Source organism: Haemophilus sp. SZY H53, assembly GCF_054332375.1.
The window spans coordinates 1-57,671 of record NZ_JBTGNV010000007.1 but is presented as its reverse complement, the minus strand read 5'-3'; the positions used below and the strand labels follow the sequence as shown (position 1 = coordinate 57,671).

General features: G+C 40.0%; 54 protein-coding genes, 3 tRNA genes and 1 pseudogene (1 of these 58 running past the window's edge). 31 read left to right on the top strand and 27 right to left on the bottom strand.

Annotated features, from left to right (window positions below; translation table 11 throughout):
- A protein-coding gene (gene hypF, locus ACXVWB_RS07810; RefSeq protein ID WP_128787438.1) for a carbamoyltransferase HypF crosses the window boundary here: on the bottom strand, positions 1-1,237 show its 5' portion. 1,031 nt of this gene lie to the left of the window's left edge; the window shows 1,237 of its 2,268 coding nt (coding positions 1-1,237); its start codon is at positions 1,235-1,237; its stop codon lies off the left edge, out of view.
- Between the two features lie 13 nt (positions 1,238-1,250).
- Complete coding sequence (hybG, locus tag ACXVWB_RS07805; RefSeq protein ID WP_005696275.1) at positions 1,251-1,526, bottom strand: hydrogenase maturation factor HybG; 276 nt, start codon at positions 1,524-1,526, stop codon at positions 1,251-1,253.
- Between the two features lie 347 nt (positions 1,527-1,873).
- Here hybG and ACXVWB_RS07800 point away from each other — a divergent pair, with 347 nt between their 5' ends.
- From ACXVWB_RS07800 to fdhF, 12 genes are all read left to right on the top strand, one after another.
- A complete protein-coding gene (locus tag ACXVWB_RS07800) occupies positions 1,874-2,473 on the top strand; it encodes a 4Fe-4S dicluster domain-containing protein (RefSeq protein ID WP_014065505.1) in 600 nt (199 codons plus the stop codon).
- Positions 2,474-2,509: 36 nt separating this feature from the next.
- Complete coding sequence (gene hyfB, locus ACXVWB_RS07795) at positions 2,510-4,531, top strand: hydrogenase 4 subunit B (RefSeq protein ID WP_289902054.1); 2,022 nt, start codon at positions 2,510-2,512, stop codon at positions 4,529-4,531.
- Between the two features lie 10 nt (positions 4,532-4,541).
- A complete protein-coding gene (locus tag ACXVWB_RS07790) occupies positions 4,542-5,504 on the top strand; it encodes a respiratory chain complex I subunit 1 family protein (RefSeq protein WP_049357464.1) in 963 nt (320 codons plus the stop codon).
- 11 nt (positions 5,505-5,515) lie between these two features.
- Positions 5,516-6,961: a hydrogenase 4 subunit D gene (locus tag ACXVWB_RS07785; RefSeq protein WP_289902055.1), complete on the top strand. Its 1,446-nt coding sequence runs from the start codon at positions 5,516-5,518 to the stop codon at positions 6,959-6,961.
- Positions 6,962-6,976: 15 nt separating this feature from the next.
- Positions 6,977-7,615 (top strand): hydrogenase 4 membrane subunit, encoded by a 639-nt coding sequence (gene hyfE, locus ACXVWB_RS07780; RefSeq protein ID WP_289902056.1) that lies wholly within the window; start codon positions 6,977-6,979, stop codon positions 7,613-7,615.
- Between the two features lie 4 nt (positions 7,616-7,619).
- Positions 7,620-9,158, top strand: coding sequence for a hydrogenase 4 subunit F (locus ACXVWB_RS07775; protein ID WP_289902057.1), 1,539 nt, complete (start codon positions 7,620-7,622; stop codon positions 9,156-9,158).
- Between the two features lie 20 nt (positions 9,159-9,178).
- Positions 9,179-10,909, top strand: a complete 1,731-nt coding sequence (locus tag ACXVWB_RS07770) for a hydrogenase large subunit (RefSeq protein ID WP_289902058.1) — start codon at positions 9,179-9,181, stop codon at positions 10,907-10,909.
- 12 nt (positions 10,910-10,921) lie between these two features.
- On the top strand, positions 10,922-11,569 hold the full coding sequence (locus ACXVWB_RS07765; protein ID WP_049357457.1) for a formate hydrogenlyase complex iron-sulfur subunit: 648 nt from the start codon (positions 10,922-10,924) through the stop codon (positions 11,567-11,569).
- On the top strand, positions 11,566-12,342 hold the full coding sequence (locus tag ACXVWB_RS07760; protein WP_288505530.1) for an NADH-quinone oxidoreductase subunit B family protein: 777 nt from the start codon (positions 11,566-11,568) through the stop codon (positions 12,340-12,342). The genes ACXVWB_RS07765 and ACXVWB_RS07760 overlap by 4 nt, the downstream gene beginning before the upstream one ends.
- A 44-nt stretch (positions 12,343-12,386) precedes the next feature.
- Entirely contained in the window at positions 12,387-12,794 is a 408-nt protein-coding gene (locus tag ACXVWB_RS07755) for a formate hydrogenlyase maturation HycH family protein (RefSeq protein WP_289902059.1), read from the top strand.
- Positions 12,784-13,242 (top strand): hydrogenase maturation peptidase HycI, encoded by a 459-nt coding sequence (gene hycI / locus ACXVWB_RS07750; protein WP_289902060.1) that lies wholly within the window; start codon positions 12,784-12,786, stop codon positions 13,240-13,242. The genes ACXVWB_RS07755 and hycI overlap by 11 nt, the downstream gene beginning before the upstream one ends.
- A gap of 183 nt (positions 13,243-13,425) precedes the next feature.
- Complete coding sequence (gene fdhF / locus ACXVWB_RS07745) at positions 13,426-15,579, top strand: formate dehydrogenase subunit alpha (protein ID WP_289902094.1); 2,154 nt, start codon at positions 13,426-13,428, stop codon at positions 15,577-15,579.
- A gap of 83 nt (positions 15,580-15,662) precedes the next feature.
- Here the strand turns inward: fdhF and ACXVWB_RS07740 are convergent, their stop codons facing one another.
- From ACXVWB_RS07740 to ACXVWB_RS07720, 5 genes are read right to left on the bottom strand one after another with little or no spacing between them, the layout of a single operon-like run.
- The gene (locus ACXVWB_RS07740) at positions 15,663-16,304 is read right to left on the bottom strand and encodes an energy-coupling factor ABC transporter ATP-binding protein (protein WP_049357449.1); all 642 of its coding nucleotides are present in this window, start codon (positions 16,302-16,304) and stop codon (positions 15,663-15,665) included.
- Complete coding sequence (locus ACXVWB_RS07735; RefSeq protein ID WP_289902061.1) at positions 16,304-16,948, bottom strand: energy-coupling factor transporter transmembrane component T family protein; 645 nt, start codon at positions 16,946-16,948, stop codon at positions 16,304-16,306. The genes ACXVWB_RS07740 and ACXVWB_RS07735 overlap by 1 nt, the downstream gene beginning before the upstream one ends.
- Positions 16,945-17,556: a cobalt transporter CbiM gene (gene cbiM, locus ACXVWB_RS07730; protein ID WP_289902062.1), complete on the bottom strand. Its 612-nt coding sequence runs from the start codon at positions 17,554-17,556 to the stop codon at positions 16,945-16,947. Before cbiM ends, ACXVWB_RS07735 begins: the two co-directional genes overlap by 4 nt.
- 1 nt (position 17,557) lies before the next feature.
- Complete coding sequence (locus tag ACXVWB_RS07725) at positions 17,558-18,061, bottom strand: carboxypeptidase regulatory-like domain-containing protein (protein ID WP_289902063.1); 504 nt, start codon at positions 18,059-18,061, stop codon at positions 17,558-17,560.
- Positions 18,061-18,744: a DUF4198 domain-containing protein gene (locus ACXVWB_RS07720; RefSeq protein ID WP_289902064.1), complete on the bottom strand. Its 684-nt coding sequence runs from the start codon at positions 18,742-18,744 to the stop codon at positions 18,061-18,063. The genes ACXVWB_RS07725 and ACXVWB_RS07720 overlap by 1 nt, the downstream gene beginning before the upstream one ends.
- An 85-nt stretch (positions 18,745-18,829) precedes the next feature.
- Here ACXVWB_RS07720 and ACXVWB_RS07715 point away from each other — a divergent pair, with 85 nt between their 5' ends.
- The 5 genes from ACXVWB_RS07715 to hypE all read left to right on the top strand — a co-directional run bounded on the left by ACXVWB_RS07715 (position 18,830) and on the right by hypE (position 22,816).
- Positions 18,830-19,243: a MerR family transcriptional regulator gene (locus ACXVWB_RS07715; protein ID WP_128787424.1), complete on the top strand. Its 414-nt coding sequence runs from the start codon at positions 18,830-18,832 to the stop codon at positions 19,241-19,243.
- Between the two features lie 97 nt (positions 19,244-19,340).
- Positions 19,341-19,682, top strand: coding sequence for a hydrogenase maturation nickel metallochaperone HypA (hypA, locus tag ACXVWB_RS07710; protein ID WP_289902065.1), 342 nt, complete (start codon positions 19,341-19,343; stop codon positions 19,680-19,682).
- Positions 19,683-19,869: 187 nt separating this feature from the next.
- Positions 19,870-20,676, top strand: coding sequence for a hydrogenase nickel incorporation protein HypB (gene hypB, locus ACXVWB_RS07705; RefSeq protein ID WP_070590768.1), 807 nt, complete (start codon positions 19,870-19,872; stop codon positions 20,674-20,676).
- A gap of 9 nt (positions 20,677-20,685) precedes the next feature.
- Positions 20,686-21,798 carry a hydrogenase formation protein HypD gene (gene hypD / locus ACXVWB_RS07700; protein ID WP_289902066.1) on the top strand — a complete coding sequence of 371 codons (1,113 nt, stop codon included), beginning with the start codon at positions 20,686-20,688 and terminating at the stop codon, positions 21,796-21,798.
- A gap of 4 nt (positions 21,799-21,802) precedes the next feature.
- Positions 21,803-22,816, top strand: coding sequence for a hydrogenase expression/formation protein HypE (gene hypE / locus ACXVWB_RS07695; protein ID WP_289902067.1), 1,014 nt, complete (start codon positions 21,803-21,805; stop codon positions 22,814-22,816).
- A 67-nt stretch (positions 22,817-22,883) separates the two neighbouring features.
- Here the strand turns inward: hypE and ACXVWB_RS07690 are convergent, their stop codons facing one another.
- The 3 genes from ACXVWB_RS07690 to purR all read right to left on the bottom strand — a co-directional run bounded on the left by ACXVWB_RS07690 (position 22,884) and on the right by purR (position 27,147).
- Positions 22,884-23,207 (bottom strand): HI1450 family dsDNA-mimic protein, encoded by a 324-nt coding sequence (locus tag ACXVWB_RS07690; protein WP_049357433.1) that lies wholly within the window; start codon positions 23,205-23,207, stop codon positions 22,884-22,886.
- 113 nt (positions 23,208-23,320) lie between these two features.
- Complete coding sequence (gene ppc, locus ACXVWB_RS07685; RefSeq protein WP_289902068.1) at positions 23,321-25,960, bottom strand: phosphoenolpyruvate carboxylase; 2,640 nt, start codon at positions 25,958-25,960, stop codon at positions 23,321-23,323.
- A 176-nt stretch (positions 25,961-26,136) separates the two neighbouring features.
- Positions 26,137-27,147 (bottom strand): HTH-type transcriptional repressor PurR, encoded by a 1,011-nt coding sequence (gene purR / locus ACXVWB_RS07680; RefSeq protein ID WP_289902069.1) that lies wholly within the window; start codon positions 27,145-27,147, stop codon positions 26,137-26,139.
- Between the two features lie 395 nt (positions 27,148-27,542).
- Here purR and ACXVWB_RS07675 point away from each other — a divergent pair, with 395 nt between their 5' ends.
- From ACXVWB_RS07675 to ACXVWB_RS07640, 8 genes and pseudogenes are all read left to right on the top strand, one after another.
- A complete protein-coding gene (locus ACXVWB_RS07675; protein WP_289902096.1) occupies positions 27,543-28,313 on the top strand; it encodes a glycosyltransferase family 25 protein in 771 nt (256 codons plus the stop codon).
- Positions 28,314-28,320: 7 nt separating this feature from the next.
- The gene (locus ACXVWB_RS07670) at positions 28,321-29,520 is read left to right on the top strand and encodes a hypothetical protein (RefSeq protein ID WP_289902070.1); all 1,200 of its coding nucleotides are present in this window, start codon (positions 28,321-28,323) and stop codon (positions 29,518-29,520) included.
- Positions 29,513-30,394 (top strand): glycosyltransferase family 2 protein, encoded by an 882-nt coding sequence (locus ACXVWB_RS07665; RefSeq protein WP_289902071.1) that lies wholly within the window; start codon positions 29,513-29,515, stop codon positions 30,392-30,394. Before ACXVWB_RS07670 ends, ACXVWB_RS07665 begins: the two co-directional genes overlap by 8 nt.
- A 22-nt stretch (positions 30,395-30,416) precedes the next feature.
- The gene (locus ACXVWB_RS07660; protein WP_289902072.1) at positions 30,417-31,220 is read left to right on the top strand and encodes a glycosyltransferase family 2 protein; all 804 of its coding nucleotides are present in this window, start codon (positions 30,417-30,419) and stop codon (positions 31,218-31,220) included.
- A 33-nt stretch (positions 31,221-31,253) separates the two neighbouring features.
- On the top strand, positions 31,254-32,336 hold the full coding sequence (locus ACXVWB_RS07655) for a lytic murein transglycosylase (RefSeq protein WP_289902073.1): 1,083 nt from the start codon (positions 31,254-31,256) through the stop codon (positions 32,334-32,336).
- Between the two features lie 79 nt (positions 32,337-32,415).
- Complete coding sequence (locus tag ACXVWB_RS07650; RefSeq protein WP_289902074.1) at positions 32,416-33,555, top strand: cytochrome-c peroxidase; 1,140 nt, start codon at positions 32,416-32,418, stop codon at positions 33,553-33,555.
- A pseudogene (locus tag ACXVWB_RS07645) lies at positions 33,554-33,825 on the top strand (ABC transporter ATP-binding protein); the annotation flags it as partial. The gene ACXVWB_RS07650 and the pseudogene ACXVWB_RS07645, both read left to right, overlap by 2 nt.
- Before the next feature lie 13 nt (positions 33,826-33,838).
- Positions 33,839-34,273: a pseudoazurin gene (locus ACXVWB_RS07640; protein ID WP_128787413.1), complete on the top strand. Its 435-nt coding sequence runs from the start codon at positions 33,839-33,841 to the stop codon at positions 34,271-34,273.
- Positions 34,274-34,396: 123 nt separating this feature from the next.
- Here the strand turns inward: ACXVWB_RS07640 and ACXVWB_RS07635 are convergent, their stop codons facing one another.
- From ACXVWB_RS07635 to erpA, 12 genes are all read right to left on the bottom strand, one after another.
- Complete coding sequence (locus ACXVWB_RS07635; protein WP_289902075.1) at positions 34,397-35,011, bottom strand: lipoprotein HlpB; 615 nt, start codon at positions 35,009-35,011, stop codon at positions 34,397-34,399.
- Positions 35,012-35,112: 101 nt separating this feature from the next.
- Positions 35,113-35,436, bottom strand: a complete 324-nt coding sequence (locus tag ACXVWB_RS07630) for a c-type cytochrome (RefSeq protein WP_049357409.1) — start codon at positions 35,434-35,436, stop codon at positions 35,113-35,115.
- A gap of 5 nt (positions 35,437-35,441) precedes the next feature.
- Positions 35,442-35,921: a TlpA family protein disulfide reductase gene (locus tag ACXVWB_RS07625; RefSeq protein ID WP_049357407.1), complete on the bottom strand. Its 480-nt coding sequence runs from the start codon at positions 35,919-35,921 to the stop codon at positions 35,442-35,444.
- Positions 35,911-36,582 (bottom strand): ABC transporter ATP-binding protein, encoded by a 672-nt coding sequence (locus tag ACXVWB_RS07620; protein ID WP_289902076.1) that lies wholly within the window; start codon positions 36,580-36,582, stop codon positions 35,911-35,913. Before ACXVWB_RS07620 ends, ACXVWB_RS07625 begins: the two co-directional genes overlap by 11 nt.
- A 1-nt stretch (position 36,583) precedes the next feature.
- Positions 36,584-37,717 carry an ABC transporter permease gene (locus tag ACXVWB_RS07615; protein WP_289902077.1) on the bottom strand — a complete coding sequence of 378 codons (1,134 nt, stop codon included), beginning with the start codon at positions 37,715-37,717 and terminating at the stop codon, positions 36,584-36,586.
- Complete coding sequence (locus ACXVWB_RS07610; protein WP_289902078.1) at positions 37,704-39,044, bottom strand: ABC transporter permease; 1,341 nt, start codon at positions 39,042-39,044, stop codon at positions 37,704-37,706. The genes ACXVWB_RS07615 and ACXVWB_RS07610 overlap by 14 nt, the downstream gene beginning before the upstream one ends.
- On the bottom strand, positions 39,044-40,438 hold the full coding sequence (locus ACXVWB_RS07605; protein ID WP_289902079.1) for a Fe-S-containing protein: 1,395 nt from the start codon (positions 40,436-40,438) through the stop codon (positions 39,044-39,046). Before ACXVWB_RS07605 ends, ACXVWB_RS07610 begins: the two co-directional genes overlap by 1 nt.
- Positions 40,439-40,553: 115 nt before the next feature.
- The gene (locus tag ACXVWB_RS07600; RefSeq protein WP_049357398.1) at positions 40,554-41,075 is read right to left on the bottom strand and encodes an iron transporter; all 522 of its coding nucleotides are present in this window, start codon (positions 41,073-41,075) and stop codon (positions 40,554-40,556) included.
- Positions 41,076-41,103: 28 nt separating this feature from the next.
- Positions 41,104-43,008, bottom strand: a complete 1,905-nt coding sequence (locus ACXVWB_RS07595) for an FTR1 family protein (protein WP_289902080.1) — start codon at positions 43,006-43,008, stop codon at positions 41,104-41,106.
- A 211-nt stretch (positions 43,009-43,219) separates the two neighbouring features.
- A complete protein-coding gene (mrcB, locus tag ACXVWB_RS07590; protein WP_289902081.1) occupies positions 43,220-45,619 on the bottom strand; it encodes a penicillin-binding protein 1B in 2,400 nt (799 codons plus the stop codon).
- A gap of 24 nt (positions 45,620-45,643) precedes the next feature.
- A complete protein-coding gene (locus tag ACXVWB_RS07585; protein WP_172622034.1) occupies positions 45,644-45,997 on the bottom strand; it encodes a YacL family protein in 354 nt (117 codons plus the stop codon).
- 1 nt (position 45,998) lies between these two features.
- Positions 45,999-46,346, bottom strand: a complete 348-nt coding sequence (gene erpA / locus ACXVWB_RS07580) for an iron-sulfur cluster insertion protein ErpA (RefSeq protein WP_049357392.1) — start codon at positions 46,344-46,346, stop codon at positions 45,999-46,001.
- 125 nt (positions 46,347-46,471) lie between these two features.
- On the opposite strand from erpA, the gene map reads away from it, so the two are divergent.
- Together map and glnD are read left to right on the top strand one after the other, a co-directional pair.
- Positions 46,472-47,275 carry a type I methionyl aminopeptidase gene (gene map / locus ACXVWB_RS07575; protein ID WP_128787403.1) on the top strand — a complete coding sequence of 268 codons (804 nt, stop codon included), beginning with the start codon at positions 46,472-46,474 and terminating at the stop codon, positions 47,273-47,275.
- A gap of 61 nt (positions 47,276-47,336) precedes the next feature.
- On the top strand, positions 47,337-49,922 hold the full coding sequence (gene glnD / locus ACXVWB_RS07570) for a bifunctional uridylyltransferase/uridylyl-removing protein GlnD (protein WP_289902082.1): 2,586 nt from the start codon (positions 47,337-47,339) through the stop codon (positions 49,920-49,922).
- 45 nt (positions 49,923-49,967) lie between these two features.
- Here the strand turns inward: glnD and torD are convergent, their stop codons facing one another.
- The 5 genes from torD to hemL all read right to left on the bottom strand — a co-directional run bounded on the left by torD (position 49,968) and on the right by hemL (position 55,917).
- The gene (gene torD / locus ACXVWB_RS07565; RefSeq protein WP_289902083.1) at positions 49,968-50,546 is read right to left on the bottom strand and encodes a molecular chaperone TorD; all 579 of its coding nucleotides are present in this window, start codon (positions 50,544-50,546) and stop codon (positions 49,968-49,970) included.
- Positions 50,539-52,998, bottom strand: a complete 2,460-nt coding sequence (gene torA, locus ACXVWB_RS07560; protein WP_289902084.1) for a trimethylamine-N-oxide reductase TorA — start codon at positions 52,996-52,998, stop codon at positions 50,539-50,541. The genes torD and torA overlap by 8 nt, the downstream gene beginning before the upstream one ends.
- An 11-nt stretch (positions 52,999-53,009) precedes the next feature.
- Entirely contained in the window at positions 53,010-54,185 is a 1,176-nt protein-coding gene (torC, locus tag ACXVWB_RS07555) for a pentaheme c-type cytochrome TorC (protein ID WP_289902085.1), read from the bottom strand.
- 19 nt (positions 54,186-54,204) lie between these two features.
- Entirely contained in the window at positions 54,205-54,339 is a 135-nt protein-coding gene (locus ACXVWB_RS07550) for a hypothetical protein (protein WP_049368002.1), read from the bottom strand.
- Positions 54,340-54,633: 294 nt separating this feature from the next.
- Positions 54,634-55,917: a glutamate-1-semialdehyde 2,1-aminomutase gene (hemL, locus tag ACXVWB_RS07545; RefSeq protein WP_289902086.1), complete on the bottom strand. Its 1,284-nt coding sequence runs from the start codon at positions 55,915-55,917 to the stop codon at positions 54,634-54,636.
- A 121-nt stretch (positions 55,918-56,038) separates the two neighbouring features.
- Between hemL and wecA the strand changes: the two genes are divergently transcribed.
- The 4 genes from wecA (at position 56,039) to ACXVWB_RS07525 (ending at position 57,567) form a co-directional block, all read left to right on the top strand.
- Positions 56,039-57,103 (top strand): UDP-N-acetylglucosamine--undecaprenyl-phosphate N-acetylglucosaminephosphotransferase, encoded by a 1,065-nt coding sequence (wecA, locus tag ACXVWB_RS07540; RefSeq protein ID WP_289902087.1) that lies wholly within the window; start codon positions 56,039-56,041, stop codon positions 57,101-57,103.
- Between the two features lie 181 nt (positions 57,104-57,284).
- Positions 57,285-57,361: transfer RNA gene (locus tag ACXVWB_RS07535), tRNA-Arg, on the top strand.
- Positions 57,362-57,391: 30 nt separating this feature from the next.
- A tRNA-His gene (locus ACXVWB_RS07530) sits at positions 57,392-57,467 on the top strand.
- 23 nt (positions 57,468-57,490) lie between these two features.
- Positions 57,491-57,567: transfer RNA gene (locus ACXVWB_RS07525), tRNA-Pro, on the top strand.
- The last annotated feature ends 104 nt before the right edge of the window (positions 57,568-57,671 follow it).

The following is a 57,671-nucleotide window of genomic DNA, read 5'->3' as shown; positions in this document are numbered from 1 at the left end:
GGCAGAATGTATTTTTCAGATCAGATCCTAAAGCCAACACATTCTTCGTGCTTTGTGTTTCAAGTGGTATTTCATCGGGTACATAGCCACGAGCGCGACGCAATGTTTCTAATCCATCGAAGGCAACACGAACGAGACTATCATCGGCACGTTGTAGAATATCGCGGTTGTGACAAAGATAAAAATCAGCTAAATCAGCTAATTGTTCCACTGCATGTTCATTTTTCAATACAGGAGGATGTCCGCTTGCATTTGCAGACGTCATCACGAGCGGACGATTAACCGCTCGTAACAACAAATGCTGCAGTGGGTTGCTTGGAAGCATTACTCCGATTTCCTGTAAGTTTGGCGCAATGTTATTCGCAATATGCGGCACTTTGTGTTTTAAAAGAAGTACAATTGGCGCAGCACTGCTGGTTAGTAATTCTGTTTCTTGGGCACTTAAATCTTGTAAAAACTGCAGGTCAGGCACCATAATGGCTAATGGTTTTGTCGGACGATGTTTCCGTTGACGTAATAAATCAACAGACTTTTGGTTATTTGCATCACAGGCTAGGTGAAAACCGCCTAAGCCTTTAATCGCAACGATATGACCTTGTTGTAATAAAAGTGCGGTCTGTTTTAGCGCAGTTTCATGAGTAGCAAGCGTTTGTTCTCGATCTTGTAACCAAATATGGGGGCCGCAAACAGAACAAGCATTGGGTTGAGCATGAAAACGACGATCAGCGGGATCTTTATATTCTTTTTCACATTGTGGACAAAGTGGAAAAGAAGCCATTGCCGTGTTTTTTCGGTCGTAAGGAATTGCCTTGATGATGGTAAAACGCGGACCGCAATGGGTGCAGTTAGTAAAAGGATAATGATAGCGTCGGTTATTGGGATCGAATAAGTCAGCTAAACAATGTGGACAGGTAGCTGCATCTGGAATAATTTGCGTGTCCATTTGATTGTTTTCACTTTCCCGAATGGTAAAGCCCGTTACAGCGGTTGCTTCTGGCCAATCTATTGGACGCTGAGTAATGTCAGTAATTTGCGCTAGCGGCGGGAGTTTGTTTTGCAGGTCGGACAAAAATTGCTTGAGTGCATCTGCTGATGGGGAGACAAAACGAATTAATACGCCTTGCCCATCATTATTTACATCTCCGTTTAACTTATATTGATTTGCCAGAAGCCAAACAAAAGGGCGAAATCCCACGCCTTGAACCTTTCCTTTTATGCGTAATTCGATCCCTTGCATAACGCAATCCTGTTTATTTTTGATTTAAGCCAAGAAAATCGCCGACTTCGTGTTCTAGCTGGCTCATGGCAATTAAGGCTTCTTGCGTTTGTTTGGCCTCTTCTTCATCGATAATCGTCATGGCAAAACCCACATGCACGAGTACCCATTTACCAACGAGAGGTTTGGGGTCATCCTGACAAATTAATGAAATATTAACTTCTCTTTTAACACCACACACATCGACTACAGCAAGCTGTAATGCACTGTCTGCAACTTGAATAATTTGTCCTGGAATACCTAAACACATAATCTGTCCTTAGTTAGAATGTTTATGAGATAAATCGTTTATTGTGTTTCAATAAACGTACTGCGAGTGTGAAATTTTATCATGTAAGCACCTAAATTTGTATAGCCATATTTTAAATAAGGCTACTGCATTTTTGTTTAAAGTCTGTTCACATTTTTAACATAAAATTATTATGTTTCACTGTTATTTAACAGGTGCATCAGAGTAATAGAAAAACAATGGAAATCTTTTGATCTTAATCACAAATTTTCGAATTAGTTCTTGAGCTTTACTTTTTTACAGGAGTATCCTTACTCCTAGAGTGGTTATTGTAAAAAACGTTATTTACATACAAGGAGGGGGAATGTATGAATCGTTTTGTAATCGGTGATCCGAAGGATTGCATTGGATGCAACACCTGTATGGCCGCTTGTAGCGAAGTGCATAAAGCTTTCGGATTACAATCTTTTCCACGCTTACAAGTCATGCGTAATGATGATGTAACCGTGCCAATTCTCTGTCGTCATTGTGATGATTCACCATGTGCTACTGTGTGTCCGGTGCACGCAATTACACATATCAATGACACTATTCAACTTAACGAAAGTCTCTGTATCGGTTGTAAACTTTGTGGTATTGCTTGCCCATTCGGTGCCATTACCCAACATGGTTCTGCACCGATTGACGCACCAACCTATTATGAAGGATTCTCCTTCACTGATGCGGTAAAACGAGATATTCGTACTGCACCAGATAATACGGATTTACACAATATGTTGGCATGGCAACCAGGTGTGAAAGCCATTGCGGTGAAATGCGATCTTTGCTATTTCCGTGAAGATGGTCCGGCTTGTGTGCAAACCTGCCCGACCAAAACGTTATTTATTATTAGTGATGAGAGTATCAAACAGGCTAACGAAAGAAAACGTGAAATGGCAATGGTTTCTTCGCCTGCTATCCCAAGATAATTAGTGTGTTTAACTTGTAATCAATGGAGTGATATTATGAGTTTACCAATCAATTTACTCATCACGACCCTGTTGATTTATGTCGTAGGTGCGTTTATTTCGCTCGCAGTGAGACGAAACGAACAACTTTCAATCAATATATCCGGCGTGACCGGTGTACTTGCTGGAGTGTTAGGTATTGTTGCCTGCATCCCCGTTCTGATCAGCAGCGACACAGTCGTTGATGTTTTCAAAACCCCATTTGAATTTGCCTCGTTCTCCATCCGTATTGACGGATTGGCAGCCTTTATGGTGTGTGTCATTTCTTTATTAGTTATTGTGACCGCACTTTATTCTTTCTCTTATGTAAAAGAATATAAAGGTAAAGGCGCAGGTTCCATGGGTTTCTTCATGAATTTATTTATCGCTTCCATGGTTGCGTTAGTCACCAGCGATAATGCATTCTACTTCCTTGTATTCTTTGAAATGATGTCATTGGCATCTTATTTCTTAGTCCTTACCGAACAAGATGACAATGCCGTAAATGCAGGCTTGCTTTATTTCTTTATTGCGCATGCCGGTTCGGTATTAATTATGATCGCCTTCTTCATTTTCTACTGCTATGCCAGTAGCTTTGAATTTAGCGCATTCCGTCAAACCACTTTACCGGCACCGCTTGCCTTTACCGCCTTTATTTTGGCATTTTTAGGTTTTGGCGCCAAAGCAGGGATGATTCCATTACACAGCTGGTTGCCAAAAGCTCACCCAGCTGCACCTTCTCATGCCTCAGCGATGATGTCTGGAGTGATGGTAAAAATTGGTATTTTCGGGATCATTAAAGTAGGTGTTGATCTTCTCGGTTCTACCAATGTTTGGTATGGCGTTATAGTACTTGGTTTCGGTGCAGTATCTTCCGTACTCGGCGTACTTTATGCCTTGGCAGAACATGACATCAAAAAACTCTTGGCTTATCACACGGTAGAAAATATCGGCATCATTATGATGGGGGTGGGCGTTGGTATGATTGGTATCGCGACACATCATCCAGTATTAGCAACCGTGGGCTTACTTGGTGGGTTATACCACTTGCTTAACCATGCTGTATTCAAAGGCTTGTTATTCTTAGGTGCAGGTTCTGTAATGTATCGCTTGCACACTAAAGACATGGACTTAATGGGCGGCTTAGGCAAACTTATGCCTTACACCGCATTCTGTTTCTTAATCGGTACCATGGCGATTTCTGCATTGCCACCGTTTAACGGTTTTGTCAGTGAATGGTTTACTTATCAATCCTTATTCACCTTAAGTCAAAGTGATGATTTCGTCTTAAAACTTGCCGGTCCAATTGCCATTATTATGTTGGCATTGACGGGTGCGTTAGCGGCACTTTGTTTCGTGAAAGTGTACGGCATCAGCTTTGGTGGTGCACCGCGTAGCGAAAAAGCAGCCAATGCACGTGAAGTGCCAAAACCAATGGTAATTGCGATGGCGGTATTAGCGTTATGTTGTGTATTGTTAGGTGTGGGTGCATCTGTGGTGACTCCAATAATTGCGAAAATTTCGACCGCACTTGCTCACAGTGAGCCGCTAATGTTGGCTCAAAATGGTGTGGTGGTCGCACAAGCTGAACCGCATACCGCGCTTTCAACACCGATGGTGACTATCATGCTATTGGCATTCTTCTTCTTGCCATTTAGTTTTTACGCCTTCACCAAAAATCAACGTTTATCCGATCGTGCAAAAGGCAATCCATGGGCTTGTGGTTATGCTTATGAACAAGATATGGCGGCCTCTGCAGGTAGTTTCACTCGTCCGTTGCGTACGATTTTCAAATCACTTTATACCTTGCGCGAAGTGTTGGATCCCGCACCTTTAGGTGATAAAGGTATCCAAGCGGTAATTAAAGGTGCAACAAAAGCTGAACCTTTCTGGGAAGAAAAAATGACGATGCCAATCGCTCGTTTTATTCCTTGGTTAGGAACTAAAATTCAATGGTTGCAACAAGGTGATTTCCGTGTGTACTGCGTGTACTTCGTGATTGCCTTGGTGGCAATACTACTTTCCATTGCGTTGATGTAGGAGGTTGAAGATGATTACGTTACCTTCAGAAATTGCAACATCTGCCGGAATGTTTGTTTTTGCCATTGTGCAAGCCTTGATTTTGCTCGCCCTTGCACCGTTATTTTCCGGTATTTCACGTATGATCCGTGCTCGTATTCAATCTCGTCGCGGTCCTGGCGTGTTACAAGATTATCGTGACATTGCGAAATTAATGAAACGTCAAAACATTTGGCCAGACAATGCGGGTTGGGTTTCTAAAGCGATGCCTTATGTGCTAATTAGCACAGTGATGGTGGTTGCCATGAGTTTGCCTTTATTTACTCGTATCGCACCATTTGGCGCTGGCAGTGATTTAATCACCGTGATTTACTTATTCGCCTTGTTCCGTTTCTTTTTCTCAATTGCGGGTTTGGATTCAAACAGCACATTCTCAAGTTTAGGGGCAAGCCGTGAAGTCACATTAGGTGTTTTAGTAGAACCAATTCTCATGTTGGCATTCCTTGTGATTGCTTTAATTGCCGGTTCAACCAATTTTGCGGTTATCGGTAATGCACTTTCCGAAAATACTTGGCAATATCCAATTGCGACAGTGATTGCTATCGCAGCAGCATTCTTCGCCGTGTTTATTGAAATGGGGAAAATTCCATTTGACTTGGCAGAAGCGGAACAAGAATTACAAGAAGGTCCATTGACTGAATATTCTGGTCCAGCACTCGCCTTATTAAAAGTCGGCTTAAGCTTAAAATCTATGGTTGTAGCATCTATCTTTGTGAGCGTGTTGCTTCCGTTTGGTATCCCAACAGAGATGAGCTTAAGTGCGGTCGTTTTAGGCGGTGTTTTATTCTTCGTGAAATTATTAGTGGTGTTCGTATTGGCTTGTGTCTTTGAAAACACACTCTCTCGTACCCGCTTTATGTTAACAGGACGTTTAACCGTAGTCGGCTTCGGCATTTCTGTGTTAGCGTTTGTATTTTACTTCACAGGGTTGTAAGGAGGACAAATATGGAACGTTTAGCTCTGATTACAATCATTTTACCTTTCGTAGGGGCGTTTATTGTTGGTTTGAACAAAAAACACTTTGCTCAAATTGCCACTGTATTTGCAGCGCTTGCTACGTTAGGAACCATGTTAGTTGCTGGGCAATGGTTTGCCGATGGTCATCAAAGCGTCACTTATGACATCGTCGCTTTTGATAAAACGGCGATCTTTGGTGTCACTCTTGATGCAGTCAGTACATTAATTGCCTTTGCCGTTGTGGCCTTGGGTTTCTTAATCTGCTTATATTCTTGCGGATACTTAACCGATAAAAACCGTGAGCACCCACATAACGGGTTACCACGTTTTTATGCCTTCTTGCTCATCTTTATTGGTGCCATGGCAGGCTTGGTGTATTCCTCAACTTTAGCAGGACAATTATTGTTCTTCGAAATTACTGGGGGATGTTCTTGGGCATTAATCAGTTATTACCAAACACCAAAAGCCCAAGCCGCTGCAATGAAAGCGTTGATTATTACCCATGTTGGTGCAATCGGGTTATATATTGCTGCAGCCTATTTGTTCAGCCAATCAGGTACATTCTCCATCACAGCATTAGAACATTTAGATCCGAGTGCGAAAACCATCGTGCTATTTGGTGTGATGTTTGCTGCGTGGGGTAAATCAGCGCAATTACCAATGCAAATTTGGTTACCAAATGCGATGGAAGCACCAACACCGGTGAGTGCATATTTGCACGCTGCATCAATGGTTAAAGTTGGGGTCTATATTTTCGCTCGTTCAGTTATGTCTGCTGGTGAGATTCCACATATTGTGGGTGAAGTCGGCATCATCATGGCGATGATTACCTTGATTTACGGCTTCTTGATGTACTTGCCACAAACTGACTTAAAACGTTTATTGGCGTATTCCACCATTACCCAACTTTCTTATATTTTCATTGGGATTTCTCTTGCTGCATTAGGTTCTAAATTGGCCTTTGTGGCAGCGATTAGCTACATCTTCAACCATGCTTTCGCGAAAAGCTTATTCTTCTTGGTCGCTGGTTCATTAAGTTATGCGACAGGAACCCGCTCAATGCCATTGTTACGAGGTATTATGCGTACAATGCCAGTGGTCGGTGCAGGATTTGGTGTTGCAGCATTAGCTATTGCTGGGGTACCACCATTTAATGGATTCTTCAGTAAATATCCATTATTTGCGGCCGGATTTGAATTAGGCAATGAATATGGCTGGATTACTTGGTTAGTGGTACTTGCTTTAGTTGAATCTACCGCGACATTCGTGTGGTTGTTGTATAAATTCGGACAATGTGTCATTGGTAAACCATCAGAAGCAGTTGCCAATGCACAACCTATACCATTCTCTATGCGTTTTGTGTTAGTTGTATTAATGGTGATGTCCGTGGTGTCCAGTTTTATCGCCGCATATTGGCTAGGTTTGGCTGGTTAGGTTAAGGAGGAATCTATGTTAATGATAAATGGACTTGCGTGTTTACTCATTATTACCTCTCTTTGCGTAATTATGGCTCGAACCGCCAAAAAAGCTGCGTTATTTTATAGTTTGCAATCATTGGTGTTGGTGTTACTGTTTGTCTATCTTGCCAATGAAATGCAAGCCCATGAACTTTATATGTGGTCAATCAGCGCATTTATTACCAAAGTGGTTTTGGTGCCCGCGATTTTAATCTATGCGATGAAAAAAGTTGATGAAAGTCAAACTCCTGCTGGAATAAATGTCGCTTGGTTGATCCCGATCACAGCAGTGATAGTGACATTGTGCTACTTTGTCGTTGTCCCAATCGATTTACCGTTGGTTGCGCATCTTAAACCGGCATTATCAGTGTCATTAAGTCACTTCTTATTAGGTTTAGTGTGCATTGTTAGCCAACGCAATATCGTAAAACAAGTATTCGGTTATTGTTTGATGGAAAACGGTTCTCATCTCACATTAGCCTTATTGGCAAATAAAGCACCTGAGTTAGTGGAAATCGGAATTGCCACAGATGCTATCTTTGCCGTCATCATAATGGTGGTGTTGGTAAACAAAATTTACCGTACATTCCACTCATTAGATGCAAAACAACTTATGAGTTTGAAGGGGTAACGCTATGTATGAACAATGGATAATCGCGTTATTAATCGCACCTTTAGCAATATCACTTGCCAGTTTCGCTTGTGGCGTGACAAAAGCACGGACAATTTGTACCGCACTTCATGTTACAGGTTTGATTTTGATGTTAGCATTTGCCTTACAAATTATTAATGGCGTGCTAACTCAGGGGGAAATCAGTGCATTAAATAACTGGGTTTACATCGACAGTCTATCTGCTATTTTCTTAGGGCTCATCGCTATTGTTGGAACATTAGCCGGTATTTATTCAATCGGTTATATTGGTACTGAATATCGCGAAGGGCATCTTGATTTGAAAACATATTGCAATTATTACGGCTTTTTGCATTTGTTTTTCTTCACTATGATTATTTCTGTGATCACCAATAACGTGATTTTGATGTGGGCTGCTATTGAAGCAACTACATTAAGTTCTGCGTTCTTGGTCGGTACATACAAACAAAAAACTTCTCTTGAAGCCGCATGGAAATACATCATTATTTGTTCTGTTGGGGTCGCGTTCGGATTGTATGGCACGATTTTAACCTTCTCTAATGGTACGAATCTTTTGGCAGATCCTAGCCAAGCCATTTTCTGGACAGAAATCAATCAGCAAGCGGCTGGTTTGAATCCGATGCTCATGTATCTTGCTTTTGCCTTCATTTTGGTTGGCTTTGGTACTAAGTGCGGTCTATTTCCAATGCATACTTGGCTATCCGATGCACACAGTGAAGCGCCAAGTCCGGTGAGTGCGATTTTATCTGCGGTATTATTGAACTGTGCCATGTTGGTGGTATTGCGCTACTACATCTTAGTTTCTAAAGCAGTTGGTCCAACTTACCCTCAAACCTTATTGTTGGTATTTGGTTTACTTTCTGTATTGGTTGCGGCCTTGTTTATTATCGTTCAATTCGACATCAAACGCTTATTGGCATACTCCAGTATTGAAAACATGGGTTTAATTAGCTTCGCTTTTGGTTTAGGTGGCCCAATCGGCGTATTTGCTGGGTTATTACATACCATTAACCATAGCTTAGCGAAAACCTTGCTGTTCTGTGCTTCTGGTAACATTTTATTGAAATACAAAACCCGTGATATGAACCAAGTACGAGGTTTATGGCATGTGGCACCAATGACAGCGGTATTATTTGCCGGAGGTGCATTAGCACTAGGTGGTATTCCACCATTTAACGTGTTCGTCAGTGAATTCAGTATTGCTGTTGCGGGTATTTACGCAGGTAAAACTTGGTTAATGGTATTCTGTTTAATTTTACTCACTATTGTGTTAGCTGGATTGTCTTTAATGGTATTAAAAACTGTATTAGGCAAACAGCCAGATAATATTGAAGTGGGGGATGTGAACAAGGTTTCACTCGTGGCGATGGCAATTTTATTGTTATTCATGTTTATTATGGGTATTCATATTGCCGAACCAATTTTGCAGTTATTAAAAAGTGCGGTCGGAATTGTACTCGGATCTGAACAAGTGTCTTTTGGTGAAATGTTAATTTTACCTTGGCAAAGTTTAGCGCAATGATCGACAGGAGGGATAAATATATGGAATTAACTAAAAATACATCAGTCGATCCAGCCAAAATGATTGGTAAAAATTATATTGAAGCAATTAATGCGAAATTTCCAAATACCATTTTGGACGAGGAGTGGTCAACACCCAATCAGGTTACGCTTACCGTAAAAACGAATATGTTACCTGATGTGGTGGAATATCTCTATTACCAACATGACGGTTGGTTGCCTTTAGTATTCGGGAATGATGAACGCTCAATCCACGGCAATTATGCAGTGTACTATGTGCTTTCCATGGAAGGGGAGGTTAAAACCTTTGTCACCATTAAAGCCTTAGTTGATCCAGTCAGCTTGGAATTCCCGTCAGTAACACCAAAAGTCAAAGCGGCAGTTTGGGGTGAACGTGAATTATTCGATATGTATGGTTTGAAAGCCGTTGGTTTACCTGACCAACGCCGCTTAGTGTTGCCAGATGATTGGCCGGATGATCTTTATCCATTACGTAAAGACTCCATGGACTATCGTTTACGTCCGGATCCAACAACGGCAACAGAAACATACGAATTTATTAACGAAAAAGGCGAAGCGCGCATTGTGCCAATTGGCCCATTACACATCACCTCTGACGAACCAGGACACTTCCGTTTATTCGTGGATGGGGAAGACATCATTGATGCGGACTATCGTTTGTTCTATGTGCACCGCGGTATGGAAAAATTGGCAGAAACTCGTATGGATTACGACCAAGTCAACTTCCTTGCCGACCGTGTGTGCGGGATTTGCGGTTTTACCCACAGTGTGGCGTATGCCAATTCCGTAGAAAGCGCTTTGGGGATTCAAATTCCAAAACGCGCTGAATGGATCCGTGCGATTTTGTTAGAAGTAGAACGTTTACACAGTCACTTATTAAACTTAGGTTTATCCAGCCACTTTACTGGCTTTGATACCGGTTTTATGCAATTTTTCCGTGTTCGTGAGAAATCCATGACCTTGGCTGAAGTGCTAACCGGTGCACGTAAAACCTATGGTATTAACCTTATCGGTGGTGTGCGTCGCGATATGTTGAAACATCAACGTGAACAATGTATCAAGTTGATTGGTGAAATGCGTGAAGAACTCAAAACCTTAACCGATATTTTATTAAATACACCGAATATGGAACAACGTACGGTGGGTGTCGGTGTCTTGGCAAAAGATATCGCGCGTGACTTTAGCCCGGTTGGTCCAATGATTCGTGGTTCTGGCTTTGCGCGTGATGTGCGTAAAGTACATCCATTCTCTGGTTATGGCGATATCCCTTTCAATCTCTTCACTGAAGCAAATGGCGACGTGTTATCCCGTGTGAAAGTGCGGATTAATGAAGTATTTGAATCTATGAATATCATTGATTACATGGTGGATAATTTGCCAAGTGGTGAAATCTTAAAAGAAGGTTTCAATTATACGCCTGGACGTTTTGCTTTAGGGATTACGGAAGCGCCACGTGGTGAAGATATTCACTGGTCAATGCTAGGCGACAACCAAAAACTTTTCCGTTGGCGTTGTCGTGCTGCCACTTATGCTAACTGGCCAACCTTGCGCTATATGTTGCGTGGCAACACTGTGTCTGATGCGCCACTTATTATTGGTAGTCTTGACCCTTGCTATTCTTGTACCGACCGTGTCACCGTGGTGGATGTACGTAAACGCAAAGCGAAAACCGTGGATTATAAAGAGATTGAACGCTACGGTATCGAACGTAAAAATTCACCATTGAAATAGGGGAGGCGGAAAATGTTTAAATTACTAAAAACGGTATTTAAAGCCGGTGATGTTACCACCAAATATCCGTTCAAACCTTATGAAGTTGATGATGATTTTAGAGGAAAACCGGAACTCAATTCTGATCAATGTATAGTCTGCGCGGCTTGTACCATTGCCTGTCCAGCCAATGCGTTGACCATGAGAACGGATCCAGTGACAGGCGAACGTACCTGGTCATTATTCCTTGGTCGTTGTATTTTCTGTGGACGTTGCGAAGAAGTTTGCCCAACCAAAGCCATTCGCTTATCACAAGATTTTGAACTATCAGTGACCAATAAACAGGATCTTTTCCAAGAAACTACCTTTGCTACAGTAACTTGTCAGGAATGTGGTCAACCGTTTATTTCTTATAAAGAACTGAATTACACCATTGATTTATTCAAACAAACTTTGGATAAACCAGAATTAGTGAAACAAAAATTGGCAGAGTTGCATACTTGTCCGGTTTGTAAACGTCAGCACAGCTTAGAAAAAACCGCGAATATGGAATCCAACATGCGGATGAAATTAATCGACTTTAAAGAGCCAGTTCGCTTGAATTTCAAAAAAGCACTCGAACAACGAGAACAAAGTGCGGTTGATGTACCTAACGTTTTAGCAGGAGGCGAAAGACGATGAACACACAAATTCCAATGCCGGTCAATGGCATATCAACACCGTTTAGTATTGATGAAAATATTGCCAAAATGAAACAAACGTTGCTGAAAGATATTCAACGTTCAGCTTATGTTTATCGTGTGGACTGCGGCGGTTGTAATGGGTGTGAAATCGAAATTTTCAGTACCATTACGCCAACATTCGATGCAGAACGTTTTGGTATTAAAGTGGTCGCTTCACCTCGTCATGCAGACATTTTATTATTCACCGGTGCGGTTACTCGTGCTATGCGCACTCCTGCCATGCGTGCTTACCAAGCTGCGCCTGATCCAAAGATCTGTATTGCTTACGGAGCTTGCGGTTGCGGCGGTGGTATTTTCCACGATCTCTATTGTGTATGGGGTGGTTCTGACCAAATTGTACCGGTTGATGTGTATATCCCTGGCTGTCCTCCAACTCCTGCAGCGACCATTTATGGATTCGCAGTAGCACTTGGTTTGCTTGATCAAAAACTCAAAGGTAAACAAGAAAAAGCTGATCCTAACGCAGAAGCTAAATTGCGTTTCCCAACCATTCCGTTAGATTTGCGTATTAGTCTTGAACGTGAAGCACGTCGTCTTGCCGGTTATCGTCAAGGCGGCAACATTGCTAACCAATTTATGGCAATGATGACAGAAAATGATAAAGTGCCATTTGGTGTACGTTTAGGTGAATACCTAGAACGCGAAGCCGATCCGCGTTTAAGCGAAATCGTCAATCGTTTGCATGCGATTAGTATGCCGTTTTCGGGATAATTAATGATGGGGCAAGTGATTGCCCCTATAAAAATGGGAATGTTATGACAACGAAAGTCTTTTTCTATTTATTAAATGAACGTTTCGTCGAAAATGATGAACAGGTGCCAGAGCAAGCAAAACAGGTGATGTATTACTCTTTGGCGATAGGTCACCATGTTGGCGTAATTGATTGTTTTAAAAAATTACTGGTTTGCGATTACGATGCTTATCAACGTTTTGTAGATAGCTTTCCAGAAGGGGATGCTAAACGTAAATTTGCCGGCTTAATACGATTCGGTGAAATCGTGATTGATTCTAGCCATGTCAATTTATTGGCGAAAGCGATGGATGAAAATAAAGCAAATTTCACCCCAGAACATCAAGAGAGGGTCGAAATTCTGATGAATACGTTAGCATCAATTCAGCGTGAACCTGTGATGTATATTATGGTGAAACGTCGTGACGAATAATGTGATCTTAACCGTTGGCAACAGCATGATGGGGGATGACGGTGCTGGCCCTTATCTCTATCAGCTATTGAATGAAAATCCATTGCCAAATTGGACCGCACTTGACGGTGGCTCAGCACCGGAAAATGTTGCACATATTGTGCGAGGCATGAAACCTGATTTGCTTTTAATTTTCGATGCGGCTGATATGGAATTAGCACCGGGCAAAATCCGAATCATTGAAAAAGAGAGCATTGCGGAAATGTTTTTCATGAGTACGCATAATATGCCGCTCAATTATCTCATCGAGCAACTGGAACAAGATATTAAACAAATTGTTTTTGTTGGGCTTCAACCCGATCTGGTTTCCTTTGGTTTTCCAATGACAGAAAGCGTAAAAGAGTCTGTGCAATTTATGTATGATTTTTTAAAAGAGGGAAGATCGCTTGAAGAGATTCCTGTTTTGTAAAAAAGTGAGGGTGATTTTCTAAACATATTTTAAAAATATTACGAAAACCTGTTTTATATCAATAAATCCATGTTTTTTATAAGACTATAAGTTGATTTTGGGTGTAATATATACCCAGAATTAATTATTCTAATTCTATCTCTAACCTCGTGTTGTATCTAAAATAAGGACGTTACTATGGCTATTAAAAAAGTAATTACCGTATGTCCGTATTGTGCCTCAGGTTGTAAAATCCATCTTTTGGTGGAAAACAACAAAATTGTGGGAGCTGAAGGTGCAAACGGCAAGACAAACGAAGGGGAGTTATGCCTAAAAGGATATTATGGCTGGGATTTTGTGCATGATACAAAAATCCTGACTCCTCGCCTGACTCAACCGATGATCCGCTACAAACGTGGCGAACCATTCACACCAGTGAGCTGGGAAGAAGCGATTTCTTACACAGCAAAACGTCTCAGTGAAATCAAAGAAAAGTACGGTAACGAATCTATTATGGTAACGGGCTCTTCCCGTGGACCAGGTAACGAAGTGAACTTCGTTATGCAAAAATTCGCCCGTGCGGTATTAGGAAATAACAACATTGACTGTTGTGCGCGCGTGTGACACGGCCCTTCTGTAACAGGTCTGCTCAAATCGGTCGGTAACGGCGCAATGTCCAACTCAATTGTTGAGATTGAAGATACCAAATGCGTATTTATTTTTGGCTATAATGCCTCCACTTCACATCCTATTGTGGCGCGTCGGATTAACCACGCCAAAGCAAAAGGGGCGAAAGTGATTGTTTGTGACCCTCGTAAAATCGAAACAGCCCGTATTGCGGATATTTATGCACCGCTTGCTAACGGGTCTAACGTGGCATTCTTGAATGCGATGATGAATGTGATTTTAGAAGAAGGATTACAAGATCAAACATTTATTGATGAACACACCGAAAACTTCGATGCGTTCTATGAAACCGTGAAAGCTTATACACCGGAATCCACTCAACACATCACCGGTATTGAGCCTGAAATGTTGCGTGAAATTGCCCGCACTTATGCGAAAGCGGAAACCGCTACTATCTTATGGGGTATGGGCGTTTGCCAATTCCGTCAAGGTGTAGAAACCGTACGTGCATTAGCAAGCTTGGCAATGCTTACCGGTAACTTAGGTAAACCAAATGTTGGGGTGAACCCAGTACGTGGTCAAAACAACGTACAGGGTGCATGCGATATGGGGGCGTTATTCAACACATTACCTGGCTATCAAAGTTTTGCTAATCCAGAGATTAATGCAAAATTTGCGAAAGCTTGGGGCGTGCCATCTATTCCAACCAAACCTGGTGTGCCGTTGAGTGAAGTGCCTGAAGCGATCATGGAAGATAAAATTAAAGCATTCTATATCATGGGTGAAGATACATTACAAACTGAGCCTGATATTAATGCGGTTAAAAAAGCCTTCGAGAAAGTTGAGCTTCTTATTGTTCAAGATATCTTCATGACTCAAACCGCAGCAGAAGCAGATATTTTATTACCTGCGACTTCTTGTGCTGAGCATGAAGGGGTGTATAGTGCCGCCGACCGTGGTTTCCAACGTTTCTATAAAGCGGTTGAACCAACCGGCGATGTTAAGGATGACTGGGTGATCATTAGCGAAATTGCTACGGCAATGGGCTACCCAATGCACTATAACAATACCAAAGAAATTTGGGATGAGTTACGTGATCTTTGTCCACTTTATAAAGGGGCAACTTACGAAAAAATGGAAGGTATGGGCTATATCCAATGGCCATGTACTGACGAAGGTCCTGAAGATCAAGGTACAACATACTTGTATAAAGGCCAAATCTTCGACCGTCCGAATGGCAAAGCTGAGTTCTTTGCTTGTGATTGGGAGCCACCGATGGAAGAGCTTTCTGAAGAATTCCCATTAGTACTCTCTACCGTGCGTGAAGTTGGTCACTATTCTTGCCGTTCAATGACTGGTAACTGCCGCGCTCTAGCTGCACTAGCGGATGAGCCGGGATTCGTACAAATGAATGATCAAGATGCCAAAGAATTAGGTATTAAAAATAATGACTTGGTTTGGATTGCTTCTCCGCGTGGTAAAGTGATTTCTCGCGCGGATGTGAGCACTCGTACTAACAAAGGCGCTTGTTATATGACCTATCAATGGTGGATCGGTAAATGTAACGAATTAACCGCTGAACATTTGAACCCGGGTTCTAGAACGCCGGAATACAAATATAGCGCGGTTCGTATTGAGAAAATTGAAGACCAAGCCTGGGCTGAACGCTATGTGGTCACTGAATACGCGAAATTAAAAAATCGCTTAAAAGAAACCGCACTTGTGGCTTAATTAGTGTCATAAATGAATGACGGGCGAACTTAAATGGTTCGCCCGTTTTTTATTCAATTATTTTCTCATGATTATGAACGCATTTAGCCATCATTATCTGTGGCTAAAGACAAACAGGAATCGGCGAGCGTTTCACTAAAGTGTAAATCATGCGAGGCAATAAGCATTGGTAACTGTAACTCGCGTAAAAGTGCGGTCAGTTTGGCAATATTTTTTACATCCAGTCCATTGGTTGGTTCATCAAGTAATAATACTTTGGGTTGCATCGCTAGCACGCCAGCCAGTGCAGTAAAATTCTGTTCACCACCAGATAGGGTATTCACGGAACGATCTTTTAATCCAACAATATTCAGACGTTCCAGTTGTTGCAAGGCAATTTGATAGGCTTCATCTCTGTTCAATCCTTGATTAAGTGGACCAAAGGCCACATCATCAAATACGGTTGGACCGAAAAGTTGATCGCCTGCATGTTGGAAACAGATACCAATCTTTCCACGTAACGGTACAAAATCTTTTTCTTGACGGCAGGTGTTATCGAACCAGCGAATCTCACCTTGTTGGTAAGGTATAAACCCTAATAGGCTATGTAATAGCGTTGATTTCCCACAACCAATATCGCCTTGTAAAAAAAGACGATGACCTTCAGGGAGCTCAAAAGAAAGGTTATCAATAATCACACGTTGGTCGCGCATGATCTGTAATTGTTTGACTTCGAGGACGTTCATCAAGATTTATCCTGTGTTTTTTTCACATCATGCAGCTGAAAGCCACGTGCTTTTAGCGCCATTTCTGTTTTTTCTGCTTTAACGAGAGCATGAATTAATAATAATGCCACGCGTTGTGATGCAATGAATAAGGTTCTGCTGTTAAGTTTTGGCTGGTATCCGCGTGCGCGCATTGCCATATCCATTTTTTTATGTACATCACCGAGTACAGAAATATAACGTACGGTTAGAACAAATAGGTGAAGTAGTTTTTCGGGCAATGGTAAACGACATAATGCTTGTAATAAAAGGCTCTTGTTCATATCAATTAACAAGAGGCGAGTTAAACTTAAAATCAAATTGAAGCGTAGCGTGATGAGCCGTGCGAGCTGAATACCCATTGGATTTAATACTAAACCTTGCTCGGTGATTTTCCAACTTAAGGTCAACCAAACAAGCAAAGTGAAAAAATTCAGTTTTAGCCAATATTTGAAATAACCGGCAAGGGATTTTTGATAACGTATTAGCGCAATAAGTAACCCGCTGAATACGATCAGATTAAGGATAATAAGCGTTGAAATATGTGTCATTGTGCTGACGATAAGTCCACACAAAAACACATAAATTAATCGTAAGTGCGGTTGAAAAATAGCAAGAAAATTCATTTCACTACACTGAGCGCTGTTGGATACATTTTGTTTAACAATAAGACCACCCCGACGCTGACGATACTGTCGACAATAAACACGGGAATATGTGATATCACCAGAAGCATAATTAGATCGCTGTAGGCTTTACCGCCATCTAGAGCCAAGACTAAAGAAGCGAGCAAGGCTGAACCGCCAACGCCGATCACGCCAGCTCCAATTCCTGCAGTAATTTGAGTGCGACGGGAATTGTCATTTTCAAGCCTTTTTGCAAATAGCCAATGTACAAGAAGGGCTGGTAATGCCATTACGCATAAATTGACACCTAATACGGCAAATCCCCCGAAGGAAAATAGCAGGGCTTGTAATACCAATGCGATTAAAAAAGCAGGGAAAACAGCCCAGCCGAGAAACAGGCCGGCCATGCCGTTTAAGATGAGATGCACGCTACCAATACCAACCGGTACATGAATGGTACCCGCAACAAAAAAAGCAGCAGCAAACAATGCTGTTAGCGGTAATTGCTGCGAATTGAGGCGTTTCAGGCCAATCATTACGCAGACTAATGCGACAGCTGCACCACCAAGCAATACGGGTGTATGCAACACACCTTCCGATAAATGCATATTATCTTTCCTTAGATTGCGACGCACGCGTCATCTTTGAGGCTCTAATCAATGCCCATAAGCCAAAAATACCAACAATATAACCGATACCACCAATAATATCGTGCAGGTAAATTTTGTCTTTTAATTTAGAAATATCTTCGCGAACCAACATCAATGCATTGTTACTGTTATTAGTGGTTTGTGCAGATACTCTGTTGGCAACAATTGAGGCTCGATGTCCTTCTTCACCTTCTATCACCACTTTAATGGCACCTTCGGTAGTCGTATTGATCGGATAGGCAAATTGCCCATCGCGATCCGTTTTGCCTTCCAATAGAGGAGAGTCCTGGCCTGCTTGCAAAATTTCCATATAAGTTTCTGCCGCAGGGGTCATATCGGAATAATAGGCTTTACCAGAGACTGTACGTCCATCATATTGTGCAAAAACATGCAAACTATGAGCCAATGCTGATGGTGCGCACAGCCAGGTGAAAAGTGCGGTTAAAAATATAACTCTTTTCATTATTTTGCATCAAAAGTCAGCATATATTCAACACTGCGCTCGGTATAGTCAGGGTTTTCTTTAACTGGCTCGTCAAATTCAGCCCAAACTTTGTTATAACCCGCTTTAGGGGTGAATTGTGCGATACCTTTTTCATTGGTTAAGTTGAATGGGTGATCTTCGCCTAACCCCACTTTGATGCCTTGCACAGGTTTACCTTTTACTAACACGAGAATATCGAGTGGTTGTCCCGCTTTCGGTTCACTTTGAGGGATTAATTCATAATCCATATTGTGTGATTTATTTGCTTGCGTATCCCAGTGTAAAATGGCTTTACCGAATTTGATTGGATTAACACTGCGTACAGCTTCAGGTGCCTGTTGTTTGGTTTTTTCGACATATTTACCGCTAGGTAATTTTGACCAAACACCATTATCAAAGCGAATAAACGCGATGGCTGCATCTGGTGCAGCAAAGTGTGCTTCGCCTTCCTTAAAGTTTACAGTGGCATTTTGCAATTGGCCCTTAGCATCGAGTAGGCGTACCACTTTTAATTTGCTTTGAGGATAGGTTTCAGTTTCCTCATGACCAAATTTAACCACATATTGCCCTTTTGCATCCTTAGCAGGCTCCAACCAAACATTATGTGCATTAGCAAGTGAAGCACCGAATAGTGCGGTAATAAACAATGCTGTTTTTTTCATGGAAGTTCTCCTTTTCTAACATGTGAATACTATGATAAAGTATAAAATATGAAGTAACTTCAGAGTCAAGTGTAATTTTATAAAAATGAAAATTGGTCAACTAGCCAATATTGTTGGCTGTACGGTGGAGGCCGTACGTTTCTATGAAAAGCAAGGATTAATCGAACCCGCCAAACGAACGAGCGGTAATTTTCGTGTTTATACGGAAGAGCATTTGAAACAACTTTCTTTTATTTGTTATTGCCGCAGTTTGGATATTTCACTAAAAGAAATCAAAATGTTGCTGAATCCGCAATGTGCCACTCAAGAGCAGGAAAGGGAAATCAATGAGCTGCTAGATCGACATATTCGAGAAGTATCAAAACGGATCCATGAATTAGCTCACTTGAGACTTCGCTTAATTCAGCTCAAAGGTAAATGTAGTCACTTTGAGCAAAATAATGATTTAATGAACACTTTATTGCAGCACAGTGGCATTAATTTTGTGCCGTTGAAATAAAGTATAATGCCAACACGGGTGAATATTGAAACTCAGAAAATGAATAGTAAAAAGAGCAGAATTAAAACATACTGCTTTTTATCCTAAGGAGAAAATCATGCACGAAATGTCCCTCTGTCAGAACATGATGGAAATTATTGAACAGCAACAGAAAAAGCATAACATCCATGAAGTGACAGATATCTGGCTAGAAATTGGAGCACTGTCTTGTGTCGAGCAAAGTGCGGTTGAATTTTGCTTTGAAATTATGCGTAAAGATACTGTTGCTGAAAATTGCCAATTACATTTTATTCATTTACCCGCGATAGCATGGTGCTGGCAATGTCAAAAGGAAGTAGAGATTGAGGCCTATCAGGATTGCTGTCCACATTGTCACAGTGCATGTTTACAACGTCGAAGCGGCACAGAATTTAGAGTGAAAGAAATTGCCGTAAAATAGCAGAGTATTTTAATTGGTTAGAATGTCGTCTGACTTTTGAATATAAAACCCGCTAACTGATTGATAGTATGTGTTTATCTCTCTTCAAAGAATATATTTAACATTGAGAATATGGTATTCTAACACACATGAATTAGCATAGATTCTAAGCATTTACAGAATAAACGAAAAATTATTGAGGTGACTTATGTGTACAACCTGTGGCTGTGGCCATCCAGACCAAGTCAGAATCGGTGAATTACCGCATGTTCATCATGATTCCAATGCGCAACATGCGACAAAACTACCTAATTTTTCTCACTCCTCCTTCCGCATGCCAGACACGCCGCAACAAGAAGAAACACAGCAACGATTACTGAAAGTAGAACAAGATATTCTTGGTGCCAACAATCAATTAGCCGATATGAATCGTCGTTTTTTTGCGAATCAGCATATTTTGGCACTTAATCTTGTTTCAAGTCCTGGTTCAGGCAAAACAACCTTATTGACGACTACGTTAAATGCATTAAAAAATGACTATCCTTGTTATGTGATCGAGGGCGATCAACAAACAGAAAACGATGCGGATCGTATTCGTCAAACCGGTGTGCCAGCAATTCAAGTTAATACGGGTAAAGGTTGTCATTTAGATGCACAAATGATTGGTAATGCATTGGTGAAATTGCAGCCACAGGAAAATAGTCTGATGTTTATTGAAAATGTCGGAAACCTAGTCTGCCCATCAGAATTTGATTTAGGTGAGCATGCCAAAGTAGTGATTTTATCTGTAACAGAAGGTGAAGATAAACCACTCAAATATCCACATATGTTTGCGGCTTCTAAGTTAATGATTTTAAACAAAGTGGATTTACTGCCGTACTTAAATTTCGATGTGGAAAAATGTATTGCTTATGCGAAACAAGTGAATCCAACAATTGAGGTTATCCAGTTGTCTTCTCAAAGTGGAGAAGGATTACAGCAATGGCTAGACTGGTTAAAAGCGCAAGAACGATAGGAGCATCAAATGCAGTTTGTTGATGAATTTCGTGATCCTGAACTGGCTAAAAGTCTGTTGCAGCGATTACAAAAAATAATGGAAAAACAACCGCACTTTACGCCAGAAAATCCGTTATATCTGATGGAGGTCTGCGGCGGACATACTCATACCATTTTTAAATTTGGGCTTGATCGTTTATTACCGAAAAGTATCGAATTTATTCACGGTCCAGGCTGCCCAGTATGTGTCTTACCGATGGGGCGAATTGATGTCTGTATTGAGATTGCTCGTCGTCCAGAAGTCATTTTCTGTACTTTCGGTGATGCGATGCGAGTGCGCGGACGTTTAGGCTCATTATTAGAAGCCAAAGCTCAGGGCGCGGATGTTCGTATCGTTTATTCACCGCTCGATGCATTGAATATCGCATCAAATAATCCAGACAAAAAAGTCGTATTCTTTTCACTCGGTTTTGAAACGACGATGCCAAGTGCCGCGATTACCTTGCAACAAGCGAAAAAACAGCAGTTAAAAAACTTTTTTGTGGTATGCCAAAATATTACTATCATCCCGACATTACACAGCTTATTGTCGCAAGGACAAGTAAAAATTGACGGCTTTATTGCGCCCGGTCATGTCAGCATGGTGATTGGTTCTGAACCTTACCAAGAATTGTGTGACACCTATCATAAGCCTTTTGTGATCACTGGTTTTGAACCTTTAGATATCCTACAAGCAATTTTAATGTTGGTAACACAGATTGCTGAACAACGCTGTGAAGTGGAAAACCAGTATAAACGCATTGTGCACCAACATGGCAATCTGTTGGCTCAACAGGCAATAAGCGAAGTATTCCGCTTGAAAGCCAGCAGCGAATGGCGTGGATTGGGCGAAATTGCCGAATCGGGTGTAGAACTGACAGATGATTATCAATGCTTTGATGCAGAAGCTCATTTTGCTTGTCAGCCACATCAAGTTGCAGATGATCCTGACTCTCGCTGCGGTGATGTATTAATCGGTAAATGCAAGCCGGCGGATTGCCCATTATTTGCTAAAAAATGTAATCCAGACAATGCTTATGGTGCGTTGATGGTGTCTTCCGAAGGGGCATGTGCGGCCTATTATCAATACAGACGAGAATAAAACAATGACTGATTTTATTACAATGGCACACGGAAATGGTGGTGCCACAATGCAAGAGTTGATCCGCGATTATTTTGTCGAGGCATTTGATAACCCAATACTTTCACAAGGCGAAGATCAGGCTCGCATTGCTTTACAAGAGTTGAATGCTTTAGGTGGGACTCTGTCATTTTCTACCGATAGCTTTGTGATTGATCCGATTTTTTTCCCTGGTGGTGATATCGGCAAATTGGCTGTATGTGGTACAGCTAACGATGTAGCGGTATGTGGTGCTGTACCAAAATATTTATCCTGTGGTTTCATTTTGGAAGAAGGTTTACCACTAGAAACTTTAAAAAAATTGATTCAATCCATGGCAAAAGCCTGCCAGTCAGCCGGTATTCAAGTGGTAACCGGTGATACCAAAGTGGTACAAAAAGGCGCGATAGATAAAGTGTTTATCAATACGGCAGGCATTGGTGTGATTCCAAACGGACTTGACTGGGGCGTACATCGCATTCAACCAGGTGATCAGATTATCGTGAGTGGTACTTTGGGTGATCATGGTGCAACCATTTTGAATTTACGCGAAAATCTCGGTATTCAAACAGATTTATGCAGTGATTGTGCCGTGCTTGCCCCGCTTATTGATTGTATTCGTCCGATTGAAGGGGTTAAAGCTGTACGCGATGCAACTCGTGGTGGTGTGAATGCGGTACTTCATGAATTTGCACAGGCACAGAAAGTGGGGATTCAAATTGATGAAACGATTTTACCGATTCGTCAGGAAGTACGCGGTATTTGCGAATTACTCGGTTTGGATGCATTAAATTTTGCTAATGAAGGTAAATTGGTGATTGTGGTGGATAAAGAAAAAACAGCAGAAATTCTGACCGCACTTCGTCGCCATCCATTAGGTGAAAATGCGACCGTAATCGGCGAGGTAACGACTGATGGCAAAGTTCGTGCTGTTGGTCTTTTCGGTCAAAGTCGTTTATTAGACTTACCACGCAACGAACCTTTACCACGAATTTGTTAAGCAAAAACCGGTTTAATTTAAAATTAAACCGGTTTTAGTTTATCAATTGATATATAGAGAAGAGTGATTATTTTTTCCAAATAACGTGGAATTCACGATCTTCTTCTCGGTGTGAAATTAAGAATTTTGCAAACACATCATCCATTTCATCTTTCTCATTCACTAACCCTACCCAAACTTCAGCAAAAGCGTCAGGATCGATTAACACCCCAATTTCTTGTTCCCAATCGTCTGCTGTTTCGACAAACTCGACAGCTCCACGATCTTCAAATTGCAGATTGAATAGCATAATATCAGCGGGATCGAGATTTTCACCTGCCATCTCTAAGAAAATATCATAAGCAAGATCAATCGCTGCATCGGGATCGAGTTTTTGAATATCAGTTGTCATTGGGTTTTCCTTCATTAAGTCAATTGTGCGTATGATACCGCAAGAAATACAAAACAAAAAGTGCGGTCAAATTTATCATTATTTTTGGCCGCACTTATTTTTAGTTGCCGTAATTAGCCCGTATTCCGCATACCTGCGGCAATACCTGTGATGGTAATCATCAAGGCTTGTTCGACATCAGAGCTTGGGTTTTCAGGCGATTCACGGAAACGACGGAGCAATTCCACTTGAAGGAGATTAAGTGGATCCGTATAAACATTACGTAACGCAATAGAATCGGCGATCCACGGCAAGTCCGCCATTAATTCATCTTTGTGAGAAAGCGAAAGCACGGTTTTAATATCCGCATTGAGTTGATTACGCAGATTTTCACCTAAGTACCAAAGTTCTTTTTTCACTAAGTTATGATCATATTGTTCTGAAAGCCAAGTATCGGTTTTACTGAACACCATTTCTAACATGCCCACACGAGTAGAGAAGAATGGCCACGCTTTACACATTTCTTCAATGATATGACCTTTGCCTTCATCCACAATTTTTTGAATTGCCGCCCCTGCACCAAGCCATGCTGGTAGCATTAAACGGTTTTGCATCCAAGCAAAAATCCATGGAATGGCACGTAAGCTTTCTACGCCACCATTTGGATTACGTTTTGCAGGGCGAGATCCAAGTGGTAGTTTAGACAGTTCTTGTTCCGGTGTAGCACTGCGGAAATAAGGCACGAAGTCTTTATCACCACGAACAACACGACGGTAAATGTCACATGAAGTAGCGGAAAGCTCATCCATGACCGCACGCCATTCTGCCTTAGGTTCAGGCGGTGGAAGTAGGTTTGCTTCCAAAATCGCACTTGCGTAAAGATCAAAGGTTTCAACTGCAACTTCGGGTAAACCCAGTTTAAAGCGGATCATTTCCCCTTGTTCAGTCACACGTAAACCATTTTTGAGTGAGCGTGGAGGTTGAGAAAGTAATGCCGCATGTGCAGGTGCGCCACCTCGACCGATTGTACCACCACGACCATGGAATAAAGTGAGTTCAATACCCAGTTCTTCGGTTAAATTGACTAATGCTTCTTGTGCACGATATTGTGCCCATGAAGCTGCCATCATTCCCGCATCTTTGGCTGAGTCAGAATAACCAATCATCACCATTTGATGATTGTTAATCACGCCACGATACCAACCAATATTAAACAATTGACGCATGACACCTTCAGAGGCATCTAAGTCATCTAAGGTTTCAAAAAGTGGTACGACAGGAATGTGATAAGGCACGCCCGCTTCTTTTAATAATAAATGCACAGCAAGCACATCAGAGGCACTTCTTGCCATTGAAATAATATAGCAAGCAATCACGCCTTGTTTTTGTTGGGCAATGACTTTACACGTATCTAAAATCTCTTGGGTTTCAGCAGACGGCTCCCAATGGGCTGGAATTAATGGACGGCGAGAATTTAATTCACGTACCAAGAAAGATTGTTTTTCAGCTTCGTTCCATTGTGCATAATCACCAATACCAAGATAACGGGTGATTTCAGCAATCGCATCGGTATGACGCGTGCTTTCTTGACGGATATCCATTTGTGAAAGCGTGACCCCAAAACAGCGAATGCGATGCAAAATATCTAATAATGAACCATTGGCAATAATCCGCATGCCACACGCCATTAATGATTGATAGCAATCATAGAGCGGTTCCCAAAGTTGATTATCTTCCATGATGATATCCGCTTGGCTTACGCGTGGTGGACGATTAGCCATGCAATCTTCAAAGTAATCAAGGGTCGCGATAAGTTTTTCACGAAGTTGTTTGACCACAAAACGATAAGGCTCTAAATGCTCACCATATTTTGCGGTAAATTCTGGCGTGCATTTCACCATTGATAATTCATCGGTAAGGGATTTGATGTCATTTAAGAATAAATCCGATGCTTTCCAACGAGCAAGATAGAGCACTTGTTGGGTTATTTTTGAGGTAACAAACGGGTTACCATCACGGTCTCCCCCCATCCAAGAAGAAATTCTGACAGGGCGTAAGCCCACAGGTAAATCGTAGCCTAAGAATTCACGAGCATGTTCATTTAATTGACGTAAGAATTCTGGTACTCCTTGCCATAGGCTGTTTTCAATCATGGCGAAGCCCCATTTTGCTTCATCGAATGGGGTAGGGCGAACAGTACGGATTTCATTAGTATGCCAAGCTTCAGCAATTAAACGAAGCAACAGACGTTCAATAATGCCGCGTTCTTTCGGCGTTAAATCATCGTGCTCTAATTTACTTAAGCATTTATTGATTTCAACGTGTTTATGGACTAAAGAACGACGTGTAGTTTCGGTTGGGTGTGCCGTTAATACAAGCTCAATAAGTAAGTTTTCAACGGTTTTGTAAACCTCTTCTTTTGAGGCATTTTGTGCTTTTAAACGTTGAAATAAAGCACTCAAAGAACGGTTAGAGGACTGTAAATCTTTATGTTGGCGAGAGACCGTTTGGTATTGTTCAGCGATATTCGTCAGATTAAGAAAATGGCTGAATGCACGCGCAACGGGAATAATGTTTTCGTTAGAAATGGTGGAAAGGGTATCCAACAATGTTTTACGGGCTTGGCTATCGCCCGCTCGAGATTGTTTGGACAATTGGCGAACCTTTTCAATCAAGGTAAGAATGTCTTCGCCTTGTGCATCATTAATGGTTTCCCCAAGAAAACGCCCTAACATATTAATATTATGGCGGAGAGTGCGATACTCATTAGTCATATGAACTCCGATAAAGAAAAATAAAATAAAACCAGGAGAGATATAATCAAAAATATGTATCGGGATCAAATGCTATACGTCGAAAACTTGTATTAAATCAAAAAAGCTGAAAATAAGTAAAAAAAAGACCGCACTTTTTTAGATAAAATTTAAAGTGCGGTCAAAAAATTTAATGTTTATGCAAGTGTACGGACTGATTTTCGTAGTACCAATTCTGGATGGATCGCAATACGATGTTTTTCGTGGCTGTCGTTATCTTTATTGGCGATTCGTTCAAATAACAGATTAACCGCCTGTGCACCTAAACGTGATTTAGATTGGTGAATCGTGGTGAGTGGCGGTGCATAGAAACGTGATGAGTGAATATTGTCATAGCCAATAATCGAAATATCATCAGGCACGCGCAAGCCTTTTTCTGTAATAGCAGAAATTGCACCTAATGCCATCACATCATTACAGCAGAAGACAGCAGTAGGTAGGCTGTCTTGTACGAGAATTTTATTCATACACTCGTAACCATCTTCAGGCTCGAAGAAACCTTCCATAATCCAATTTTCATGAATTGGCAGATTGGCTTCATTCATGGCTTTCACAAAACCTTCATAACGTGTTCTTGCGGTAGTTTTATCCAATTCCCCCGCAATAAGACCAATAGCTTTATGACCACAATCAATTAAGTGCTTAGTCGCAATATAACCGCCCGTAAAGCTGTTATCTTCAATGACATCTGTATCAGTATTAGGCCCCCAGTCCATTACAACCATTGGTATGTCAGCTGCGTTAGAAAGGATATCAAGTGAATGGGATGTATATTCAGAACACATGACTAATAAGCCATCTACACGTTTTTTGGCAAGCATGTCTAAATGGTTTTTAATCTTTTCTGGATCATTTTGTGTGTTACATAAAAACAATGAATAGCTTTGGCGATAACAATGATCTTCAACGGCATGAATGATTTCAGCAAAATAAGGGGATTCACTAGTGGTAACAATCATCCCAATAGATTTTGTCGTATTGACTTTCAAACTCCGCGCAACAGCACTAGGTGAATATTTCAAGTTTTTAATGGCTTGCATCACCGCTTCTTCGGTTTCTTTTGCTACAAAACGGGTTTTATTAATTACATGGGAAACTGTGGTAGTTGAAACACCAGCCATCTTCGCGACATCTTTAATTGTTGCCATAATTTTGCCTCTAGAAAATTTTTTCTATTATAAAGATTGAAACTAAAGAGGTTAAGCAGATTATAAAAATTTTTTGAAAAAACGTACTTTATTGTTAGAATAGGATATCTTTAACTAAACAAGTGGGAAATTAAAATGGGTGATTTTGGTTACGCGATGCTAACAGTAGTACTTTCTTTAAGTGTTGTAGTTGGTTTAGCTGTTGCAATTTTTTAATAGAAAGAAAAACATATTTAGGATTAACCGCGCTTTAAGCAATTAAAGTGCGGTTATTTTTTTGGTTGTTTTTTGTCTCCGAGCTAAAAGCAATGCCAACTGGCTATTTCTTTAGTATAATTTGCAACTATTTTCGTTTGTTGCAATCAAAATAACGCAAAAACTAAATTGAGATAATGATGAATAAATATTTGATTTCACTAGATAAAGATGTTCAGCGTCGTGAGCTGTTTTTTGCTCAACCTGATACCGCCGATTTTGCTGTATTTTCAGCGATTAATACCATGCAAAAAGAGTGGGATGAATTGGCTGAAGTATTCAATCCAACGAAGTTTGAACAGCATTATGGACGCAACGTCACAAAAGGCGAAATTGGTTGTACATTAAGCCATTTAGCGGTTTATCGTCAGATCGTAGAAGATCAAAATGTGACGGAAAATGACTATGCGTTAGTCTGTGAAGATGATGCGTTATTTAACGCTAATTTATCGCCAAACACAACCGCACTTTTAACCGAAAAATGCGATGCAGATATTGTATTAATCGGGCAGTCAAAAATTGCGGAATTTGATGATGTGGAATTGGAAATTAATTATCCGACAACCTTCTCATTTTTACGTCAAACAGTGGGTGATGTCACCGTAGCTTACCCATATAAAAGTTATTTTGCAGGCACGGTAGCATACTTAATTAAAAAATCAGCGGCACGTGCATTTTTAAAGCAACTCAAACAAGAAAAGCCGTTTTGGCTTGCTGATGATTTCTTATTATTTGAAACCCAATTCCAGATTAATAACAATGTGGTTCGTCCGCTTGTGGCCATTGAAAATCCACAATTAGTGAGTAATTTGGAAGCGATTCGTGGTTCAAAATCTAATAATTTAGTGAAGAAATTAATTAAATATCCGCTCAAAAAAATCTTAGCGGTGAAAAAGAATTTAGGAAAATAACGTAAAAATGACCGCACTTTTTAACCTTTTTTATCTTTACGATCCTTGGCTGTTCCATGTCGTACGAATGTCATTCGTCGCGGGCTTGGCTGCATTGGTTGTTTTGGCTTATCAGTACATTAAAAAGCAGAAACCGCAAGGCATCATTCTGCCTTTAGACAGTCTTGCTGTTTTAGGTGGATTGATTGTTTTCAGTGTGATTCCGTTATTACTTAATGGCACAAAAGATCTTTCAGTTATCACCATGTATGTGAAGGAATTGATTTTATTCCTCTTAGGCGTGGGACTGTATAATGCGTTTTATGCCAATGCAAACGGACAACAACGAGTCGTGCGAGATTTGCAAATTGGTGTTGTGGTGCAATTTGCAGTGGGCATCATTGGCTTGCTCGGCGCATCATTTATGATCGATTTCTTGCTTTCAACCAATGCAGTGTTGCCCGCACGTTTTTATGGTTCAGAGCAGGAATATCGCCTATATAACATCACCGCAACGGCTTTTTTCCAGTTGAGTTTATTCTATTTAATGCTGTTGCATTTCTTGCTCGCTTACAACGCTAAACATAATACACTTCCAAGTATTTTAGTGTTTTTTATGCTATGTATCGGATTAATTTCAGGACGCACATTCCTTCTGTTATCCGTCGTAAGCATTTTAGTGTATTTCAAATGGCGTTATGTGCCATCACTCATTGCATTCGCCGTTTTAGTCTTATTATTGGCGTATTTCTTACCAGAAAATCCTTATGTGGCACATGCTTTAGAACCCGTGATCAATTTATTGCACGGAGCAGGATTCGTCAGTTCGTCAACCGATACGTTGATGAAAAACCACCTGTTCATGCCAACGCTTAAACAGTTTATTTATGGTGATGGGATGTATATGACCGGTGAGTTAGAAGTTGGCCGTTACTATGGGCATACGGATTCTGGTTTCTTACGCCAAATTCTTTATGGTGGCGTGTCTTATGCTTTAGTGTGTTTTGCCGTGACATTCTATTTTGTACACAAAGTCGCCTTAAATTGGTTTGATGGCAGCTGGAAATTTATTCTTTCTGCTTTCGTGATTTTAGCGTTCTGTAACATCAAAGCGGATACCTTTGCTTTCCCGGGCATTATGTTTGTCATGCTGATGTTCTTATCGCTTTTTGGCACTCACGGTAAACAACTTATTTTATTTAAACAAAAGGAGCCGAAAGATGTTTAGTATCATCGTGCCTTCTTATAATCGGAAAGAAGAAATTCCTGCGTTATTGGAAAGTTTAACCAAGCAAACCACTTATAATTTTGATGTGGTGATTGTGGATGATTGTTCTAAAGAACCCGTTGAAGTGACACAATCTTATCCATTTGCAGTTAAAGTTATTCGTAACGAAACCAACCAAGGGGCAGCAGAAAGCCGTAATATCGGGGCAAGAAATGCCGATAATGATTGGTTGTTATTCCTTGATGATGATGATCGTTTTGCAAATGATAAATGTCAGAAATTAGCCGATGTGATTACCGAGCATGCTGATGTTAACTTTGTTTACCATCCAGCTAAATGTGAAATGGTGAATGAAGGCTTTAGCTATGTGACCAACCCAATTGAGCCACAAGAGATCAGCGTTGAACGAATTTTACTGGCGAATAAAATTGGTGGTATGCCGATGATTGGGGTGAAAAAAGATCTGTTTTTAAAAATTGGCGGATTATCAACCGCACTTCGTTCATTGGAAGACTATGATTTCTTGCTGAAACTTGTGCAAGATCCTACGTTTAAAGCGTGTAAAGTAGCAGAACCATTAACTTATTGTACGTTCCATACTAAGCGTTCTAGCGTATCAACGGATACGACTAATACGCAAAAAGCGATTGATTATATCCGTGAAAATTATGTGAAAACGGCAGAGCAAGAAAAGAATTTTGCCATCAACGCACAATATATGTTGGCTTACCCACATATAATGAATTTATCCCGTAAAGCGGCTTTTTACTATTTTGAGATTTTTAAATTAACGAAAAGTATTAAGCAGCTAATTATTGCCTTTGTGGTTCTAATTTCACCTAAATTGGCAATTAATTTGAAACGGTTTATATAGATAACTTATTAGATAGAGAAGTATGAAATTTTCAGTTTTAATGTCCTTATACGTTAAGGAAAATCCACAATATTTAAGAGAATGTTTTGAAAGTTTAGTGGCTCAAACCCATCCAGCAGATGAGATCGTATTGGTGTTTGATGGTGCGGTAACACCAGAATTGGAAGCCGTGGTTGCTGAATTCGAAACCAAATTACCCTTAAACTTAGTGAAGTTGCCAAAGAACTTAGGCTTAGGCAAAGCACTCAATGAAGGATTAAAACATTGTTCTCACGATTGGGTCTTCCGTATGGACACAGATGATATTTGTGTGCCAGAGCGTTTTGCGAAACAAGTGGCGTTTATTGAGCAACATCCGGATACGATTATTTTTGGTGGGCAGATTGCTGAGTTTGGCGAAAATATTCAAGACATCGTGGCATATCGTCATGTGCCGACTGATGCACAAGATATCGTTAAATTTACGCAAAAACGTTGTCCGTTCAATCACATGACGGTGGCATATCAAAAAAGTGCGGTCATTAATTGTGGTGGATATGAGGATTTACAGGAAGATTATTACCTGTGGATTAAGCTTGTAGCACAAGGTCAAAACGTGGCAAACTTGCCGGACATTTTAGTTTATGCCCGCGTGGGTAATGGCATGGTCGGGCGTCGTCGAGGTTTAAACCAAGCGAAAGCAGAATGGCGTTTATTTAAATTGAAACACCGCTTAGGTATTCAAGGTTTATTTTCAGGCCTATTCACCTTTGTCTTGCGTTCAGGTTCTCGCTTATTACCAACCTCGTTATTGAAAGCGGTTTATAACCAATTTTTACGCAAATAATGCGATATTTTGATAATTAAAAAAGGAAAACAAATGAATTTAATCTCAACGTTAAAAATGACGGCATTATCGACCGCACTTTTATTAGTGGGCTGCTCGAGCGTTTCAATGGTAAATAGTAGTGCTATTTATAGTAAACCGAGAACTTTAAATAACTTCAATGATTATGTACAGTTTTTAAAAGGTAAAGCAGCGGCTGAAGGTGTATCGGCTTCAGTATTAAATGCGCAGAATAATATTCAGTATATGCAAAAGGCCGTGGATTTAGATCGTGCACAAGCGGGTAGAAGTAAACGTAGTGCAGATAAACCTCAATTACCCAATCCAAACGGCACAACCAATTATTTGAATAAAGTACTGACTCAAAACAAAGTGGATATTGCCGCAGAGCGTTATTGGGAAGTCCAAGCGCCATTACAACAAGCAAGCCAACGTTATGGTGTTCAACAGGAATATATCCTTGCCTTATGGGGTATGGAAAGTAGCTTTGGTCACTACCAAGGTCGCTATGATGTGCTTTCCGCTTTAGCCACATTAGCATTTGATGGCAGACGTGAAGCCTTATTCAGTAAAGAATTTGTGAATGCGATGAAAATGTTAGAACGTGATCATATTCAACGTCACAGAATGTTAGGCTCTTGGGCGGGCGCAATGGGACAAACTCAATTTATGCCAAGTGCATTCTTGAATTATGCGGCAGATGGTAATAATGATGGTGTGAAGGACATTTGGACGAACCAATTTGATGCGTTTGCTTCAATTGCAAATTATCTTCACACTGTAGGTTGGGATAACAAATTGCCTTGGGGCGTTGAAGTCACATTAAATCAACCATTAGATTTATCGCTTTCAGGCATTGAGAAAAACAAAGCTCGTTCATTAAGTGACTGGCAATCCAAAGGTATCACCTTAGCGAGCTTCAGCCAACAAGAACAAGATAAATTGACCGCACTTTCGCAAGCCGATCTTTGGTTAGTTCGTCCCGATAAAGAAGTTGGCCGTGCATTCTTGGTCTCCAATAACTACCGCACAATTTTAGATTGGAACAAATCAAACTATTTCGGCGTGAGTATTGGTATGTTTGCTGATCGCATTAAGATGGCCACCGGCTTGTAGAAAATTATTTTCCTTTTATAATCCAGCAAAGCTTTGTTGGATTATTTTTTATCTATAATTTGAATATTTGGAGAACACGATGCAAAAAAAATGGCTTTCTATTTTATTGTTTGCACCTTTGATACAGAGCAATTATACCTTAGCTGATCAAGCTAAAGGAAAAGAATTGAATTATCAAGGATTGGGTGAAGTGCTGTTTTTTGATAAATCGCTTTCTTTTAATAAAACACAAAGCTGCTCAACTTGTCACAACCCGGGTACGGCCTTTGTGGATCAACGTAAAAATTCGGCAAATCAAATGGTCTCCGAGGGAGATAATCCGCATCTTCATGGTAATCGCAATGCCAACACGGCACTTTATGCGATGTTTTCACCAGATTTTCATTTTGATGAAAAAACTCAAGATTATGTTGGCGGACAATTCTGGGATGGGCGTGCAAAAGATTTAGCCGAGCAAGCAGGTGGTCCACCTATTAATCCAGTGGAAATGGGCATGCCAGATAAAAAATCGATTGTCGAACGTCTAAAAGCAAATTCAATTTATTACAAGGCAATTACAGATATTTATGGTGAAAGTATTTGGGCTGATACCGACAGAATCTATGCCATTATGGAAAAAGCCATTGCAGAGTTCGAAAAGCATGAATTATTTGCGCAATTCTCTTCAAAATATGATCGTGCATTAAAAAATGAAGCGGAATTGACCGCACTTGAATCGGAAGGTAAGGCATTATTTTTCGATAAAACACGAACAAACTGCAGTAATTGCCATCAATCAAGTGACGCGAATTCAGTAAAAGAGACCTTTACGAATTATCGCTATTACAATATCGGCGTGCCAAGTAACCAAGCGTTAATTAAGTTAAATAAACTTGCGGCTGATTATGTGGATAATGGACTATTGGATAATCCAATGGTAAAAGGCGATGAAAAGCAAAAAGGTAAATTTAAAGTGCCAACATTGCGTAACATTGGTGTCACAGCACCTTATATGCATAACGGCGTTTTCCGTGATTTAAAAACCGTTTTGCTATTTAAAGACAGTTTTAATAATCCTAATCGTAAAATCAATCCTGAAACAGGAAAAGCGTGGGATAAAGCCGAATATGCTCCAACCATTAATCCTGATGTTTTAAAAGCCAAACCGCTTACAGATGAAGAGATTAATGCATTAGAAGCATTCTTAAAAACGTTAACTGACGAAGCTTACGAAGAATAATTATCAGATTAATCTATTAGAATAAGTTTACACCTATACGAAACAGAAAAATCTGATTACTATAATGGTATTACATGATTTAAGTCTTGCCGCTCAATTTTCAGATGAGTTGATTTTACTTGGTGAAGATAAAGTGCAAGGCGTAGGCGATGCTCATCATGTTTTACAAGTCGAAACCATTAATCGTTTGTATCATGTAAACGTTGAATTATTGCAATGTAGTGCCGGTTTGCAGTGGTTCGTCCACAACGTAAATCAGCACATTCTTAAGAAGGAAATGAAAATGAAGAAAATTGTACTTGCAGCATTAGTAGGTTTAAGTTTTACTGCTCAAGCCGCACATTATGACATTAAAATGTTAAATTCAAATAGTGAAGGCTCAATGGTTTTTGAACCGGGTTATTTAAAAGTTCAACCAGGAGATACAGTGACATTTCGTCCAGAAAATAAAAGCCACTTTGTACACAGTAAAGCGATTCCTGAAGGTGCACAAAAATTCCAATCTGAAGAAGATCAAGAGCTTACGATCACTTTAGATAAAGAAGGTGTGTATGTTTATAGTTGTCCAGTACACCGTTCAATGAATATGAATGGTGTGATTCAAGTGGGTGATAATCTACCAAACAAAGAACAAGCGGAGAAAGTGGTGAAAGATCTTGAGAAGAAATCCATGACGAATAAAGGTCGTCTTGAAAAATATTTTGCTCAAGTAAAATAATTATTGAAATCGATGCGCCAGTTTAATGATTGGCGCATCTTATTTTATAGGTAGATGCTGTCTAGCTATAAATAAAAAAACCTTACTTGTTACAGTAAGGTTTTTTTCATCTTTAACGCTTAATTATTTTGCAGCTGGAGCAGCTGGTGCTGCAGGTGCAAATTTTTGTGCTAAATCAGCACCGTCTTTTTGTAATTTAGCGACTGCAGCTTGTAGTTTTTCAACTTTAGCTTGGTAAGCTTTAGTTTGTTCTTCAGTTGGTGCTTTAGTTGCTAAGTTTAATTGATCAACTAATAATTCACTTGATAACGCAAGTACTTCTTTATTTTGATCTTTGATGTTTTTCACTGAAGGTGAAGCAACTTCTAATTTATCTAAGCTTGCAATAGTATCTTCAACAGTTTTGTTGAAAGTTTTGATTGCTTCTTCAATTTTCTTTTCATCTTTTGCTTCAACCGCAGCAGCTAAATCAGATTGAAGTTTTTGTTGTGCAGTCATTTGAGCTTGAGCTTGGCTTGCATTCCATTCAAGTAATTTGTTGTAGTCAGCTTGTTCTTGAGCAGGAGTTGCTTCAGCTGGTTTAGCCGCTTCAGCAGGTTTTGCTGCTTCTTGTTTAGCTTCTGGCGCAGGCTGAGTAGTTTCAGGTTTTGCCGGAGCTGGTTTATCTGCTGGTTTATCACAAGCAGTTAAGAATAATGCAAATAATGCAGTTGCACTGATTTTAGTAAATTTGTTCATAAACAATCCTTTATTGATATATAAAAAACTTCTTAGCTTATAAAAATTAAGCCCTTTTTAAGACCTTGTATTTTAAAATTAGTTTAAAAAAATTTCAAAAACTATTTTAGTGTTTGAATATATTCACTTAAATTATGAATATCTTGTTCACTTAAACGTTGTTTTGCAGGGCTTCCTGCGCTAGGAATATTTCCTGCTTTTCGTTCTGAAAGTGCGGTTGAAATTTCTTCTGGTTTTAGCTGATTAATGATTTTTGATTCACCCATTGCTGGTTTTTCGCCTTGTTTTCCATGACAAGTTGCACAAGACCGTTTATATACCTTTTCTGCTTTCACTAAGTCAGCTTCGGCAGAAAGGGCTGGAGCCGCAAATAAAAAGCCTAAAACGGGTAAAAAAATAGAGAGTAAGTAAATTCGTTTTTGCATTTTGGCTAGCCTTTAAATAATTTATCTAAATCTGCTGCGGGAATCGCCCCTTCATATTTAGCCTGAATATTGCCTTCAGGTGTGATCACAAAGCTTGTTGGCGTGCCAATAAGCTGATAGCGTTCCGCTGTGATTTTTAATTGGTCTTTGATAACTGGCAGCATAAGCTGACGTTTGGCGACTACGGCTTTGGTATCCACTTTATCACCATCTACGTTAATAGCGATAAGTTGAACTTTATTTGGATTAGCTTCAGCCAATTTTTCAAATTCTTTTAACTCAGCGACACATCGACCACAGGTTTCAGACCAGAATGTCAGTAGGCGAGTGCCTTGCCAATTATCAAGTTTCACCTCTTTACCTTGTAAATCATAGGCAGCGATGTCTGGCGCTTTTTGACCAATAGCCGCAACTTCGTCTTTACAAGAAACGCTGCCAAAAATGACCGCACTTATCGCAAGTAGTTTTACGAATTTATTTTTCATGAATGTCCTCTTTTACAAATTTTCCGTGGTGGAGATAAATAACACGATTGGTTAACTCACTCAATTCAGGATTGTGTGTAACCATCACAATGGTTCTACCTTGACGATTTAACTCTTGTAGTAAATCCAGTACAAGCGCTTCATTTTTTTCATCGAGGTTACCCGTAGGTTCATCGGCAAAAATGACCGGAGGTTGGTTCACTAATGCACGAGCAATACATACCCGTTGTTGTTCGCCTCCGGAAAGTTGGCTTGGACGGTGATCAATACGATGACCTAGTCCCACTTGCTCGAGTACCGCTTTAGCCGCCGCTTCATCAATCACACTGTGATAGTGCTGTGCGAGCATCACATTTTCAAGTGCGGTCAAATAAGGAATTAAATGGAATTGTTGGAAAACTAGACCAATTTTTTCCGCTCGGAAACGTTGGCGACCTACTTCATCCAGTTGGGCTGCATCGACACCATCTAAAATGACTTTACCTTCACTGGCGGTATCTAAACCGGTCAGAATATTCATGAGCGTGGTTTTACCGGAACCCGATGCCCCCATGATGGCAATAAATTCACCTTGGCGAATTTGAATATTAATATCTTCTAAAGCAGTGACTTGCCCGAATCGTTTATATAAATGTTGCGTTTCAATCACAAATTCACTCATTTTATTCCCCTTTCAACACATTTGCGGTTTGAATATTTAAAGCGCGTTTGGTTGGTACAATCACCGCAATAAAGGCAACCAATAACGATAAGACGATAGTAATAGGAATAACCGGTAGACGCATATCAATGTAAGATTTAAATACGGTTAATCCAAGTAATTGTGCCAAAATGTAGCCGAGAATCAGTCCCGCAACAATAGCACAAAGTGCAATGATCAGAATCTCAGTACTAATCTGTTTAATGATGTCACTTTGTTTAGCACCTAAGGCTTTTTGTAGTGCAAATTCTTTTGCTCGCTCACCAACAATCGCAATCAACGTGGTGTTCACACAAAGGGTAGCGAGAATCAAAATGACTAATGAGATTAAGCCCATCAATCCTTTAATTTTATCTAAAATCTGCCCTTCAGACGCTGAGACTTTTCGAATTGATCGAGCAGTTAGATCGAGTTGGCGTTGCATAATGTCTTGGGCAAATTGTGCAACGTTACCTTGTTCATTTTTGACATTGAGCAAGGCGTTGTTTGCCAATCCTTCTTTATCTAACCAACTTTGTGCAAATTCTAAGCTAACGATTAACATGTTGTCTGTGGCATCGCCTGCCTCAACAATACCTTTTATCGTGAATTCATGTTTTTCGACGGCATTTTTGGAAAGCTTTAACTTACTCCCAACGCCTAAATTAAGACGTTCAGCTAAGGTTTTACCAATCATGGCATGGCGATCGTCAAAATTCACATTAATGGACGAACCGGTAATTTGCCAATAAGGCGCGAGCACACGCATATCTTCAAACCACACGCCCATAATCACGATTTTTTCTAAATCACTTCGTGCAACACCATATAAATAAGGGCTGGCAGCGGTGATAAAATTATCCGGTGCATGATGAAGAATTTGTTTTAATTGGCGTTCTTTCATCAAACCACCATTGGCAGCCCCAATGTAAAAGTTTGCCCCGAAAGTACGGAGCTCTTGGCTCATTTTGGTATTAATATCAAAATATACTGCAGCCATTGCGGTCACAATGGACGCACCGACAGTCAACGCAGAGAAGATAATAAATACCCGTTGTAAACGTAGGCGTAATGCTTGGAAGATTAAACGCCAAAACATACTTTTATTGGCGGCCATACAGCACCTCCACAGGGTAAAGTTTGGCAATACGATGGGCTGGGAACCAAGTGCCCACCACAGCAATTAAAATAGACAGCATCAATACGCAAGGGATGACAATCCAAGCGAAACTCAGTGGTACGCCAAATAGCGCTGAACCAATAAATCTTGCTAAGCCCCAACCTGCAATACAACCAAGAGTGCCACCAATTAAGGCACTGATAATGGCTTCACAATAAAATAATAAAGCAATTTGCCATTGGTATGCGCCTAAAGCCTTCATTAGACCAATTTCTTTTGAGCGCTCAATGATCCCAGTACTCATTAATGAGGCAATGCCCATAGCAGCGGCGATTAAGGCAGCAAGAGTCACGACAGCAAGCAATAACTGGATTTTACCAATGACTACACCTTCTGATGCGGCAACCTGCCAAATTGGGCGAACAATAGCACCAGAGATAGCTTCTTCTAACTGATGTGAAATAGACGAAACATAAGCTGTACAATACCAACGATCGTACTCTTCAGCATCCAATGCATCGGTATTGGCACGTGCTTTGCGAGAAAGATCATTTTCCGGAACAGTAAGCGCAGACACTTTAACCGCTTGAATTTTTCCTTCTAAACCTAGTAATTTTTGCACGGCATTGAGTGGCATGACTAATTGATTATCTTCAGCGCCCCCAGTAGATAAAATCCCGGTAATTTCAACCGCACTTTGATTATCAAGTTCATCATTTTGATAGTGGAGCTTGATTTTATCGCCTTGTTTTAACCCAGTTCGTTGTGCTAATTGTTCACCAATGATCGCAGGAATAAATTCACCTTCAGGCATTTCAAGATCGTTTACCCATTCTCCTTGAACATGCCAATAAGGGCTAATAATTTTTTGGCCAGTATGGAAATCGTCTTCGTCTGGTACAGGAATGTTGTGATCGAAAAATGTACCAAGCACATTAATTTGTTCAAGTGCGGTCGATTTTTCATACGTTTTTGCAGAAAGAATTTCTGCTTTCACATCTGCACTTAATAATGGCGCAAATCCCACAATGTTATTTCGCCAGAAAATATCTTTAATATTCGGCAGTTCTTTTTCATCGAGGAAATCTTGGCTACTTAAATCTGTGTTATGGCTGAGTTCGCCAGGCAAGGCTGCATTGCTCGCAGGTTCAACTAAAATATTGGCACCGTAAGATTTTAGTTCTTTCGCCATTTTGTCGCCGATATCAATAGAAACAGCTAATAGCGCAGAGACTAATCCCGCAGCCAAGAAAATAGTCACCACGGCTAAAAATTTACGTTTTATGCTAAAACGCCAAGATTGGAATAACATTCTTGCTAGCATTATTCCCCCTTACCTAAATATTTTTCAGGGTTATCACGGAATAAATCAAGATTTTTCTCGCTTTCAAAGAAGTAAGTCTTACCTTCGTAATTATATTTGTGCTCTGTTTTAGTGTTTTTCATTTGGGTGCCACTAATAGGATCTTTTACATCGATTTCAACAATCGTGCTAAATAAATTCAGCCCTTCTTCTAAGCTGGTTCGATTAATGAGAATTTCAGTCTCAGTTTGTTGCCAATCTTCAATCGGTACAGGATTACAGCCACCCGGTTTACCAATAGATGGAATAAACATATGTACGCCGCAACCCACGCAAACGACTTGGTTACCTTCCATCACATAGCCTTGGTCACCACAAAGCAAGCAGGCATCAAATACTGCGGCTAAGCTCAATTTATCTGGCTGACGATTAATGACAAAGAAACGCACAGCTTTACCATCATCAGCAATCCAAACAAAACGGTGTAATTTGCCGTCTTTTACTTGCTCAATCGGAATGCGAACTTGTTGCTTGTCATCTAAGGTAACAGGAATTGCTTCTGAAAGTTGTGGGGGACGAGAAGCAATTTGCTCCCAATAAAGTTGCGTTGCAAAAGTAATCGCTAAAGCTAAATAGCCCCAACCGAGTAGGTGAGAAGAGGTACGTAATGCAGCTAATTTTTGGCGTTTTTCAATCGGTTCTTGTGTGGTATTAACTTGTTGCTTGCGTGATAAATGAATTTTGCCGTAAAAGATGGCAAGTACAACTAAGAGCAATGTTGCACAGATGTAATTTAACCAACGAGTGATTTCGCCTGATTTCGCAACAAAACTTAAACGAGGCTTGGTAAGTTCAAGCACCTGAAGTTTCATTAAAATTAATAAGAGTTCACCGATAAGTGGAACAAGCAAGCAAACTAAGAGAAGGCTAATAGCACCTTTTAAAAGTGCGGTTGATTTTTGTTGTGTTTTTACCGCTTGTTTTAGAAGTAAATAGATCCAGCCTTGTAAGCATAGACAAAAAACAAAGGCAAAAATGACCGCACTTATATGTAAGATCGAATCGGTATTGATAACATCAGTAGAAACGAGAGCGGTAATGTTAGGATCTTTTGCCCAGAAGCTTCCAGCGATGAGCATTAATACCGTTTGCCAAAAGGCAGGTAAGCGACCTTTGCCGAAAATTAAACATAAGGCAAAGATAGTCAACAGCGTCAATATCACGCCATTAACGATTAAATTGGTGATTTGTCCCGTAGGTAAACTAAGGCGCAGTACGATACCGGCAATAAAACCGAATAGGCTAAGCCAAATTATTTTTTTCGCACTCACAGTGGATTGTTTACTGTGATAAACACCGAGCAATAATGAAAAAGGTAAAAGTGCTTGAAGCAGGAAAGTAAAAAAATAATTCATAGTTTGACCATTTAATAGGATAAAACAGACGATATTTTAAGGTTAAATGAAATGCTATTGCCTTCCCCTGAAATACAAGGGAAGGCAAGTCGGTAAAATCAATGTTTACCTGAGATTATTTGATGCCAGTGAATTTGAATTCATAGCTTACATCAAATGGTTTCCACCAACGACCTACACCCGTTTCAGAGTCGGTATGACGGTGCATACCCGCTTTTGATGGAGGATCGATGTGGTAAGTTAATTTATAGTTACCTACGCCCATCATTTTCACGTTTGCACCGTAGTGAGGACCATCCCCCGCTACCATTGGCATGAAAGTACCTTCTTGTTTTTCACCCGTATCAGCATTTACCAAAGTATAGTTGATGGTTAAGTAAGGCATCCATTCACCATCACCAAAGCCATTTTTGTTACCTTTTACTGCGTGGATATCCGCTTCTAAGTGAATATCTGATTTTGCCGCAGGTAAACCCATACCACGAGGTTCCATATCGATTGGTTTGAGATAAACCGCCGCAATTTCCATTTCATTCATGGTTACCGCTTCACCGATTGGGTACTCTTGGAATGCGTTTGCAGTAGACGCGGTAAAAATACCCGCAAATAATGCTGTTGCTAAAAGTGCTTTTTTCATTGTTTTTCTCCTAAAGGATTGTTGGGTATTACGCGGCTTTTTTGCTTTGATATTTCATAATAAACAGAGCAAATACGGCTGCGATGAGTAAGATTGCTTGTGGGATTAGGGTTTCCATATAAGGATAAATACCTAACCACGAAATTTCAGGCACACCGCTAATCAGCGTTGGCTCGAAAAGTTTGCCTTCAATGAGTTCTAAAACAGATTTACCGGCGAATACAAAGGCCATTAAATACATGAAAGAACCCGTGAACATAAAGAATGGTTTAAGCGGTAATTTCACCACGGTATAACGCATCACGAAGTAGCAAATGGTGAGAATAATTACACCGACAATGATACCTGCGAAAAGATAGATAAAACTGACCGCACTTTTCGCATCACCCACGAGGGCATAGTAGAACAATACGGTTTCTGCCCCTTCACGATATACGGCTAAGAAACTGGTAAGCCATAAGCCGATGAGTGAGCCAGTAGTGAGGGCAGTTGAGAGTTTGCCTTCTAAATAACGTTTCCAGTTTTGTGCTTCGACTTTGGACAATAACCAGTAGCTCATCATAAAGAGCATGACTACAGCAAAAATCATCGTAAAGCCTTCGAGCAATTCGCGGTTTTGACCGGAATTTTCAAAGATAAGTTGGAAGATAAATGCGGTAACCACACTGGCAATTAATGCCACATAAACAGATTGGCGGATAACTGGCAATTTATCTTGGTGGTTATTTTTAATTAAGTAAGTCACGATAGCCGCAACAATTAATAAGGCTTCCAAACCTTCACGAAGAATGATTAAAAGGCTATATAAGAACATAGACCAATCACTTTGTTCTCCGCCCTGTAACATATCAACCGCTTTAGTTAGATTCAGGTCTAAACCATCAGCTTGCGCTTGTAACTTATCACTTTGTTCAGCTTTCATTAAGCTGACTAGACGGGTAAAGTAGCCTTCAAGTTCCGCTTTAAAGTTGCTATCACGAGAGCCAATTTTGTTCTCCATACCACTGCTTTCAAACACATCAAAATAGGTGTCTTGTACAGAAAGAATTGCTTTTTTGCTTTCACCTTGTTGATAGAGCGCAATAGCTTGTTGAATACGTTGGTTGATCTCTTGTTTAATCTTATTCCAATCTTGCTCTTGTTGATTATCTGTTGCTTGCTGCGCTGCATTGGATTGAACATTTTGTTCTTCACGTGTCGTTGGCAGGTTAGGCAAGTTTTCTTCAATATCTTGTAATAATTGCGTACTTTGATAACCAATCTCTGTGATTTGATCGGTTTGTTCACTTAAACGGATGATGTTGTAAAACTGTTGATTAATCGCCGCTGAAGTTTCTGCAGAGCGATTTTGGCGAATGGACATTTCCATTTCTGAATTTTTATAGCCATCGTATTGCGCTTGTTGGAACAATTTTTTCGCGTTAGCGAGATCACCATTTTGATACGCTTCGAGCCCTTGAGCGAGCAAATCATCAATGGTTTTAAAACTTTGTTGCCAATAAGGGGCAATCGCTTGATTATCATAAACACCATGTTGACCATCGGCATTGAGCTGATGACCTTCAATCAATGATGGCAACACTTCTTGTAATTCTTTTTTGAGCTGATCGATTTTAGCTTGAATCTCTTGTTGTGAACTGCCTTCACCGATCATTTTACGGATCTCACCAAAAGTCGCTTCCATTTGGTAACTTTTTTGTGCCGAGAAATTGATACGAATTGGACCTTCTAGATTTTCAAACACTTCAAAATAAGCCATTTGCACTTCAGTGCGAGCATCATCAGTATTACCTTGCTGGACAAGTTGAGCGGTTTTATCTAAGCGTGACGTAATATCATTAACCCACTGTTGGTAGTCGTCTTGTGCAAAGAGTGAAGAAGAGAAGGCGAGTGAAAAAATTAAAAAGAAAAATCGAATAGAACGGAATAGCATCGCCTATTTACCTCAAATGAAATTAATTCCTATTAATAATTATACTTTGATATCAGTAAAATGACAATGAATAATTCCTATTTTTGTGATGAAGATCAAAAAATTCACAAGAGTCAGAAATGTTTAGAGGACGGTTGTATGCTTAAAAGAATAAAGCGCCTTTGTTAGGCGCTTTATGGCGATATCAAAGTGCGGTCAAAAATAAGCGAGTTTATTGAGTGGGTGCGGCTTCTTCAACAGGCGCTTTATTATCTAACACATCCCATACACTTTCTTGTTTTGGTGATTCTGGTTGTTCAGGTTGTGGCGATTGTGTAGTCTGCGCCGCTGTAGCAGTTGCCGTACTCGTCGTTGGCGCAGACGCACAGAAGTTTTGATCTTTATTTATCCACACAGGGATTGTCCGACTGCTACCACAACTCCAACTGCCGTAAGCATTAATGCCAACCCATTTAATCGTAGAAGGTTGTCCGAGTTTTAGTTTTTCAATAACGACACGGTTTAAATAATCTTTATAGATTTGTAATGCACCTGAGGCTCCCGTCAATTTGGTTTCACCGTTATCATCACGACCTAGCCAAATGGTGCTGACATTTTTACCATCAATACCGACAAACCACGTATCACGGGCATCATTGGTGGTGCCTGTTTTACCTGCAAGACGAAGATCCGCGTAATCATTTTGTAAGCTACGCGCGGTACCACGTTCTACGGTTTGTTGCATCGCATACAAGGTTTGATAAGCCGCTTCTCTCGGTACCACTTGATCCGGCACCGTATTGTGTTCGTAAATAATATTCCCTTGGCGATCAGCAATGCTTTGAATGGTACTTAACTCAATTTTGCCACCTTGATTTGCAATGGTTTGATAGAGTTTGGTCACATCATAAGGTGAAATACTATAAGAACCAAGCAAGGTTGCAGGTACTTTTGGAATCGCTACATTATCCCAGCCCATGGCTTTTTGCGTATTGATCACTTTGCTTAAACCGACTTTCATCCCAATATTTACCGTTGGAATATTCATCGAGCGAGCAAGGGCATCCATCAACATCACCGAACCGCTGTATTTGCGATCGTAGTTACGAGGTTGCCAAGGTTGGCTACCTTTAACATAAATCGTGATTGGCTGGTTTTGAATTGGCGTATTTAAACGAAATTGTTCCGGATTCATCAGTGCGGTCAAATAAATGGATGGTTTTACCAAAGAACCAATTTGACGTTTTGACATTAACGCACGGTTAAATCCGGCATATTCTGTTTGTAATCCACCTACGACAGCACGTACTTCACCCAGGTGATAATCCGCCACAATCATGGCACCTTCAAGGTGTGGATTTTTGGTTTGTAGTTGTAAATGATTGACCGTATTCACCACAGCATTTTCAGCTTGTTCCTGTTGTTTTAAATCCATAGTGGAGAAAATACGCGCACCAAGTAGCGCAGAGGTTTTATTTTCCCCTAATTGACGGCGAAGATCGGCTTGCAATGTTTGAATGAAAGCAGGGTATTTACGAGAAATTTGACCTTTAGCTTGCACGCCTAATGGACGTTTACTCAACATCTCATACAACTCATCCCCAATCATTTGGTGATCAAGCATCAGTTTTAACACCACATTTCGGCGATCGAGTGCATATTGTGGATTTCGCCATGGATTATAAAGGGATGGACCTTTCACCATGCCGACTAAAAGGGCAATTTGGTCAAGGCTAATTTCACGGATGGAGCGACCAAAATAGAATTGGCTCGCCAACGCAAAACCGTGAATTTGAATATCACCATTTTGACCAAGGTAAATCTCGTTCAGATAGGTTTCTAAGATACGGTTTTTATCATATCGCCAATCTAACACCAATGACATTAAGGCTTCATTGGCTTTACGTGTCAGGGAACGTTCTCTGGATAAAAATAGGTTTTTAACTAATTGCTGAGTGAGTGTACTGCCGCCTTGAACCGTTTGACCAGCTTTAATATTGGCAATCATCGCTCGCACAATACCCACTGGATTAATCCCGTTATGCTCATAAAAGCGGCGATCCTCTGTGAGTAATAAGGCATCGATGAGTAAGCGAGGGTATTGTTGTAATGGGATCGCCAAACGATCTTCATTATCTGATTCCAACATGGCAATTAATTTAGGCGCAAGACGGAATTCATCAACGGCTTTTACGTTGACCAAGTCTTCAATACGAGAAAGTTTGTTATCGGTAAAACGTAAACGTAATACACGTTGTGGCTCTGGTTTGTCAGGATAAGGGAACGCACGACGAAGTAACACGATGGTATCCTCTTCGAGCTTAAAATCTCCCGGTGCTGCAATCATTGTGGTTTGACGGTATTCGTTATCGAGTAAGATTTGAATCACTTCGTCAAAAGAAAGGTTATCAGAAAGTTTTACGCTTTCTAAACGACTATACACTTCTGCCGGTAAACGCCAAATTTGGCCATCCATTTTTGAGCGAATTTGCCAGTCTAAATAGCCACCATAAAATACAGCAAGCGTCCCTAAAGTAAAGGCTGCTTTAGCTAAAAAGATTTTACAAGAACGTCGCTTATCTGGCGCTTGTGTTTCTTGTTGTTCAGGAGAGGTGTTTTCCGTTTCCGACATAATAGTTAGCTTCAGAGAATGAGGTTAAGCAATAAATTCAAAATAGGCATTAAGAAAGTGGATGAAGTCTGTTGTACCGCAGAAGGCGATGCTTTCTTCATCATAATAATGGAAGTCGTCTTCTAAAATTTCATCTGTTTCAATCGCAAGGTTATTGGCGCGAATCATCACTTCATCGGTATTGATAAAAAGGGTGTATTCTGAACCAATTAACGTGACTTCATCATTATTTTTAATCTGCTCACAGGCAGAAAGTGCGGTCAAAAACGCTTGAGGATTTGACCGCACTTCTGAATTAAACCAATTGGCTAGCGCAATGTGTTCCATTGAACATTTGGCGTGCACATTGCCTAGATAATAGGTAAATTGAAAATCCATATTAAATGCTGAATGACGAACCGCAACCACAGGTGCTGGTTGCATTAGGATTGTTCACCACAAAACGAGAACCTTCTAAGCCTTCAGTGTAATCCACAGTACCGCCAATTAAGTATTGTAAACTCATTGGGTCAATCACTAATTGCACACCGGATTTTTCAATAGTTAAGTCACCTTCATTAACTTTATCATCAAAGGTAAAACCATATTGGAAACCACTACAGCCACCACCGGTGATGTACACGCGTAATTTTAATTCGTTGTTTTCTTCTTCGCTAATTAAACTTTTTACTTTATTGGCTGCCGCATCAGTAAAAGTTAGCGGCACGGCCATATCTAAATCTGACATATCTCTATCCCCACTTTCCTAAAAATAATCCTTGTATTATCTAATAACCTGTTAATTCATTCAAGATTTTTCACGGAATTAGTGCTATTATATGCGAATAAATCAGAATTAAATAAGGAGAAATAATGGGCATTCCATTAAGAACGGAAGAAGAAATTGTTAAGTTGCGTGAAGCGTGTAAATTAGCGTCCGATGTTTTGGTCATGATCGAACCTTATGTCAAAGAAGGGGTGACCACAGGTGAATTAGATCGCATTTGTCATGATTACATGGTGAATGTACAAAAAGTGATTCCTGCTTGCTTAAATTATCATGGTTTCCCGAAAGCAACCTGTATTTCTATAAATGAAGTAGTTTGCCATGGTATTCCAAGCGACGATAAAAAATTAAAACAGGGCGATATTGTCAATATTGATGTGACCGTAATAAAAGATGGTTATTTCGGTGATAACTCTAAAATGTATGTCGTGGGAGAAACCAATATTCGTAGCCAAAAATTGGTTGAAGCGGCACAAGAAGCGCTTTATGTGGGATTACGTACGGTTAAGCCTGGTATTCGTTTAAATGAAATTGGTAAAGCGGTACAAAAATATACGGAAAGCCAAGGTTTTAGCGTGGTGCGTGAGTATTGCGGCCACGGTGTGGGAACTGAATTCCACTGCGAACCACAAGTGTTGCACTATTATGCTGACGATGGTGGTGTGATTTTAAAACCAGGTATGGTATTTACCATTGAACCAATGATCAATGCGGGTAAAAAAGAAGTGCGTTTAATGGGCGATGGTTGGACGGTAAAAACCAAAGACCGTAGCCATTCAGCGCAATATGAACACCAAATTGTGGTGACCGAAAATGGTTGTGAAGTGATGACAATTCGCGATGAAGAAATTGCGGAAGGCCGAATTCAACGTATAATGAATAATCTTTAAATTCAGCTAAAAGCCTACGATAGTGGGCTTTTTTTATAATTGTTTTGTTTGTGGAATACCTATGCTTTTTCCTTATCATTTCGATTCTCCACTCACGCCAAGTGCGGTCAAAATCCAGCGTGAAAATTTGAAGGAATTTGAACGTCAGCATTTTGCTGATTATTCCATTTTTAATCTGATCGCTAACCGAACACAGTTTTATGATGATTTGTTAAAACAGCTTTGGCAGCAATTTGAATTAGATAAAGCTCATCTCACCTTAATTGCAGTAGGAGGTTATGGCAGACAAGAAATCTTTCCTTTATCTGACCTAGATGTTCTTATTCTCTCAAAAGAAGAAAGAGAGTCTGAAACAGAAGAAAAAATTGCTCAGTTTGTGCAGTTCTTGTGGGATTGTGGATTCGACGTAGGGCATAGTGTTCGTTCTTTGGAAGAATGTGAAAAGGAAGGTAAACAAGACATTACCATTGCAACCAATTTGCTTGAGTCCCGTTATTTATCGGGAGATGTATCGCTTTTCAATGCGTTAGGTGAAATATTGAAAAAGCCAGATTTTTGGGCGGTAAAACCATTCTTTGATGCTAAAGTTCAAGAGCAAATTGAACGTTATCAGCGTTATCACAACACCAGTTACAATTTAGAACCTGATTTAAAATACAGTCCTGGTGGCTTGCGGGATCTTCACCTTTTATATTGGATCGCCTTACGTCATACCGGAGAAATGACCCTTGATGGCATTTTGGAAAGCGGCTTTATTTACCCATCAGAATACCAACAATTATTAGAAAGCCAAGAATTTTTATTCAAAGTGCGGTTCGCTTTACACTTGATTTTAAAACGTTATGACAACCGACTGCTGTTTGATCGTCAAATTAAAGTGAGCGAGAAGCTTGGTTTTGAAGGCGAGGGAAATCGTGGTGTCGAAAAAATGATGAAACGTTTTTTCCAAGCTTTACGCACGATTTCTCGTTTGACCGATATTCTAATTAAGCATTATAAAGCGCATTTTTTATCTTCAAACGGAGAGGAATCAGTTCACCATTTGGATGACGGTTTTGAAATAGTGAATCAAAGTTTGCGTTTACGTAAGGAAGACGTGTTTTTACGTTCACCGGATCGTATTTTGGATCTTTTTTTCTATCTTACGCAGCATGAACAAGCCGAAATTCATTCTTCAACATTACGCCAATTACAGATTGCGTTGGAAAGTTTGACACAGAAATTATGTGATATTCCTGAAGCAAGAGAGAAGTTTATTCGGTTATTTAATCAACCAAAAGCGATTCAGCGAGCATTCCTCCCAATGCACCAATATGGTGTGTTAACGGCTTATTTGCCACAATGGCAGGGGATTGAAGGCTTGATGCAATTTGATCTCTTCCATATTTACACGGTGGATGAGCATACCTTGCGAGTGATGTTGAAATTGGAAAGTTTTTTAGCCGAAGATGAGGCAGAATCACATCCTATTTGCCATCAAATATTTACTCAAATTCCTGACCGCACTTTGCTCTATGTTGCCGCACTTTTCCATGATATAGCGAAAGGGCGAGGGGGGGATCATGCGGAGTTAGGGGCTGAAGATATCGCTGACTTTGCTCGTTTGCATGGTTTTGATCGTCGAGAAATTGAAACAATGATCTGGTTGGTAAAAGAGCATTTGCTCATGTCAATTACCGCACAGCGTCGAGATATTCATGATCCGGAAGTCGTGATGAACTTTGCGGAAAATGTGCAAAATCGTGTTCGTTTAGATTATCTTACTTGCCTGACTGTTGCGGATATTTGTGCGACAAATTCGACTTTATGGAATAGTTGGAAACGTTCTTTGTTTGCTTCGTTGTATGATTATACGGCTCAACAATTCCGCCAAGGGATGGATTTGTTATTAGATAATGAAGAAAAAATCCTTGAAAATCGTCAATTGGCGTTGGCAATTTTATCCGAAGAACAACCAGAATTATCGGAAGAGAAAATTTCAGCGTTGTGGCAACATTGCCCATCTGATTATTTCTTACGAAATAGTCCAAAACAAATTGCGTGGCATACCGAGTTATTAGCTGAATTTGATGGTGAAGTACTCGTTAAAATCAGTAATTGTTTTTCTAGCGGTGGGACTGAAATTTTCGTTTATTGTCCCGATCAAGCTAATTTGTTTAATAAAGTGGCCTCAACCATTGGTGCGAAAAAATTCAGTATTCATGATGCGCAAATTTTGACATCCGATGATGGCTACGTATTCGACAGCTTTATCATCACAGAATTAAATGGTGAGTTGGTTCGTTCAGAACGTCGCCGAGAATTAGAGACGGTATTAACCTCTGTTTTATTAGGCGAAAAATTGCCGTCAATGTCTTTTGCAAATAATCGACAGTTGCAACACTTCACCGTAAAAACAGATGTACGTTTTTTGAAAGAAACTAAAAAAGAGCATACCGAATTAGAAGTAGTGGCTTTAGATAAACCCGGTTTATTGGCTCAAATTACTCAAATTTTTACCGAATTAAAACTTAATATTTGTAATGCAAAAATCACGACAGTAGGAGAAAAGGCAGAAGACTTTTTTATTTTAACAAATGAGAAAGGCACAGCATTAACCGAAGAGGAAAGAGGATTATTAGAAAACGTTCTCTATGAATGCTTATAATATGAAATAAAAAAGTGCGGTTAAATTTAACCGCACTTTTGCTATTTATTGAATATCTTTTTTAAGAAACAATACGAATAATTCAATAAGAGAAGGGTAGAATTGGCTTTTCAATTTTACTTTCTGACTTTGTTGTTGAAATAAATCCATCCAACTAAGTAAAACAATTTGTGCAAATTCTTTTTGTTTCTCGTTATTTTGATCTTCAATGAGCTTTATAAAAATACTCAATAGCACTCCAATATGATCACTTGGTTCATTCTGCGCTTTATTCACTTTGAGCTTGTAGTGTTGCATATAACCATCTACAAGTGAGAGTGCTTTTGAAAGTTCTTCATCTTGTAAATAAGCTGACATATAAGGAATTGCACTTAAGCTTCCTTCTAACAAGAAGCAATGAGTAAAATCTGCAGCAAGTTCAAGTTGATCGTATTGCAATGATTTTAGTGCATTACGCAATGCATCAACTTGCTGTGAAAAGCCCATTTCTCCTAAAAGCTCAAATAAGCTGTCGAAATGCCCATTTTGATAATAAGAAAGTTGCTCTTGGGTAAGCTCTTTGCTTAACAAAGAGCCCATCCATTGATAAATAAATGCTCGTTCTTGATTATCTAAATTAAGCATCTTCTATTGCTCCGCTAAAGCCATTTGGTTTTGGTGCAACGCCTTGGTATTTTTCGACATTGACTAAACAAGTATTAGCAGATACAGCTTGAGCAAGCATCGAGCTACCGATATCTAATGTCATGGTATTTGGGTCACCATAGGTATCAATTGCACCGATTTCAGCACCTTCTGGAGAGTACCATGCCCCTTCTTGTAAACGTACAACGCCACTTGGGAAGTTATCAGAGATATGCGCACCAACAATAGCTTGTCCACGGTCATTAAATACGCGTAGAAGATCACCATGTTGAATCCCTAATTTTTCTGCATCTTGTGGATTCATGAATAGTGGCTCACGTCCTTGAATGCTGTAGGTTTCTCTAAGCTCTTTAGACTCACAAAGTTGTGAGTGAAGACGTTTATCTGGGTGAACGGATTGTAGCCAGAATGCAAATTTATCTGAATTAGGGCCACCATGAGAACGCTCGGCTTTTTCAAACCACATTGGATGCCCTTTACAGTCGGAATAACCGAAACTCGCAATTTTATTACTGTAAATTTCAATAAAACCTGATGGGGTACCTAATGCATGCAGTTCTGGATCATCACGGAAATCAGCATGTCTTACCCAAGGTTTACCCTCTGGGAACATGACATAGCCTTTTTCCCAGAATTCTGCAAATGGAGGCATATCAAATTTGCCTTTGTTTTCTTTTCGGCAATCTTCATATAATTTTTCAACCCATTCCATTTCATCCATATTGCGACAATATTCTTTTTCTTTGCCAAAACGGCGGCAGAGTTCTTTAAAAATCTCGAAATCTGGTTTGGATTGATACAGTGGGTCAACTAATTTTTGCATTGCGATAATGCCACGGTTGCTATAAGAACCGTAGGCATCAATATCGTTACGCTCAAATGGCGTACAGGCTGGTAATACAATGTCGGAGAATCGACAAGTTGCAGTCCAACTGTAATTGATCGACACAATCGTTTCTAACGCTAAAAAGGCTTTTTTCATTTTATTGCGTTCAGACTGTCTATGCCACTGATTACAACCAGTAAAGATAGCCATTTTATAAGGTGCATAAACCACTTTGCTACCATTGTAGTTAATGGTTTCACCTGGATATAACAGCGAATCAGTGACACGGGCGCAAGGTAAAACTGCACTGTAGCCTTTATAGTCTGTATTATTATATTTTGGTGTTTGATCCTCATCTAAGTTTAATGGGAATGCACCAGGCATAGCCGCACCAGATTCTGGAATACCAATAGAGCTATAATGGTGAGCATAACTAATTCCACCACCAGGTAAGCCAATTTGACCTAACATCGCGGCTAAAACAGCACCTAACCAATAAGGTTGTTCACCATGTTGTTGACGTTGAATAGCCCAACCAAAAATAAGTTGAGTACGTTTGCCTGCAAGCATGTGGGCAAACTCACGAATGCGATCAGCACCCACGCCACAAATATTTGCTGCCCACTCTGGTGTTTTTTCAATGTGATCTTCAGTTTGACCAAGTAAGTACGGCACAAATTTTTCAAAACCAACGGTGTAAACATCAATAAATTTTTTATCGTATAGCCCTTTGGTGTAAAGCTCATGCGCAATAGCCAGCATAAACGGCACATCAGTTTGTGGGTTAATGTACTGTTGTTCACAATTTAAATAACGTTGTGTTTTCGTTTTAACAGGGTCAACGCTAATCACGTTAATTTGCTTATTCGCGATTTTTTCTTTTAACATTTCCAAGTAAGCATAGGCCTCATGGGTTTCACAGTTCCAACCTACTTGTAAGTTTTTAACCGGATCGCTTGCCCAGAAAATGATGTTTTGACTTTCTTTTAAGATAATTTCCCAAGAAGTACCTTGAGAATAAACCTCAGTTGAACCTAATACATAAGGCAAAATCACTTGACCGGCACCAGTTGAATAATCGCCCGCTGTGCTAACACTGTTTCCGTGCATCGCAATCGCACGAATCATATGGTTACCGCAGCTATGGAATTGTCCAGTTGAACGCCAACCTACGTTACCTGTATGTAATGCCCAAGGACCATAATTTTGCTGAATGCGTTCTAGTTCTTCGTAGAAGAGATCTAAGGCTTCATCCCAAGTGACACGAACAAAGCGGTTATCGCCACGAGAAGTGCGGTCGCTTTTTCCTTTATTTTTGAGCCAATCTAAACGTACCATAGGGTAGCGAATACGTGATTCGCTATAAATAAGCCCTTTGATACCATTGATCATTTCTGTTGGGTATTTATCTAACTCAAAAGGTTTTACATCAACGACTCGACCGTTTTCTACTTTGGCACGAATTGCCCCCCAGTGAGAGCCAGTAATTTTCCATTGAGTAATATCTTCATCTGTTGGTGTTTTTGCGACTAACCAACTAGGCATTGCGCACGCAGCACCCATAAGAGATATATTTTTTAAAAATTGACGACGTGTTTGTAACATAATGATATCTCCTATTTTCCTTCTTCTTTCTTAGGTGCGGTATCTGAAGCATGTAATTGTAAATAACGTAGGACTTCTTTACTGGTTGCTTCATCAATATTTGTGAAACCAACCATTCCTTTAAATAGACCAATCCAGGTGTTGGAATCAAAATGATCAACATGTGGCTGTCTATGACAAGTACTACATTGTGTTTTATAAACGTTTTCTGCCGCTTCCCATACGGTATTTACATCGCTAATTAATTGATTTTTTGCAATCCATACCGGTAATTTCACTTTTTGCCAAGTTAAGCCCGTTAATGGATCTTCTTTGGTTTCTAAGACGGTATATTGCGGTTCAGACTGCATAAATTCTTTTGTTAATACCGCATCAGTAATATTTTTACCAAATTGGTTATACCAAATGCGTCCAAATCCTTTGTCTTTACGCCACATCACCAATTCAACAAGATCACCTTTATCGGTGGATTTTACTGCATTAACTGGAGCGGCTGTTTCGAGATGACCGATATTTTGAGTCAACGATTCATCTGCAAATAATGGCACAATGGCTTTCGCATAGTATTGTTGAGATGGTTTAATATCACTCACTACGAATGCTTCAAATTTAGATGTGTTGCCAGCATCTGCTTTTTTAGCTGGTAAGTGGTGAGCGATACCTTTATGACAATCGACACAGCTTTGATTACGTTCTGCAGCTGGTTTCATGGCTTTTTGTGCCGCTTTAGACATTTTTTCAAAGTTCATGCGATCGTAACTATGGCAATTTTTACACTCTTTAGAGCCATTTGCAGCAAATCTCGCCCATTCGCGTTCTGCCATTTCTGCGCGATGTTCTTCAAAAGAGCCTTCTTCATTATATTTACCGCTCAATTCTGCCAATACTTCGCGGCTTGCTTGCATTTTACGTGCATATTTTGCGGTTTTGTCATGTGGCAAGTGACAATCAGGGCAGGTTGCACGTACGCCACTGTTATTGCTCCAATGTACAGTTTGTTTAAGTTCTTCAAGAGGTGTTTCCATTGAATGGCAACTCACACAAAACTCTTCTGTGCTTGTCGCATCCATGACATTATTAAATTGTTGCCAAGCAATTGCACCTGCTATAAAACCAAGCGTAACGAGTACACCAAGTCCAATTCGGTTAGATGGTTTCAGAAAAAATGACTTTATTTGTTTTTTCATTTTTGGCTCCTTATATTGACTAAGCGGTTGGTAAACCAATTACATATAATTGTAAGAACCAGACAATAAAGCCATATAACCCCACACTCATTGCCATACCTAAAGGTAAAATAATAAATAATAAAAGTAGTAATTTTGAGATATCGCTTCTCATTGATGATTGATTCATCGCTCCCCCCCCCCCTATATGTTCATATTTACATACTTATTTTTAATTAGCGGGCAATATTATCATACGCTAGTGAAAAAAAAAGTGATTTATATCAAACTTTATTGATTAAATAGAATTTGCATCCTTCTTTTGGGTAAAAGACGTTTTTTTATACTTTAAGTGTTTTTAGAGCAGAGAAGGGATAGTTGAGAAAATAAAAAATGCTGATTTTCTATAAAAATCAGCACTTCATTAGTTTGGCTAAAATACGGTGAAAATTAACCGCACTTTTATATTTTAAGCCACTGCTGCAAATGCAATATCAGCGGCAGCAAGCGTTTTTTCAATGTCTTCATTTGTATGTGCTAAAGACATAAAGCCCGCTTCAAAAGCAGAAGGCGCAAAATAAACGCCTTGATCGAGCATTTTATGGAAGAACACTTTGAATTTTTCGGTATCACATTTCATGACTTCTGCATAAGAGGTAACTTGTTTTTGGTCAGTGAAGAAAATGCCAAACATGCCGCCTACATGATTAATCACAAATGGCACATTATGTTTTTGAGCTAATGCTTTTAAGCCATCACAAAGTTTTGTGGTTAATTCTGCAAGGTGTTGCTCGTTACCTGCTTTTTTCAATTCAGTTAAACAGGCTAAACCTGCCGCCATTGCAATCGGGTTACCAGAAAGGGTACCCGCTTGGTAAACCGGACCGGTCGGTGCAAGGTGTTGCATAATCACTTTTTTACCACCCACTGCACCAACAGGCATACCGCCGCCAATGACTTTCCCTAATGTAGTGAGATCTGGTGTGACTCCATAATAAGCTTGTGCACCTGCAAGTGAAACACGGAAACCCGTCATGACTTCATCAATAATGAAAAGTGCACCATATTGGTCACAAATTTCACGAATGCCTTGTAAGAAACCTTCTTTTGGTGGAATACAGTTCATGTTGCCTGCGACAGGTTCAATAATCACACAAGCGATGTCGTTAGGAAATTCTTCAAATAATTTTTTAACAGAATCAAGATTGTTATATTCTGCTGTTAATGTATGTTTTGCAAAATCTTCAGGCACACCTGGTGAGCTTGGTTGACCAAGTGTTAACGCCCCCGATCCTGCTTTTACTAGAAGTGAATCAGAATGGCCGTGGTAACAACCTTCAAATTTTAAGATTTTGCTTCTATTTGTATAACCACGCGCAAGACGGATTGCTGTCATGGTTGCTTCAGTACCTGAACTTACCATACGAACCATTTCAATAGATGGCACAATTTCACAGACTAATTCCGCTAAATCAATTTCAGAGGGGGTTGGTGCACCAAAGCTTAAACCATTCTCCGCTGCTTTTAATACAGCATCTAAAATAGCAGGGTGGTTGTGACCTAAAATCATAGGCCCCCAAGAACCCACATAATCGATATATTGTTTGCCTTCAGTATCGTAAATATAAGCGCCTTTGGCTTTTTGAATGAATACAGGTGTACCACCTACGCCTTTAAAGGCACGAACAGGAGAGTTTACGCCACCAGGAATAACTTCTTGTGCACGAGAGAAAAGTGCGGTTGATTTTGTCATGATTTGAATCCTTATATTAATAGTAAGCATATTGTACTAAAAAACTGAATTTGAGAAAAATCTTTGTGTGCTGATTTTTCTTTATGTTATCCTTTGCAAAAAAATTTTTAGGATAAAAACTATGCTAAGTCTTATTGTAACTTTCTTAGGGGCATTTTTAACCTTGATTGTGATGCGACCAATTGCGAATAAAATTGGCTTGGCTGATAAACCAAATTATCGTAAGCGTCACCAAGGTGCGATCCCACTGATTGGCGGTGTTTCTCTTTTTATGGGAAACCTTTGCTATTATTTAATGGAGTGGGATCAACTTCGTTTACCTTATCTTTATATATTCAGTATCTTTATTCTACTCGCAATCGGTATCTTAGATGACCGCTTTGATATTAGCCCTTTCTTACGTGCAGGGATTCAAGCGGTTCTTGCGATTTTAATGATCGATTTAGGTAATGTTTATTTAGATCATTTAGGCCAAATTCTCGGGCCGTTCCAATTAACGCTTGGTTCTATCGGATTGATTATTACCGTATTTGCCACGATCGCAATTATTAACGCCTTTAATATGATTGATGGTATTGATGGATTGCTAGGTGGGTTGTCTATTGTTTCATTTGCTGCTATTGGTATCTTGATGTTCCGTGATGGACAAATGGATATGGCATATTGGAGTTTTGGTTTAATTGTCGCGATTCTGCCTTACTTATTATTAAACTTAGGGATTCCGTTCGGACCAAAATATAAAGTGTTCATGGGCGATGCAGGAAGTACTTTAATCGGCTTTACGATTATTTGGATTCTACTTTTAAGTACGCAAGGAAAAGGACATCCGATGAATCCAGTGACCGCACTTTGGATTATTGCTGTTCCTTTAATTGATATGGTGGCCATCATTTATCGCCGTTTACGCAAAGGAAAAAGTCCATTCCGCCCGGATCGCTTACACGTACACCACTTAATGGTTCGTGCTGGATTAACCTCTCGCCAAGCCTTTTTATTAATTACTTTCTTTGCGGCCATTTGTGCCACAATCGGGATTTTAGGCGAAGTCTTCTATATTAATGAATGGGCAATGTTTATTGCGTTTATTGTATTATTCTTCCTTTATGCTTATTCAATTACAAAAGCATGGAAAATCACCCGTTGGGTACGAAGAATGAAACGTCGCGCACGTCGTAACAAGCAATAAATGAAATAAAGAGGATAGCAATTTGCTATCCTTTTTTACGTTTTAGCATTAAAAATAAACGAATGCATAATAAATTCTATACAAATTGAACAAAAATTTATCTTTTGATATTTTTTTTCAAAAAAGTGCTAGACAAGATATTTGTAAATCATTAATATACGCCCCGCAACGACGCAGTAACGCGTTCGTAGCTCAGTTGGATAGAGCGTTGGCCTCCGGAGCCAAAGGTCGCAAGTTCGAATCTTGTCGAGCGCGCCAGAAGTCAATGCGATGAACAACAAATCAATGGTGGCTATAGCTCAGTTGGTAGAGCCCTGGATTGTGATTCCAGTTGTCGTGGGTTCGAATCCCATTAGCCACCCCATTTCTCTTGGTTGAGAAATCTGACGGCGAGTAGCGCAGCTTGGTAGCGCAACTGGTTTGGGACCAGTGGGTCGTAGGTTCAAATCCTATCTCGCCGACCAATTTATTTTTTTTGCTCTTTAACAATGTATCAGACAATCTGTGTGGGCACTTGTTGATTGACTTGTTTTAAAAATATTTTTTAATTTTGAAGTCTTAATAGGTG

What these genes read in the sequence shown, in the direction of transcription:
- ppc (WP_289902068.1), bottom strand. Translation starts at nt 25,960, where the DNA reads ATGACTAATGAGTATCGCACTCTCCGCCATAATATTAATATGTTAGGG.
- ACXVWB_RS07585 (WP_172622034.1), bottom strand. Translation starts at nt 45,997, where the DNA reads ATGGATTTTCAATTTACCTATTATCTAGGCAATGTGCACGCCAAATGT.
- ACXVWB_RS07660 (WP_289902072.1), top strand. Translation starts at nt 30,417, where the DNA reads ATGAAATTTTCAGTTTTAATGTCCTTATACGTTAAGGAAAATCCACAA.
- purR (WP_289902069.1), bottom strand. Translation starts at nt 27,147, where the DNA reads ATGGCAACAATTAAAGATGTCGCGAAGATGGCTGGTGTTTCAACTACC.
- hypE (WP_289902067.1), top strand. Translation starts at nt 21,803, where the DNA reads ATGACTGATTTTATTACAATGGCACACGGAAATGGTGGTGCCACAATG.
- ACXVWB_RS07675 (WP_289902096.1), top strand. Translation starts at nt 27,543, where the DNA reads ATGAATAAATATTTGATTTCACTAGATAAAGATGTTCAGCGTCGTGAG.
- erpA (WP_049357392.1), bottom strand. Translation starts at nt 46,346, where the DNA reads ATGTCAGATTTAGATATGGCCGTGCCGCTAACTTTTACTGATGCGGCA.
- mrcB (WP_289902081.1), bottom strand. Translation starts at nt 45,619, where the DNA reads ATGTCGGAAACGGAAAACACCTCTCCTGAACAACAAGAAACACAAGCG.
- hemL (WP_289902086.1), bottom strand. Translation starts at nt 55,917, where the DNA reads ATGACAAAATCAACCGCACTTTTCTCTCGTGCACAAGAAGTTATTCCT.
- ACXVWB_RS07600 (WP_049357398.1), bottom strand. Translation starts at nt 41,075, where the DNA reads ATGAAAAAAGCACTTTTAGCAACAGCATTATTTGCGGGTATTTTTACC.
- ACXVWB_RS07620 (WP_289902076.1), bottom strand. Translation starts at nt 36,582, where the DNA reads ATGAGTGAATTTGTGATTGAAACGCAACATTTATATAAACGATTCGGG.
- map (WP_128787403.1), top strand. Translation starts at nt 46,472, where the DNA reads ATGGGCATTCCATTAAGAACGGAAGAAGAAATTGTTAAGTTGCGTGAA.
- hyfE (WP_289902056.1), top strand. Translation starts at nt 6,977, where the DNA reads ATGTTAATGATAAATGGACTTGCGTGTTTACTCATTATTACCTCTCTT.
- hypD (WP_289902066.1), top strand. Translation starts at nt 20,686, where the DNA reads ATGCAGTTTGTTGATGAATTTCGTGATCCTGAACTGGCTAAAAGTCTG.
- ACXVWB_RS07770 (WP_289902058.1), top strand. Translation starts at nt 9,179, where the DNA reads ATGGAATTAACTAAAAATACATCAGTCGATCCAGCCAAAATGATTGGT.
- ACXVWB_RS07755 (WP_289902059.1), top strand. Translation starts at nt 12,387, where the DNA reads ATGACAACGAAAGTCTTTTTCTATTTATTAAATGAACGTTTCGTCGAA.
- hyfB (WP_289902054.1), top strand. Translation starts at nt 2,510, where the DNA reads ATGAGTTTACCAATCAATTTACTCATCACGACCCTGTTGATTTATGTC.
- glnD (WP_289902082.1), top strand. Translation starts at nt 47,337, where the DNA reads ATGCTTTTTCCTTATCATTTCGATTCTCCACTCACGCCAAGTGCGGTC.
- ACXVWB_RS07665 (WP_289902071.1), top strand. Translation starts at nt 29,513, where the DNA reads ATGTTTAGTATCATCGTGCCTTCTTATAATCGGAAAGAAGAAATTCCT.
- ACXVWB_RS07735 (WP_289902061.1), bottom strand. Translation starts at nt 16,948, where the DNA reads ATGAATTTTCTTGCTATTTTTCAACCGCACTTACGATTAATTTATGTG.
- ACXVWB_RS07625 (WP_049357407.1), bottom strand. Translation starts at nt 35,921, where the DNA reads ATGAAAAATAAATTCGTAAAACTACTTGCGATAAGTGCGGTCATTTTT.
- hypB (WP_070590768.1), top strand. Translation starts at nt 19,870, where the DNA reads ATGTGTACAACCTGTGGCTGTGGCCATCCAGACCAAGTCAGAATCGGT.
- ACXVWB_RS07650 (WP_289902074.1), top strand. Translation starts at nt 32,416, where the DNA reads ATGCAAAAAAAATGGCTTTCTATTTTATTGTTTGCACCTTTGATACAG.
- ACXVWB_RS07690 (WP_049357433.1), bottom strand. Translation starts at nt 23,207, where the DNA reads ATGACAACTGATATTCAAAAACTCGATCCCGATGCAGCGATTGATCTT.
- ACXVWB_RS07800 (WP_014065505.1), top strand. Translation starts at nt 1,874, where the DNA reads ATGAATCGTTTTGTAATCGGTGATCCGAAGGATTGCATTGGATGCAAC.
- hypA (WP_289902065.1), top strand. Translation starts at nt 19,341, where the DNA reads ATGCACGAAATGTCCCTCTGTCAGAACATGATGGAAATTATTGAACAG.
- ACXVWB_RS07725 (WP_289902063.1), bottom strand. Translation starts at nt 18,061, where the DNA reads ATGAAAAGAGTTATATTTTTAACCGCACTTTTCACCTGGCTGTGCGCA.
- wecA (WP_289902087.1), top strand. Translation starts at nt 56,039, where the DNA reads ATGCTAAGTCTTATTGTAACTTTCTTAGGGGCATTTTTAACCTTGATT.
- ACXVWB_RS07595 (WP_289902080.1), bottom strand. Translation starts at nt 43,008, where the DNA reads ATGCTATTCCGTTCTATTCGATTTTTCTTTTTAATTTTTTCACTCGCC.
- torC (WP_289902085.1), bottom strand. Translation starts at nt 54,185, where the DNA reads ATGAAAAAACAAATAAAGTCATTTTTTCTGAAACCATCTAACCGAATT.
- torA (WP_289902084.1), bottom strand. Translation starts at nt 52,998, where the DNA reads ATGTTACAAACACGTCGTCAATTTTTAAAAAATATATCTCTTATGGGT.
- ACXVWB_RS07740 (WP_049357449.1), bottom strand. Translation starts at nt 16,304, where the DNA reads ATGAACGTCCTCGAAGTCAAACAATTACAGATCATGCGCGACCAACGT.
- ACXVWB_RS07720 (WP_289902064.1), bottom strand. Translation starts at nt 18,744, where the DNA reads ATGAAAAAAACAGCATTGTTTATTACCGCACTATTCGGTGCTTCACTT.
- torD (WP_289902083.1), bottom strand. Translation starts at nt 50,546, where the DNA reads ATGCTTAATTTAGATAATCAAGAACGAGCATTTATTTATCAATGGATG.
- ACXVWB_RS07615 (WP_289902077.1), bottom strand. Translation starts at nt 37,717, where the DNA reads ATGGCCGCCAATAAAAGTATGTTTTGGCGTTTAATCTTCCAAGCATTA.
- ACXVWB_RS07635 (WP_289902075.1), bottom strand. Translation starts at nt 35,011, where the DNA reads ATGAACAAATTTACTAAAATCAGTGCAACTGCATTATTTGCATTATTC.
- ACXVWB_RS07655 (WP_289902073.1), top strand. Translation starts at nt 31,254, where the DNA reads ATGAATTTAATCTCAACGTTAAAAATGACGGCATTATCGACCGCACTT.
- cbiM (WP_289902062.1), bottom strand. Translation starts at nt 17,556, where the DNA reads ATGCATTTATCGGAAGGTGTGTTGCATACACCCGTATTGCTTGGTGGT.
- ACXVWB_RS07670 (WP_289902070.1), top strand. Translation starts at nt 28,321, where the DNA reads ATGACCGCACTTTTTAACCTTTTTTATCTTTACGATCCTTGGCTGTTC.
- hybG (WP_005696275.1), bottom strand. Translation starts at nt 1,526, where the DNA reads ATGTGTTTAGGTATTCCAGGACAAATTATTCAAGTTGCAGACAGTGCA.
- ACXVWB_RS07605 (WP_289902079.1), bottom strand. Translation starts at nt 40,438, where the DNA reads ATGAATTATTTTTTTACTTTCCTGCTTCAAGCACTTTTACCTTTTTCA.
- ACXVWB_RS07640 (WP_128787413.1), top strand. Translation starts at nt 33,839, where the DNA reads ATGAAGAAAATTGTACTTGCAGCATTAGTAGGTTTAAGTTTTACTGCT.
- ACXVWB_RS07785 (WP_289902055.1), top strand. Translation starts at nt 5,516, where the DNA reads ATGGAACGTTTAGCTCTGATTACAATCATTTTACCTTTCGTAGGGGCG.
- ACXVWB_RS07775 (WP_289902057.1), top strand. Translation starts at nt 7,620, where the DNA reads ATGTATGAACAATGGATAATCGCGTTATTAATCGCACCTTTAGCAATA.
- ACXVWB_RS07610 (WP_289902078.1), bottom strand. Translation starts at nt 39,044, where the DNA reads ATGCTAGCAAGAATGTTATTCCAATCTTGGCGTTTTAGCATAAAACGT.
- ACXVWB_RS07790 (WP_049357464.1), top strand. Translation starts at nt 4,542, where the DNA reads ATGATTACGTTACCTTCAGAAATTGCAACATCTGCCGGAATGTTTGTT.
- ACXVWB_RS07550 (WP_049368002.1), bottom strand. Translation starts at nt 54,339, where the DNA reads ATGAGAAGCGATATCTCAAAATTACTACTTTTATTATTTATTATTTTA.
- ACXVWB_RS07630 (WP_049357409.1), bottom strand. Translation starts at nt 35,436, where the DNA reads ATGCAAAAACGAATTTACTTACTCTCTATTTTTTTACCCGTTTTAGGC.
- ACXVWB_RS07715 (WP_128787424.1), top strand. Translation starts at nt 18,830, where the DNA reads ATGAAAATTGGTCAACTAGCCAATATTGTTGGCTGTACGGTGGAGGCC.
- ACXVWB_RS07760 (WP_288505530.1), top strand. Translation starts at nt 11,566, where the DNA reads ATGAACACACAAATTCCAATGCCGGTCAATGGCATATCAACACCGTTT.
- ACXVWB_RS07765 (WP_049357457.1), top strand. Translation starts at nt 10,922, where the DNA reads ATGTTTAAATTACTAAAAACGGTATTTAAAGCCGGTGATGTTACCACC.